The following is a 57,149-nucleotide window of genomic DNA, read 5'->3' on the forward strand; positions in this document are numbered from 1 at the left end:
GACCCACCCCGCCATCCCCCAGAACCCCGCTGTTGCTGTTGCTGTTGAGGTTGCCGGCCAGCGGCCGGCACTACCGCGGGTGCCGGGCGCAGCCCGGCCGCAGCACCTTCAGCCGGCAGCCGATGGCCCCTGCGTGCCGGCCAATCGCATTGGCCGCAGGTCAGCCAGGGTCAGCCGTTCCAGTGGCTGGGGCCGTTCGATGGCATAGCCCTGCAGGCCCTGCACCCCCATCCCGGCCAGCGCCTCGGCCACTTCAATGGTCTCCACCCACTCGGCCACCACCTCCATCTGCAGTTCGCGGCCCAGCTCGCTGATCGCACGCACGCTGGCACGGCTGACCGGATCGGTATCCATGTCACGCACGAAGGCACCATCGATCTTCAGCATGTCCGCCGGCAGCTGCCGCAGATAGCCGAACGAGGACAGGCCCGAGCCGAAATCATCCAGCGCCACCCGGCATCCGCGCGCCTTGACCGCGTCGATGAAGGCTCGTGCCTGGCTCAGGTTGCCGATCGCCGCGGTTTCGGTGATCTCGAAGCAGAGCTTGGACGCCAGTGCGCGGTTGCGCTCCAGCAGGTCGCAGACGAACGCCAGGAATCCCGGCTCGGCGATCGACTGGGCCGACACATTGACGTTGCACAGGCCGAGCTGGCGTACGTGCGCCGGACACACCTGCAGGTGGCGGAACAGCAGGCCGAGCACGTGCCGGTCCAGCACCACCGCCATGCCGTAGCGCTCCACCGCCGGCATGAACTGGCCCGGCAGGTGCAGCACGCCGTCGCTGTCACGCATGCGCACCAGCACTTCGTAGTGCAGGTAGGACGGATCACCTACCTTGGCGATGCGCTGCGCATACAACAGCATGCGGTTCTCGGCCATGGCACGGCTGACCCGCTGCAGGCGTTCGGCTTCCAGCCGTCGTTCTTCCAGGGCCAGCCGGTTTTCGTTGAAGCAATGCACGCGGTTGCGGCCGGCCTGCTTGGCTGCATAGCAGGCACTGTCGGCGGCGCTCATCAACCAGTTCGCGTCCGGTGCCTCGGCCGTCACTTCGACCACGCCCACGCTGCAGCTCAGCTGCGGACTGCCTTCGCTGATCGGGAACGTGGCCTGGCCGAGGTTGCGGATCAACCGCTGCAATACGCGCTTGGCTTCATCCTGGTTGGCGCGGGCGAGGAACACCGCGAACTCATCCGCGCCCAGGCGGCCCACCCAGTCGCCATCACGCACCGCGCCGACCAGGTACTCGGCGAAGCTGCGCAGCATCTGGTCGCCGGCCGCGTGGCCGAAGCTGTCGTTGACCAGCTTGAAGTGATCCAGGTTGATGTAGCCCAGTGCGTGGGTTCCACCGTCGGAGCGGACCTGCAGCAGCGACTTCTCCAGCAGGCGCTCGATCTCGCGGCGATTGATCAGGCCGGTCAGTGGATCGTGACTGGCATGGTGCTCGATCTCGCGTGCCAGGGCATGGTTCTGGCTGACATCCTCAACGATGGCGAACACCGACAGGCCACCGCTGGCGGTGCGCACGCCGGTACCACTCCAGCGTCCCCATACCAGGCTGCCATCACGACGCCGGAAGCGCAGTTCGCCCGGTCGCAGCTGGCGATCCCAGTCGATGCGGCCACCCCCATCGATGACCAGCTCGCCCTCCATCAGCAGATCAGCCAGCGACATCTGCAGCAGCACGTCGCGGCGATGGTCGAGGATGTCGGCCATCGCCTGGTTGGCCTCCACCACCCGGCCGCTGGCATCCAGCTTGAGCATGCCGACGTTGGCCTGGTAGAAGGCCGCCCGGAAGCGGCTCTCGTGCTCGGTCAGGTCCTTGCCGACCCGGCGGGCCAGGGCCACCGCCATCAGGCTGATCAGCAGGACCGACAGGCCGCCGACGGCCAGGGTTGCGATGCGCACCGCGCGGGCCATGCGCAGCAGCGCCTGCGAGAACGCCTGCGCCTGCGCGCGCAGCTGGTGGTCGATGCCACGCAGCCGGTGCAGATAGTCATCCACGGTCGCCTCGTCCAGCGGTCCCGAGCCATGGCGGCGTTGCAGTTCCTCCGACAACGCCTGCAGGGCCAGCAGGTCCGCGTCGGTCTGCCGCCACAACCACGTGGCCTCGCGGAAGGCACCAACATTGCGCGCATGGCGGAACGAGAAGATCAGCCGTGGAATGTCGGCGCGGGCGTTGCCCCCACGCAAAAAACCGGCCCGGGCTGTCGCCTCGTCCGGTTCGGATTGCTCCAGCGCCTTGCGAGCCTGCAGATCACCCAGCGGAACCTGCAATGCCCGTTGGGCATCCTGCAGATCCTGCAGGTGCCCACGAGCCAGGTAACGGCTGAGCGCTGCGGTGGCGTCCTGCTGCCCCCGCGACCAGTAGCCCTGCCCTGCGATCCACGCGGTCGATGCCGCCTGCAGCTCCTGGATCACGGCCGACAGCGCAACCAGTCCGATCGCCATGCCCGTCAACAGCGCAAATCGCAGCCCCAGCCCGCGGGTCATCGGTACCCGTCGGCGCTGTTGGTCCATGCCACTTCTACCCATCCTGGATCCCCCGAATGTGCTGCGGTGACAATCTCCTACGGAACCGGGCCAGCCTAGAACCGGGGATGTGTGGGCCATGCGAAACCGGGCCCGGCCGGTGATCGGCAGCGGTGGCCGGGCCGACCTGGACGTCCTGCAAACGACAACGCCAGCCCGGAGGCTGGCGTTGTTGATCTACTTCAGTGCGGCTTAGAAGCTGCGCGGACCGCGCGGCTTGTTGAAGCCATCACGACGCGGCGGACGGCTGTCGCGGTCGCCGCCGGGACCACCCGGACCACTGCGACGCGGAGCACCCGGGCCACCCGGACCGCCGCCCGGACCACGCTTGTCGAAGCGCGGCTTGAACGGACGCGGCGCCGGATTGACCTCTTCACCGGCCGCCAACGGGCGCATCTGCAGCTGCTGGCCGGACACCCACACCTTCTGCAGGTGGGTCAGCACGTCCGACGGCATCTGTGCCGGCAGATCCAGCAGCGAGAAGTCATCGTGGATGTCGATACGACCGATGAAGCGGCTTTCCAGGCCGGCTTCGTTGGCGATGGCACCGACGATGTTGGCCGGCTTCACGCCGTGCTGGTGGCCGACCGAGATGCGGTAGGTCTCCATGCCCTGCTCCGGTGCGCCGCGCGGCGGCACGTCACGGCGCGGACGCTGCTCGAAGCCACCCTCGGCATCGTCACGACGCGGACCACGCTCGAAGCGCGGGCCGCGCTCGTTGCGGTCGCCACGTTCCGGGCGCTCAGTGCGCTCGAAACGCTCACGCGGGGCACGTTCTTCGCGCGGGGCGCGCACCGGCGGCTGCAGCAGGAACGGGGTATCACCCTGCATCATCTTCGCCAGTGCGGCGGCCACTTCGATGGCCGGCACGTTCTGCTCGGATTCGAAACGCTCCAGCAGCTGGCGGTAGAAGTCCAGGCCGCCCTGGCCCAGCGTTTCGGTGATGCGCGAGGTGAACTTGTTGATGCGGTTGTCGTTGACCGCTTCCACGCTCGGCAGCTGCATTTCTTCGATCGGCTGACGGGTCGCACGCTCGATCTGGCGCAGCATGCCCTTCTCGCGCGGGGTAGCGAACAGGATCGCTTCACCGCTGCGGCCGGCACGGCCGGTACGGCCGATACGGTGCACGTAGCTTTCGGTGTCGTACGGGATGTCGTAGTTCAGCACGTGGCTGATGCGTTCCACGTCCAGGCCACGGGCGGCCACGTCGGTGGCGACCAGGATGTCCAGCTTGCCTTCCTTCAGCATGGCGATGGTGCGTTCACGCTGGGCCTGCTGCATGTCACCGTTGATGGCGGCAGCGGCCAGGCCACGGGCCTGCAGCTTGCTGGCCAGTTCCTCGGTGCCGGCCTTGGTGCGCGCGAAGACGATCATCGCGTCGAACGGCTCGACTTCCAGGATGCGGGTCAGCGCGTCCAGCTTGTGCATGCCGCTCACCCACCAGTAGCGCTGGCGGATGTTGGCCGAAGTGGTGGTCTTGGTCGCGATGGTGACTTCGACCGGGTCCTTCAGGTAGGTCTGCGCGATACGACGGATGGCCGGCGGCATGGTGGCCGAGAACAGCGCCACCTGGCGCTTCTCCGGCAGCTTCTTCAGCACCGCTTCGACGTCGTCGATGAAGCCCATGCGCAGCATTTCATCGGCTTCGTCCAGCACCAGCGTCTTCAGCTCGGACAGGTCCAGCGTGCTGCGGTTCAGATGGTCGATGACGCGGCCGGGGGTACCGACCACGATGTGCACGCCGCGGCGCAGGGCCGTCAGCTGCTGGCCGTAAGGCTGGCCGCCGTACACCGGCAGCACGCGGAAGCCGGGGATCTTCGAGGAATAGGACTGGAACGCCTCGGCAACCTGGATGGCCAGCTCGCGGGTCGGGGCCAGCACCAGGGCCTGCGGCTTGATCTGCTGCAGGTCGATGTTGGACAGCACCGGCAGCGCGAAGGCTGCGGTCTTGCCGGTACCGGTCTGGGCCTGGCCCAGCACGTCGCGGCCTTCCAGCATCGCCGGGATGGTGGCGGCCTGGATCGGCGACGGCGTTTCGTAGCCGATGGCAGTGACAGCCTGCATGACAGAATCGGACAGGCCGAGCTGCGCGAACTGCAGCTGCGCTTGGGTTTCTTGGGACATGGGGAACTCCGAAGGCACTGCCACGAGCATGGCAGGCGAAAAAAAAGGGGGATTCCGCGCTTTGGGCGCCCTTCTTATCGCGTGCCCTGGCGCTGCTCGGTTGGAGCTGAGGTTTTACTCGCTCAGAGCGGAATGATACCGCACTGTTCCTGAACAAGGTGTACAGGAAACCACCGGCATGCCGTTACGGCCCGCCGTGGCGCACAATAGGCGCCCATTTTACCGCTGCGGGCCCTGTCCTGCAGCGCCTGCCCCAGGAAACCCCGTTCCATGCAGATCCTCGAATTCGACCTCGACGGCGACTACGTCGAACTCAAGCAGTTGCTCAAGCTGGCCGACCTGGTCACCAGCGGCGGCGAAGCCAAGATGGTCATCAGCGAAGGCCTGGTGCTGGTCGATGGCGAGGTCGAGCTGCGCAAGGCCTGCAAGATCCGCGCGGGCCAGGTGGTCGAGTTCAACGACAGCCAGATCCGGGTCCTGGCCGCCGTTTGAGTCACCGCGCGGCCGTCAGGCCACGCGCTGGGTCAGGTGGGCGGCAATCAGCTGCCGGAACGGCGCCACCCCCTGCGCTACCCGCAACCCCGCCGCGCGCAACAGGCGTGCCGGCCGGCGGTCATCGGTATACAGGCTGGCAATCGCATTGGTCGCCTCATACAGCGGCCGCGCCGCCAGCCGATGTCCGCGCTGGTAGCTGCCGAGCATGCCGGCGGCGGCGATATCCGCGCCGCGCCGCTGCTGCTCGGCGATGCCCTGCGCCAACCGCTGCGCACTGGCCAGGCCCAGGTTGAATCCATGCGCGGTGACCGGGTGCATGCCCACCGCGGCATCACCGATCAATGCCGAACGTTCGCCGACGAAGCGCTGCGCATACACCCCGACCAGGGGATATGCCTGCGGCGTCGCCACCGGCTGCATGCGTCCCAGGCGGTGCTCGAAGAAGCCGCTGATGGCGTCCCCGAACGCGATCTCATCCATCGCCAGCAGTTCTTCGATCTGCCGCGGTGGCAGGGTGATCACCGCCGATGCCTGGCCTTCGTTGAGCGGCAGCAGTGCCATCGTGCGGCCATAGCCGAACCACTCCCACGCCGTGTGGTGATGATCGCGCTCGACCTGCATCCTGCAGACCAGCATCGATTTGCCGAAGTCATGCATCTGCGCACCGATGCCGAGCATGCGGCGGGTGCCGGAGAAGCGGCTGTCGGCGCACACCAGCAGGCGCGCGTGCAGTTCGCTGCCATCATCCAGGCGCACCACGTGGCCCTGGCTGTCGGCGCGCACCGCCTGCACTTTGCGGCCATCGAACAGCTCCAGCCCGTCCTGGCCCTGCACCGCCTGCCAGGCCGCGCGGCGGATCAGATGGTTGGGCACCAGCCAGCCCAGCGGCTGGCCATCGATCTGGCTGCTGGCGAAGGTCAGCGCGAATGGCGACCCGCCGTTCATCACCCGCGCGTCGCGCAGCTCGGCAATCTCGGTCTCGGGCAGGCGTTGCCACAGGCCAAGCTGTTCCAGGCTCTGCCGCGACGCATGGGTCAGGGCGATTTCACGGCCATCGAAGGCGGCATCGGCCAAGGCCTGGCGCGGCTGCGCTTCGACCAGTCCCACCTGCAAGCCAGTACCAGCCAGGGCGCGCGCAAAGCACAACCCGGCCGGTCCGGCGCCGACCACCACCACGTCCATCCTGCGCATGCGCGCCTCCTGCCGTTGATCCAGTCGCGGCCAGCATAGCGCCGCGTGCCTGACCGGCCTTGATCTGGATCAGCTGCACTTCACAGCAGCGCGCAGACCAGTGCCAGGATTGCCACGATCGATACCAGCCAGACTAGGCTGCGCACATAGGGAATGCCGGCCGCGTACAGCGGCAGGTACACCACACGCGCCCAGAAGTAGACCTGCGCGACCAAGGCAGTGGTATCGCTGCCACGCCCGGCCACCACCACCGCGATCGCAGCGGCAGCGAAGAACGGGAAGGTCTCGAAGAAGTTGGCTTGCGCCCGCTGCAGCCTGCCTGCCAGCGGGCTCAGCGGCTTGGACGAGTCGTCGCGTGCAGAGGCGTTCCATTTCATCCCGCGCTCGCGGGTGACCACGGTGGAGGCGGCGAAGATGTAGACGAAACCCAGCAGCATCGCCCACGCCAGCATCGTCAGTTCGGTGGCCATCGTCGATCTCCGTCAGGGGCTGGATGCGCGCAGGCTGTAACCGGCCAGGCGCCAGGTCTGGTCTTCATCGAAGCGGAACGACACCAGCTCGCGCACCGGCTGCGCGCTGTTGGCGAAACGGGTCGGGAAGCTGACGTTGATGTACAGGCCTTCAGGCACGGCAGCGCCCGCAGCGTACTTGACCCGGGTGATGGTCGGCTGGCCACGGCCGGCCATCGCGCCCAGACGCGTGCGGTCCGCCGCAAGCTGGCTGACGAAGGCGGCCTTGGGCACCGCGCGACGGGCGACAGCCGAGGCGCCGTCCCACAACTCACCCGCCCGATTGGCGTCGACCAGTTGCGCGGCCTTCAATGCAGCGCTGCCCATTTCCGCGTCCTGCTTCTGCACCTGCGCCTGCTGGGCAGCACTCAGCACCGGCGTGGCAGCCGTCGCCGGTTTCGCGGCGGTCGGGGCGCTCGCCGCGGGGCGCGCCGGGGCCGGTGCGGGTGTGGTCGGTGCAGGCGCTTGCGCCAGTGCAACCGCGGGCAACAGGGACAGCAGCAGGAGCACGCGCTTCATGGACACCGCCGGTTCGATGGAAAGAACCGCAGTCTACGCCAGCGCGGTGAGTGGCCCGTCAGCGCGCCTGGACGCTGCCTTCCACCGCGCCAGCGTCGGCCTGCGCCGCCGGTGCAGCGGACGTCGCCGGCAGCTGCTCGGCCACAGGCGGCTGCTCCGGTGGCGCCGGCGGCAGCGTGGCCACGTCGATCTCCGACAGCGGGCTTTCCTCCGGGCACACCGGATCGGGGAAGCCGAAGCGCTGTTTCAGCGACTGGCCACAGCTGTTGATCGATTCCATGTCGGCGCCATCGCGCTTGCACTGTTGGTCGAAGGCCACCAGGAAGGCATCCTTGCGCTGCACGAAGTCGTCGCCACAGGCACGCATCTGCTTGATCCGCTCAAGGTCGTCCTGCACCGCGTTGGTGCCGTCCAGGCCGTACTGGCGAAGCTCTTCGGCCGTCAGCAGGCGCAGGCTGCGGTTGGGCACGGTCATCATCAGGTCGGCCACGCCCACCGCCACGCCATTGCGCTGCAGATAATCCTTCACGTTGTCATAGACCTCGTGCAGCTCGCGGTTGAGTTCCGCGCGCGAGGTGGCCTTGGAGCTGATGCGCATCATGCGATGGATGCCAACCTTGCCGGTCAACAGGCGGTTGTCACCGGCAGCCAGCACGAACACGCAGGCGCTGTGGCAGATCGAACCTTCGCGCACCCAGATGGTCCAGCCGGATTCACCGATGCCGTCACCGGCGACGATGGCCGATTCCACCTGGCCACCACTGGAATCCAGATCGAGGATGCGCTTGTGGATCTGCAGCTCGTCGGCCACCACGGCCAGCCGCCACATCATCTCGGCAAACCCGGGGTTGATCTTGCCGTTGTAGCGCACGCGCAGCAGGCCACGCTCGGCACACGGCGCCAGGGCCTGCTTCAGCTGTTCGCGCTGCAGCCCTTCCAGCTCAAGGCCATCGCCGCCTTCGCCGGCGTAGTCGGTGCTGCAGCTGATCCACGCCTTGCCATTGTCCAGCTGGGTCTGCGGCCAGGGCCGATCGGCACTGCTGCGTGCCTGTGCCGGCGGCGACGGCGCATCGGCGGCATTGATCGACACCATGTTCTCGCCATCGCTGGCCGGGGCACGCGTGGCCTTGTCGGCGGCAGTGACGTTGCCGGGGTTCTCCAACTGACTGCAGCCCGCCAGGGCCAGGCACAACAAGGGCAACCAGCGGAGTTTGGCGGACATCGGGCAACCGGAATTCGGACAGGTAAGAACCACAGTCTACCTGCCCATGGCCCGCATTCAGCGCGCGCCACTGAACCTCCTCTGACCCTCAGGCCCTGTCATTTCCCGTTCCAGTGTCTTCCACCTTCCCATCCACGCATGGCGTGGATCTACGCGTCGACCAAGGTCGACACCTACCAGCAGCACAGAACGCCGTTCCAACAGATCGCGGCCAACTGTCGAAGGCGGGGTGGGTCCGGTTGCGGGGGTGTCCGCGGCATGGATGCCGCGGCCAAGCCCCCATGGACGGGTTTACGGCGTCCCCCGCAACCGGACCCACCCCGCCATCCCACGGAATGCAGGTTTTTGACGTTGCTGTTGCTGTTGCTGTTGACGTCGCCGTTGCCCCCCGCGGGTGCCGGGCGCAGCCCGGCCGACCTCCCCCAGCATCCATGTCCGAATATGGCGAGTACTGTCCCCCGGACACGCCTAGACTGGCGCCATGGATACCGCACTCGCCCTCGACACAGCCGCCTGCGACCGCGCCCGCCTGGCCCGGGATGCGCGCTTCGACGGCGTGTTCTTCACCGCCGTGCGCAGCACCGGCATCTACTGCCGGCCGGTGTGCCCGGCGCCGCCGCCGAAGCCGCGCAACATCACCTATTACCCCACGGCTGCTGCCGCCGCTTCGGCCGGCTATCGTCCCTGCCTGCGCTGCCGACCCGAACTGGCCCCCTTGGCACAACAGGCACTGGCCGGACAGGCCGTGCAGCGTGCGTTGGCGCTGATCCATGCGGGCTTCCTGCAGGATCAGCCGGTGGCCGACCTGGCCGGGAAGATCGGCCTCAGCGCACGCCAGCTGCAACGCCTGTTCGTCGAACGGCTGGGGGCAACGCCCGGGCAGATCCACGCGACCCATCGCCTGCTGCTGGCCAAGCAGCTGCTGACCGAAACCACGCTGCCGGTGACCGACGTGGCACTGGCCGCCGGTTACAACAGCCTGCGCCGCTTCAATACGGCGTTCCTGCAGGGCTGCGGCATGGCACCTACGGTATTGCGCCGCCAGCACCATCCACTGGCCGCCGACGATGGCGGTCTGGTGCTTCGCCTGGGCTATCGACCGCCGCTGGATTTCCCGCGGATGCTGGCATTCCTGCGCAAGCGCAGCCTGCCCGGCATCGAGCTGATCGGTGAAGACAGTTACCAGCGCGTACTGGGCACAGCCGAGCGCCCCACCCTGCTGCGGGTCACCGCCGATCCGAAGCGGCCCGAGCTGCGCCTGCAGCTGGGCGCGGTCGACCCGCGCCTGATTCCGGACATCGTGCGCCGCGTGCGTCGCGTGTTCGACCTGGATGCCGACCTGCAGCAGGTGCACGCAGCACTGGGCGATGAACCGTTGCTGGCACGCGGCATCGACGAGCGCCCGGGGCTGCGCGTGCCGGGCGGCTGGGACGGCTTCGAGGTGGGCGTGCGCGCGGTGCTGGGCCAGCAGGTCAGCGTGGCGGCGGCGACCACGTTCGCACGCCGGCTGGTCGACGCCTACGGCGCGCACCTGCCCGGCATGCCGTCTGAATTCGACCGTCAATTTCCGGCGCCGGATGTGCTCGCCGAAGCCCCACTGGAATCGATCGGCCTGCCACGCAGCCGCGCTGCCACCGTGCGCGCACTCGCCGCGGCCTGCGCCAGCGGCCAGCTCGACTTCGGGCCGGGCCAGGCACTGGAGGATTTCGTCGCCCGCTGCGTGGCCCTGCCCGGCATCGGCCCATGGACGGCGCAGTACATCGCCCTGCGCGGGCTCGGCCAGCCTGATGCCTTCCCCGCCGGTGATCTGGTGCTGCAGCAGGTTCTGGGCCATGCACAGGGCGAGCGCCTCAGCGAACGCGCCACCGAAGCGCGTTCGCAATCGTGGCGCCCATGGCGCGCCTATGCCGTGCTGCATCTGTGGCACCTGTCCGGCACTTTCGTTGGAGAACCCTCATGAACCTGTTGTTCGATCGCTTCGACACACCGATCGGTGAACTCACCATCGCCGGGGATGACAATGGCCTGGCCCACGTTCTGTTCCCGGAAAACCGCCATCCTGCGCGCGGCCGCGAGCACTGGCATTACGCGCCCGGCGCATTGCCGGAGGCGCGCGAACAGTTGCTGCAGTATCTGCATGGTGAGCGCAGCGATTTCGACCTGGTGCTGGCACCGCATGGCACGCCGTTCCAGCTGCGCGTCTGGCATGCGCTGGCGTTGATTCCCTTCGGCCAGACCTGGAGCTACCTGCAGCTGGCGCAGCAGCTGGGCCAGCCCACCGCGACCCGCGCGGTCGGCGCAGCCAATGGCCGCAATCCGCTGCCGATCGTGCTGCCCTGCCATCGCGTGATCGGCAGCAACGGTACGTTGACGGGCTTTGGTGGCGGCCTGGAAACCAAGGCGGCATTGCTGCGGCTGGAGCAGCGGCAGGCGCCGTTGTTTGCATGAGGGTTGGAGGCAGGGCTGCGCCCTGCACCCGCCGAGGCCGGAGCAACAGCAACCGCCGAAGCAACAGCCGGCTCTGGATTGCCTGAGGGTTGGTGGGATGGATCGGGTATGCAGGACACGCCGTAAACCCGTCCGTGGGGGCTCGATGGCGCCATCCATGGCGCCAACGGTCCTGCATACCCGATCCATCCCTCCCCTGACAGGTTCCCGGTGACGGTAGATCCACGCCATGCGTGGATGGAAGCATCCGCAATCTGTCTGCCTACAGGCGCGGGGAACAGGAAGAATGCGTGGACACGCGCCGCCCAAGGGCGCCACGTGTCTTTGGCACGTCATCGCTGCGGATTATCATGGGCGGATGACATCCGTACGCCTGACCTGCACGCTGGCGCTGCTGCTGCCCCTGGCCGCCTGCACCACCACGCCTTCGCCTTCGACAGTCGCTGCGGCAAGCGGCACGAACGCGACCCCGGCCACGCCGCCGAAGCTGCTGCTGATCTCCATCGACGGCCTGCGCGCCGATGCGCTGGATCGCGGCCTCACCCCGAACCTGCAGCGGATCATCGAGGGTGGCGTGCGTGCGCGCTGGATGACGCCTTCCTATCCGTCACTCACCTTCCCCAATCACTACACGCTGGTCACCGGCCTGCGCCCGGACCACCACGGCATCATCAACAACAGCATGGACGACGCTGCGTTGGGGCGCTTCGCGCTGCACGACCGCACCGCGGTGACCAACAGCGGATGGTGGGGCGGCGAACCGATCTGGGTGGGTGCCGAGAAAGTCGGTGTGCGCACCGCCACCACTTCATGGCCAGGCAGCGAAGCCGAGATCCAGGGCACGCGCCCCAGCCAGTGGCGCATCTACAACGCCAAGGAGCCCCTGCAACAGCGTGCGCAGACCGTGCTCGACTGGCTGTCGCAGACCGATGCCGATGCCCCGCGCCTGACGACGCTGTACATGGAACATGTGGACAAGGCCGGCCACAACTTTGGGCCGGAATCCAGGCAATACACCGATGCGATCGTGCAGGCCGACCGGATCGTCGGCCAGGTGCTCGATGGCCTGCAACAGCACGGCCTGACCGATACCACCAACGTGATCGTGGTCTCCGACCATGGCATGGCGTCGGTGCCGGAGGGCCAGGTGATCGCCCTCGAATCGATGGTTGATCCCAGCATCGCGCGCAACGTCAGCCCGGGCCAGTCGGTCGGCTTCGCGCCGGTGGCGGGACATGAGGCAGAGGCCGAGCGCGCCCTGCTCGGCCGTCACGCACACTACGAATGCTGGAAGAAGGAAAACCTGCCGGCGCGCTGGCACTACGGCACCCATCCGCGCGTGCCGGCAATCGTCTGCCAGATGGATGAGGGCTGGGACGCGCTGACACGCGAGAAGATCGCCAAGCGCGAGCATGCCGATCGCGGCTCGCATGGCTACGACAACGCGTTGCCGTCGATGCGCGCGGTGTTCGTGGCCCGTGGCCCTTCATTCCGGCAAGGCCTGGTGATCGACGGTTTCGACAACGTCGATCTCTATCCGCTGCTGGCGCACCTGCTGCAGGTGCCGGAAGCGGCGAACGATGGCAATCCGGAAACGCTGAAGCAGACCCTGCGTTGAATACGTTGTAGAGCCGAGCCCATGCTCGGCTGCATTGCGCCAGCCGAGCCTGGGCTCGGCTCTACAAAAATGAGCAAAAAAAAACGCGGCGCCGAGCGCCGCGTTTTCTTTGGACCGGTCGGTCGGCGGATCAGCCGGCCTTGGCCACTGCCTTCTTGGCCACAGCCTTCTTCGCCGGAGCCTTGGCCACGGTCTTCTTGGCAACCGGGGCGGCGGTGCCTACAGCGACCTTGCTCGCGGTGTGCGAACGGGCGTTGCCGTAGCTGGCGTTGTAGCGCTTGCCCTTGGCGGTCTTGCGGTCACCCTTACCCATGTCATCAACTCCTCAAGTATGAAATCTGGTTACCCCGTTCTGACACGGGTTTGGCGGGACCGTCTTGCTGGACGCCCCCGCGCACGATCGGAAATCCTAGCACGCCGGGCCTAGTGCGCGCAGCTTGCGTCGTGCACGTGCCCGTGATTCAGGCGCAGATTGACCAGATGCGCGATGCCGACCAGCAGCCCGCCCAGCGTCATCACCACTGCGTGCGGCACCGCGTTGTGGTGCAGCGGGTCGTACAGCACACCGGCCCACAAAGCGACCAGGCCGGGAATCAGGAACGCCAGCGCACGCAGCGCGCCGTGGCGCCGATAGCCCCAGACCAGGCTGAACAAGCCCAGCAGGGTCACGAACACCACCAGCGCTTTTTCCACGCCATCACTGAGCCAGAAAGACAGGCCCAGCGAGGGCGCCGCTGCCAGCAGCAGCGGAATCACCGCGCAATGCACCGCGCACAGCATCGAACCGGTGGCGCCGAAGCGATCGAGCAGGTGGCGCAGGCGTGAGGGCAAAGGCATGACTTCCAGCAGGGCGGCGAATCGTTATGGAATAATATAACATCGATCCCCGACCCGCACGGTTTCCCTCCCCCTGTCCCGCCGACGGGATTCGTGCGCCACCCGATTGATACATTGTAACAAAGGACCGCCCATGCCCTCCCACCACCCTCGTTTCAAGCCGCATTCCCTGGCCCTGGCGCTCGCTGCGCTGCTGCCGTCCGTCGCCTTTGCGGCCTCCGACGATGATTCGCATCGTGACCGCCACCTGACCGAACTGTCCTCGGTACAGGTCACCGCGTCGCCGCTGCAGGGTGATGCCGAATCGCTGGCACGCCCGGTTGAAGTGCTGGCCGGTGAGCGCCTGGACGAGCAGAAGGCCGGCACCCTCGGCGACACCGTGGCCAAGCTGCCCGGCGTGCAGAGCACCTTCTTCGGCCCCGGTGTCGGCCGCCCGATCATCCGCGGCCAGGAAGGCCCGCGCGTGGCCGTGCTGTCCAACGGCATGGGCAACATGGACGCCTCCACCGTCAGCGCCGACCACGCCACCAGCATCGAGCCGTTCCTGGCCGACCAGATCGAAGTGCTGAAAGGCCCCGCGACCCTGCTGTTCGGCAGCGGCGCGATCGGCGGCGCGGTGAACGTGGTCGATGGCCGCATCGCGCGCGAACTGCCGGACCGTCCGCTCAGCGGCCGCGCCGAACTGCGCGGCAACTCGGTCAACGACGAGCGCAGCGGCATGTTCCGCCTTGACGGCGTGAGCGGCAATGTCGTGCTGCACGTGGATGGCCTGGTGCGCAATGGCGACGACTTCCGCATTCCCGGCTACGCGGTGATCGACGGCCTGGAAGACCACCACGATGACCACGACCACGCAGGCGAGGAAGGCGAAGAGCCGCGTCGCGGCCGCCTGGACAACAGCTCCATCCGCACCCGCGCCGGCGGTGTCGGCGCCACCTGGCTGGGTGAAGGCGGCTACTTCGGCGTCTCTGCCAGCACCTACCGGACCAACTACGGCATTCCCAACGGCGCCCATGTGCATGCCGACGGCGATGGCCACGACCATGGTCACGACCACGACCATGGCGAGGAGGAGGAAGGTGAAGAGCATGACGTGCGCATCGACATGGTGCAGAACCGCTTCGAGACCAAGGCCGGCATCTACAACCCGGTGTCGTTCCTGAAGAACATCAACGCGCGCGTGGCCTACACCGACTACGAACACGTGGAGCTGGAAGCCGGCACGCCGTCCACCCGCTTCACCAACCGCGGCATCGAAGGCCGCCTGGAAGCAGTGCAGCAGCAGATCGGCGGCTGGGACGGCGCCTTCGGCCTGCAGGTCGGCAACAGCGATTTCGGCGCCAAGGGCGAAGAAGCCTTCGTGCCGGATACCGGAACGAAGAACATCGGCGTGTTCGTGCTGCAGGAAAAGCAGTTCGGCCCGTTCAAGCTGGAACTGGGCGGTCGCCACGACCAGGTCAAGCTGGACCCGACCGGCGACTACCAGCGCCGCAAGTTCGATGCGACCAACCTGTCGGCCGCCGGCATCTGGAAGCTCAACGATGCCGTCGACCTGCGCATCGGCGTGGACAGTTCCGAGCGCGCGCCGACCAATGAAGAGCTGTACGCCGCTGGCGCACACATCGCCACCCGCTCGCTGGAAATCGGTGATGCCAACCTGAAGACCGAGCGCGGCCAGCGCATCGAACTGGGCATCCACACCCACAGCGAACGCCTCGATTTCTCCGCCGCGATCTATCAGACCAAGTTCAAGGACTTCATCTACCTGGCCGACACCGGCGTGACCGAGAGCCTGCCGGTGCGTGCCTGGACCCAGCAGGACGCGGTGTTCAAGGGCGCCGAGGCCGAAGCGCTGGTGCACCTGTTCGAAGGCGTTGCCGGCGATTGGGACCTGCGCGTGTTCGGCGACTACGTGCAGGCCAAGCTGGACGGCAACGGCAGCCGCACCCTCGACATCGCCGTGCCGCACGGTGACCACAACCACAACTACAGCGTGGAACTGGCCAACACCGGTTACCTGCCGCGCATCGCACCGGCCCGTGTCGGCGCCGACCTGCGCTGGGCGAAGGATGGCTGGCGTGCCTCGGTGGGCGCGGTGCGTTACAGCCGGCAGAAGGACGTGGCGCAGAACGAGGAGCCGAGCAACGGCTACACCCTGGTCGATGCGCACCTGGCCTACCGCTGGGACCGCAGCGACAGCAACAGCTACGAGTTGTTCCTGGACGGCAGCAACCTGACCAACCGCGAAGTGCGTCCGCACACCTCGCTGTTGAAGGATTACTCGCCGCTGCCGGGCCGTGGTGTCGCTTTCGGTATCCGCGCGTTCTTCTGATGGGATATCCACGCATGGCGTGGATCTACTGGGAAGTGCATCCACGCATGGCGTTGATCCACCGACTTTGAAGGCAGCGTGCTGTCGTTCTCTCCCGGGGGGCCAGATTGGCCCCCCGTTTTTTTTATGCCCTCGACCGATCCTCACGCAAACGTCACAAAGATGTGCGTACGACAACAAGCGGACAATCCCGTCGCCATTCGTCTCTCGCCATCCGGACATGTTTGTCCGAAAATGAAGCCATGACCACCCAACGTGCCGATGCTGCTGCCCGCCGAGCCCTCATCCTCGATGCTGCCGACCATGTGTTCGGCCAACATGGCGTTACCGCGCCGCTGGACCTGGTGGTGGAGCGTGCCGAAGTCGGTCGCGCCACCCTGTACCGCAATTTCCCCGACCGTACCGCGCTGATCCAGGCACTGCTGCAGCGCACGGTCGACCGCATCCGCCGCCAGGTCGAGCAGCTTGGCGACCGCGACGACGCCCTGTTCGAGGTGTTCGAAGGCATGGCCCAGCGCATCGTCGATTCGCCTGCGCTGGCCGATTATTGGCGCGCGGTCGATTCGGATGTCCCGGCCATGCGCACCGCACGCGAGACCGTGCGCGACCTGCTGGAAGCGCCCATCGCCCGTGCCAAAGCCGCTGGCCTGTGCCGGCCCGACCTGGAGAAGACGGATATTTCACTGATCTCGGGCATGCTGGGTGCGGCCCTGCGCGGCAAGACCCGCGATGAGCGTGCCCAGCTGGCCGGGCGTGCCCTGCAGCTGCTGCGCGGGGGACTCCAGGGAGCAGCCAGCGGGGAACGCTGATGGTGCAGCCGTACCTCAAGCCGGTGCCGGATTGGGAGGAGCACGAGAAGCCGACCATGCCCGGTTCGGCGTCGATGCCGTGGCACCCACCCTATCGGCGTGCAGCCTATGCGCTGGTGTCGCTGCTGGTGGCCATCACCGGCGGCCTTGGCAACGCGCTGGTAACGGCCAACCTGCCCTTCCTGCAGGGACAACTGGCACTCACTCCCACCCAGGGCAGCTGGCTGGTCGCCGCCTACGCCATGGTGAACGTGACCGCCAACCTGCTGGCCTTCAAGTTCCGCCAGCAGTACGGCATCCGCCTGTTCGCCGAGATCGGCCTGGGGCTGTATGCGGCGCTGGCGGTGCTGCACCTGTTCGTCGGCAGCTTCGAGACCACCATGCTGACCCGCGCCGCCAGCGGTTTCGCCGGCGCGGCATGTTCGACGCTGGGTACGCTGTACATGCTGCAGGCACTGCCGCGGCGTTTCACCGGCAACCTGCTGGTGGTCGGCGTTGGCCTGTCGCAGCTGGCGGTGCCGATTGCCTGGATCGTCTCGCCGGGCCTGGTCGATACCGGTCAATGGCACCAGCTGTATTCGTTCGAAGCAGGGCTGGCGCTGTGCGCGTTTGCTGCCGTGGTGGTGCTGAAGCTGCCGCCAGGCGTGCAGGTGAAGGCGTTCGAGCCACTGGATTTCCTCACCTTCGCCCTGCTCGCGCCCGCCGTCGCCCTGCTGGTGATCGTGCTGGCGCAGGGCTACACGCGCTGGTGGCTCAACACCCCGTGGCTGGGCTGGGCGCTGATCGCCTCCATCGCGCTGACCACCACCGCCCTGATCATCGAACACTACCGGCGCAATCCGCTGCTGCAGATCCGTTGGCTGTCGACGCTGCCGGTGATGCACTTCATCGTCGGTGCCTTCCTGATCCGCTTCCTGACCACCGAACAGTCCTACGGCGTGGTCAACCTGATGCGCACCCTAGGCATGGGGCCGGACCAGATGCGGCCGTTGTTCGTGGTGATCCTGGCCGGCGTGGTGACCGGCATCGCCGGCGCGGCGATCACCTTCGGCCCGAAGCGGCTGATCGCGCAGCTGCTGATGGCGATCCTGCTGCTGGGTGCAGCCGCGTTCTTCGACCAGCACCGCACCAGCATGGATCGACCACACGACTTCTACGTCAGCCAGTTCCTGGCCTCGGTGGGCGCCGGCATGTTCATGGGCCCGCTGATCATGCTCGGCATTTCCGCCGCGCTGAAACAGGGTGTGGACCACATGATCACCTTCCTGGTGACCTTGTCGATCACCCAGACGCTGGGCGGACTGGCCGGCTCGGCCGTGCTGGGAACGTTCCAGCTGCATCGCGAACAGCTGTATTCCAGCGCCTTGACCAGCCAGCTCGATCCCGCCGACCCGGTGGTGGCGCAGCGCCTGCGCATCCAGCAGCAGCTGTACGCAGCGCAGATCACCGACCCGGTGCTGCGCAGCGCACAGGGCAGCGCGCAGCTGGCGCAGACCACCCGACGCGAAGCCAACGTGCGTGGCTTCAATGATGTGTTCACCCTGAGCGGCTGGCTGGCGATCGGTTTCCTGTGCTGGTTGCTGCTGCTGTCGCTGCGTACCGCCGTGCGCAAACAATGGCGCAAGCGCCATCCTTCCTCCCCCGCTGCGGCTGCGACCGCGGCACCGCGCTGAGTCCACCGCCATGCCTCCCGTCCCGCCCCGTCCAGACGACACCGACGCTGCCGAGAACGTCACCCCGCCACCGCCCACCGATGCGGCGCCTGCGGCGACACCTGCCGCGCCCGCCGCCGCACCGAAGTACCTGAAACCGAGTTCGCGCAGCGTGGTGGTGATGGTGGTGGTGGCGTTGCTGGGCATCGCGCTGATCCTGCGCGCCTGGCATCTGTGGCCGTTCACCAGCAGCGTGATGGTGACCGACAACGCCTATGTGCGCGGGCAGATCACGGTGATGGCGCCGCAGGTCAACGGTTACGTGACCGATGTGCTGGTGAAGGATTTCCAGCACGTGAAGCAGGGCGAGCCGCTGCTGCGCATCGACGACCGCATCTATGCGCAGCGGGTGGCACAGGCGCAGGCGACGCTGGACAGCGCGCGCGCGGCCCTGGCCAATTCGGACCAGTCGCAGGCGCAGAACCGCGCGCAGATCGCTTCGGCGCAGGCCACGCTGTCGGCTGGACAGGCCGAGCTGCAGCGCTCGCGCAATGAAGCCAAGCGCTACGAGGAACTGGCGGCGCAGCAGCTGGTATCGATCAACGACCGCGACAAGTTCCGCACCACCCAGGCCTCGGCACAGGCCAGCGTGCAGCAGGCGCAGGCGCAGATCCGCATCTCCGAGGAGACCCTGGTCTCCACCCAGGTCTCGCGCAAGAGCCTGGAGGCGCAGGTGGAAAGTGCGCAGGCGCAGCTGGAACTGGCACGCATCGACCTGGCCAACACGGTGATCCATGCGCCGCGCGATGGCCAGATCAGCGAAGCCAGCGTGCGCGTGGGCCAGTACGTGGCGGCCGGTTCGCAGCTGCTGTTCCTGGTGCCCGATGCATTGTGGGTGGTGGCCAATTACAAGGAAGGCCAGACCTGGCAGATGGCGATCGGGCAGCCGGCATCGTTCTCGGTGGATGCGTTCCAGGGCCAGGTGCTGCGCGGACGGGTGGAGCAGATCGCGCCGGCCACCGGATCGGAGTTCAGCGTGCTGCGACCGGACAATGCCAGCGGTAATTTCACCAAGGTGGTGCAGCGGTTGCCGGTGCGGATCTCGATCAACGGGGAGCAGCAGCTGGCGGCGCGGTTGCGGCCGGGCATGTCGGTGATCGTGCGGGTGGATACTGCGACGAAGCCGATGGACTAGGCGCGGGCCTGCTTGACTGCGCGGCTTCGTCGAAGACAGCGAACGGCGGAGCCCCTCGTGGCTGATCGTTGCGGTTGGATTGGCGGGATTGGCCGGGTGGGTGAGGCAGGCGGGACACGCCGTGAACCCATCCCTGGGGACTCGTAGGCGCCATCCATGGCGCCTGCGGTCCCGCCTACCCCACCCACCCGGCCACGGACAGGTTCCGTGCGCGTCAGCCACGTGAATCAAAGGATGAAAATCAAAAGCAAAAGCGCGCGGCTCCGCTTTTTTGTAGTGTTGAGCCATGCTCGACTGCTTTGCTGCAGGAACAGACGACAACGATGAAGTTCAACGCACTGGCCCGTAAGGCGGCCAAAGGTCCTGCGCCGCTGGAGCATGGCGGTGCGGTCGAGGTGGAAGACCTGATCGGCTTCGTGCTTGAGCATGGTGTCGAAGGTGCGGCCGAGATTGAACGTCTGTGCGCGCTGCATGGCTGGCGCGAGGAGTTCCAGTACAACGGCGATGGCACGCATTTCGCGCCGATGGCGCCGTGGGCAAGGGCCTGTGCGGCTTTCGGCCATGGCGGCGTGGCGGCGATGCCGCCGCTGCTGGATCAGCCGCGCATGGCGACCTATGTGATCGGGGTGCTGGAAGAGGTGCGCAGCGAGGCTTCGGTTGCGGCCCTGCTGGCGTTCTGCGGACAGGCCGATTTCAGCCAGGATGATCCAAGGTCAGCGCCGTGGCGGGCGTTGGCTGCGCTGAACGTGCTGCTGTCGTTCGACAAGGGTGTGGCGGTGTCTACGGATATCCAACAGACATTGCTGCAGCGGGTGCAGCGCGCGTGGAGCCAAGCGCCGACGCCGCAACGCCAGTGCTTGGCCCTATATGCCGTGCGCGGCGCACGCGTGGCCGAAGCGTTGGACTGGGTGCAGTCGCTGGTGCTTGAGGATGCGGAGTTGATCGCCGCACGCAAGGCAGTGCTGAAGCATCTGCGCAAGCAGCCGTGAAATGGGGTCAGATCCCTTTGCCACTGGCAAAGGGATCTGACCCCAATCGCGAGGATGCCGGCCAGCGGCCGGCACTACCCTTCCGTCAGCCGGCGCAGCGGGCGCAGAGTCCGTGCACTTCCAGGGTCTGTGCCTGCGGCTGGAACCCCAGTTCCTTGGCACGCTTTTCAAGCTGGGTCACGATCTCGCGGTCTTCCAGTTCCACCGCGCTGTGGCAGCTGTTGCAGATCAGGAACGGCACCGAATGGGCCGCACTGCTGGGATGGTGGCAGGCCACGAAGGCATTGACCGATTCCAGCTTGTGCACGAAGCCATTGGCCATCAGGAAATCCAGCGCGCGGTACACGGTAGGCGGGGCATCAGCGCCCACACCCTTGCCGTTGCGCACCCACTCCAGCAGCTCGTAGGCCTTGACCGGCTTGCCGGCCTCGGCGATCAGCTTGAGCACGTTGGCGCGGATCGGGGTCAGGCGCAGCCCGCGCTCACGCGAGACACGCTCGACCACCGCCACGAAATCCGAAGCGTCGTGGACATGATGGTGCGGGGCCGTACAGGCGGTTTTGGCGGACATGCGCGTTCTCCAGTTCGGGCGTGGGCCGGTGGGCTCAGGCCGTTGCTACCTTGGTGATGGCCACATCGATGCGTTTCAAGGCCTGCTCGCGGCCGGCCAGGTACACGGTATGGGAAATGTCAGGGCTGACCTGGGTGCCGGTGATGGCCACGCGCAGCGGCTGGGCGACCTTGCCCATGCCCATTTCCAGGGCGGCGGCAGCATCGTGCAGGGCCACGCCAACAGCCTCGGCGGTCCACTCCGGCAGGGCTGCCAGCAGCTCGCGGGCCTTGCCCAGCGGCAGTTCCGCACCGGCCTTGAAGTGCTTGGCCACGGCCGCTTCATCGTACTCGTTCAGCGGCTGGTACCAGACCACGGCCTTCTCGGCCATTTCCTTCAGGGTCTGCACGCGCTCGCGCAGGGCCATCACCACGTCCACCGGCGCCGGGCCAGCGGCCACGTCCAGGCCCAGCTTCTGCAGCTGGTTGACCAGGTGCGGCGCGATCGCGGCCGGTTCCTCGGTCTTCAGGAAGTGCTGGTTGACCCAGCCCAGCTTGGCCATGTCCAGGCGCGAGGCCTTGGAATTGCAGTCCTTCACGTCGAACAGGTCGATCAGTTCCTGGCGGCTGAACAGTTCCTGGTCGCCATGCGACCAGCCCAGCCGGGCCAGGTAGCTCAGCAGCGCGTCGGGCAGGTAACCGGCGTCCTTGTACTGCATCACGTCGGCCGCGCCGGTGCGCTTGGACAGCTTGGCGCCCTGCTCGTCCAGGATCATCGGCATGTGGCCGAACTTCGGCACCGGCGCGCCGATACCTTCGTACAGGTTGATCTGGCGCGGGGTGTTGTTGATGTGGTCGTCGCCACGGATGACTTCGGAGATCTCCATGTCCCAGTCGTCCACCACCACCGCGAAGTTGTAGGTGGGGTAGCCGTCCGGACGGAAGATGACCATGTCATCCAGCTCGCTGTTGGCGATCTCGATGCGACCCTTGATCAGGTCATCGAACACCACCGTGCCTTCAAGCGGGTTCTTGAAGCGGATGACGCGGTTCGGGTCGTCCCGGTACGGCAGGCCCTGCTCGCGCGCGGCGCCGTTGTAGCGCGGTTTTTCCTGCCTGGCCATCGCGGCCTCGCGCATGGCATCCAGCTCTTCGCGGGTTTCATAGGCGTAGTACGCCTTGCCGTCGGCGATCAGCTGCTCGGCCACTTCCTTGTACCGGGCGACGCGCTCGGTCTGGTAGAACGGACCTTCGTCGTAGTCCAGGCCCAGCCACTCCATCGCCTCCAGGATGGCGTCGATCGCGCCCTGGGTGCTGCGTTCACGGTCGGTGTCCTCGATGCGCAGCACGAACTCGCCGCCACGATGGCGGGCCTCCAGCCAGCAGTACAGCGCGGTGCGGGCGCCACCGATATGCAGGTAGCCGGTGGGACTGGGGGCGAAGCGGGTGCGGCAGGTCATGGAGGGCTCGAGGAACGGGTATCCCCCGATTTTACCAGCCCTCCGCCCCCTGCGGAAAAAGGGGACGGAGGGGATTAAGTCGCTATTCCCCCGCTCCTGCGGGGATGCGCGGGCAACGGAGGGGAAATGCGACTTAATCCCCTCCGTCCCCTTTTCAGGGCTCGGGCTTGCGCGGGAAGGGCTGCTCGCGCATGGCGGCGTGGTAGGCGAAGGAGGCGACGATGGCGGCGGCCTGCTTCAGGTCTTCCGGTTCGGCGTGGTCCCACGTGTCCAGGTGGCTGTGGTGGACGTTGCTGAAATAGTCCAGCTTGTCCTGGATGAACTGGAAGCCCGGCAGGCCGATGCGGTCGAAGCTGATGTGGTCGGTGCTGCCGGTGTTGCGGGTGGCCACGGTGGTCGCGCCCACGTCATGGAACGGGGCCAGCCAGGCTTCGAAGATCGGCATGGCCGCCAGGTTTTCCTGTGCGTAGATGCCACGGAAACGGCCCGAGCCGTTGTCCATGTTGAAGTAGACCTGGAACTTGCCGTAGTCACGGGTCTTCTGCAGGGCACCAGTCGGTTCGCGCAGCGAGGCTGGCAGCGCCTTCTGCGCCGCGTCGGTGGGCTCGGGGAATCGACCGAAGTGCTTGGCCACGTATGCCTGCGAACCGATCAGCCCCTGCTCCTCGCCACTCCACAGCGCAACCCGGATGGTGCGCTTGGGCTTGGCGCCGCTGGCCTTGAGGATGCGCATGGCCTCCATCATCACCGCCACGCCGGCAGCGTTGTCGGCTGCACCGGTGCCGCTGTGCCAGGAATCCAGGTGCGCACCGATCATCACCACTTCATCGGGCCTGCTGCTGCCACGGATCTCGGCCAGCGTGTTGTAGCCGGGCTGGTCCGCTTCATCGGTGAAGCGAGCGGCCACATCCACGCGCAGGCGCACGCTCTGCTTGGCTTCCAGCGCGCGCACCAGCGGATTGAAGTGCTCGGCGATCATCGCCAGTTCGGGAATGCCGACCGACTCGCCGGCCTTGCGCGAGCCACCACCGGCCACGCGGATGATGCCGTTGTCCCAGCTGCTGATGCTGATCGAGGCCAGCGCGCCTTCTTCGACGAAGAACGCGTTGACCTTCGCCGCCAGCGCCTGCTTCTCCTGGTATTCCTTGACCCGCTTGGCACGGTCGGCGGCCACGTCCTTGTCCTTGGGCAGGGTGAACTCCTGCAGGCCTTCCAGCGAGGTGGCGTCGTGCCGGTGCGAATCGGCGTCGGTGCCACGCTTGTATTCGCGTGCTTCGCCCAGCAGCAGGATCTTGCCGCGCAGCTTGCCGCGATACTTCTCGATGTCCTCGGGCTTCTTGATGTCCACCTGCAGCAGTTCGCCCTCGACCGGGCCCCTGGTGCCCGGCGTCCACGCCTTGGGCAGGGCATGCAGCGGCTGCACGCGATCGCCCAGCATCTCCACGCTGGCCGAGGTGAATTCCCAGCCACGGCCGAATTCGTCGAAAGCTTCGTCGTGGACGTTGTCCAGCTTCCATTCGCTGAACTTGCCGCGGGTCCAGGCGTTGGCGCGGCCCATCGCCGGCGAATTGGTCAGGCGCGGCCCGATGCGTTCGGTGAGGTAGCTGAAGGTGTCCATCACCTGCGATTTGTGGAACGCCTGCTGCCGGATCTTGCCGACCATGTCCAGGTCCACCGGCTCGCGCTGCTGCGCCACCGCATTGCCACCCATCGCCAGCGCTACTGCCAGCACGCCCCACTTCAGCACATCGCACCCCTGCCCTTCGGCTCGATCATCAACCGGTCGAGTCTAGCCAGCCAGGGCGCCGGGCCCCCGTCCCATCGGTCATGGGCATCTGGTAGATCCACGCCATGCGTGGATGGGGCCTTGCGCGGCTGTCACCCCTTCCACCCCAGCCACAGCTGCGCACGCTCCGGCAGCAGCAGCAACCAATGCCGCTGGTCGATGCTGCTGCAGCCGAACACGGCAGCATGTTCCGGCCAGTCCGCGGGCAGCCCGTCGATGCCGATCTCCGACAATGCCGCCGCCCCGGCCTTCCATGGCCGGTAACGGGGCACCTTGCCCGCGAGCGCGCCGCGTCCGTGCCGCGCCTCCCGCAGCCAGTCCAGCCCACGCCGCTGCAGTCCCTCGCAGGTGATGGCGGCCAGCTGGAAGCGGACCAGGCCGGGCGCGATCCGTGCCCCCGGCAACGCCGCCAAAACGCCATGCGCCTGCAGCAGCGCATCCACTTCCAGCAGAGCGGGAATGCCCTGTCGTGCCCGTTGCTGCAATCCTTGGCGCCAACCCATGGCGTGCTCCTTACTTCTGCTCGGCCAGGGCGTACCAGTCGACCCGACGGGTCACCCACATCGCCAGCGCGAGGATGACGAACAGCAGCAGCGAGCCCATCAGCAGCGCATTGTTCTCCGACACCAGCAGCCCATACAGCGCGCCGTACAGCACCGTCAGCATCGCGGCGAAGCCCAGGCCCCGCTTCCAGTGCCCCAGCACATTGGCCAGGTACACCGCCTGCAGGCCGATACAGGCCAGCGCGGAGACCAGGTAGGCCTGCCAGAAGGCGATGTGCTCGGACAGGCTGATCAGCAGCAGGAAGAAGATCGCCAGCGCCAGGCCGACCATCAGGTACTGCAGCGGATGGATGCGCAGCGACTTGATCAGCTCGAACAGGATGAAACCAACGAACGTCAGCACCACGAACAGCACGCCGTACTTGGAAGCGCGATCGGCCTGGGTATAGGTATCGACCGGGTCGACCAGCGAAACCTGCACCGCCTGCGCGTCCAGGTCATCGCCCTCGCGCAGTCGCTGCTGTGCGTCCGATGCCAGCGAGGACACGGCCCAGCGTGCATCGAAGCCCTGCGCATCCACACGCCGCTCGTTCGGCAGGAACGCACCGGCAAACGACGGGTGCGGCCAGCTGGAACGCAGCGCGATCTGGTTGTCATCGCCCACCGGCACCACCGACAGCGAGCGGCTGCCATCGAGCTGCAGCTCCAGTTCCACGCTGCTGGCCGCCAGGGTGCCTCCGCTGCGGGCGACGCCGGCGATCGGTGCATGCAGCCCACGGCCCAGTGCGGAAGCGCCGGCCACACCCGGCAGCAGCTTGACCTGCTGCCCATCAACCCGCAGGTTCGGCGTACCGACCAGGCCGCGCGCATCGGACACACCCAGCGCGATGTAGGCCTCGCCATAGGTCGTGCCATCGTGCTCCGGGTAGTCATCCTCGCTGAAGGTCGCCTTGAGCTGGCCATTCCAGCTGTACACCGGCACCTTGAACAGGCCGACCGAACGCTGGCTTGGCAGCAGCTCGCCGCTGATCTGCAGGGTGGCCGGCGGCTGCAACCAGTAGCCCTGGGTGGTCTGCAGCTCGGTCTTCTTGTTGCCCTGCGCATCGACCACTTCCACCAGCTCGCGCTTGGACCATGGCACCACGCGCACCGGCCCGACCACGCGCTGGGTACCGGCACGGCTTTCGGCCACCCGCGAATAGGCCTCTTCGCGATAGGCGCTGCGCTCGGTGATGACGCTGCGGATCAGGAACAGCGGGATCAGCAGCAGCAGGATCAGGCCGCCGACAATGGCGAACCGCAGCAGCATCTTCAGGGATTTCATCGTCCGTCCTCGTTGGAGAGGACTGCAGGATGGATCGCTGCGGTGAGCAGGGTTTGTGGCGAAGTTGAAGCGAGTGTGAAGTCAGCGCCGCGGACGCTGCCCTGGTATCGCCAGCGGCAGCCACAGGCTGGCCACGGTGCCGCCTGCTTCGCGCGGCTGCAGGCTGGCGCGGCCGTCATGCAGGCGCGCGACTTCCTGCACGAAGGGCAGGCCGAGGCCGGAACTGCGGCGGCCGGTGCCGGGTCGGGCCAGCGAATAGAAGCGTTCAAACACGCGCTCGCGCGCGTAATCGGGAATGCCCGCGCCACGGTCGGCAACCTGCAGGCGTACGCCCTGCCCGTCCAGCTGTGCATCCAACTGCACCTGTGCCCCGGGCGGCGAGAACGCAATGGCGTTGTCGATCAGGTTGTGCAGGGCTTGCCGCAGCAGATAGCCATCGCCCTGCACGCGCAGGTCGGGCACCTGCTCGATATGCAGCTCGACACCGGCGGCCTGCGCGCGTACCTGCGCTGCCGTTGCGGCTTCCTGCAGCAGCGCGGGCAAGGCAATCGGATCACGGGTCTGCAACCAGCCGTGCTGCTCGACCTCGGCCAGCGCCAACAGCTTGTCGATGGTTTCGGTCAGCCGCTCCTGCTGGTCGACGATGCTGCGTGCGAAATGCGCGCGGTCGGCGTCGGCCATCGGCTCCTGCAGCAGTTCGGCCGCACCGCGGATCGCCGCCAACGGACTCTTCATCTCGTGGGTCAGCGATTGCACGTACTGTTCGACGTACGCCTTGCCTTCCAGCTTGCGCCGCATCGTCTCCAGCGCCTGGCCAAGCTCGCCGATCTCATCGTTGCGGCGCTTGGGCGGAGGCACCGGTTCGCCGGCGCTGACTGCCCGCGCGTAGCGACTGAGCTGGCCCAGGCCGTTGGTCAGCCACATCGTCACCAGCACACCCACCAGCGCCGACAGGCCGATCAGCCACGCGCCGCGTTCGATGATGGCGCGCTGGCTGGCGGCAATGAACGGATCGATGCTGCGGTTGGGCTGGGCCAGGCTGAGCACGCCGATCAGGGTATTGCCATCGACCGGGTCGTACACCGGCGCGGCCACGTGCATCACCGTGTTGCTGTCATCGCCCGGCGTTTCTGGGCTGGAGCGCGCGCCGTACTCGCCGCGCAGGGTGCGATAGACATCGTTCCAGCGCGAATTGTCGCGCCCCACGTCGCGGCCCAACGAGTCGTAGATCACGATGCCCTTGGCGTCGGTGATCGTCACCCGGTAGTCCAGCGCACGCTTGGGGAAGCGCCAGACCATGGCCTTCAGGTCGCGCTGCCGGGCCTTGGCCAGGTTGCGGGTGAAGCTGCCGTTGCGGATGGTGCCGGCCTTGACGTCGGCGGCGGCCATCTCCGCCAGCACGTTGGCCGCATCCACCAGGGTCGATTCCATCGCCTGGCGCACGCCCGGCTTCACTTCGTTGACGAACACGCGCATCACGAAGAACGCAGCGATACCCACGATCAGGAAGAAGCCCAGGAACAGTTTCAGGACCAGACGCACGCGTCAAACCTCCAGGGCGTAGCCGAGGCCGCGATGGGTGCGGATCGGTTCACCGCTGGCACCGGCCGCACGCAGCTTGGCGCGCAACGTCTTGACGTGGGTGTCGACGGTGCGGTCAGCGCTGTCGGCGGCGCTGTCCCAGCCACGGTCCATCAGCTGGGCACGGCTGAGGATCGCGCCGGGGCGCTGCAGCAGCGCTTCCAGCAACGCATATTCATAGCGGGTCAGGTCCAGCGCATGGCCCTGGAAGCGGATGCGGCGGCCTTCGCGGTCGATGGCGAAGGCACCATGCTCCTGCCAGCCGGTCTCGGCACCCTGGGCCGCCGGCGCAGGCGTGGCACGCCGCAGGCGGGCACGTACCCGCGCCACCAGCTCGCGCGGCGAGAACGGCTTGGCCATGTAGTCGTCGGCCCCCAGTTCCAGCCCCAGCACGCGGTCGAGTTCGTCGTTGCGCGCGGTCAGGAAGATCACCGGCACCTGCGCCACCGGCCCTGGCAGGGCCCGCAGCCGGCGGCAGACCTCGAAACCACTGAGGTCCGGCAGGCCCACATCCAGCACCACCAGATCGATATCGCCGGCCTGCAGCTGCTGCAGGGCCAGCCCGCCCAGCAGGCAATGGCTGGCGGCATAGCCCTCGCTGCGCAGCGCATAGAGCACGGTTTCGGCGATGGCCGCTTCGTCTTCGACCACCAGGACATGGGTAACAGGCGCTGTCATGGCGCGCAGCATAGCCGCTGCGGCCCTTGCCCCGTACACTGCCGCCCATGAACTATCGCCACGCCTTCCACGCCGGCAACCACGCCGATGTCCTCAAGCACATCGTGCAGCTGGCCCTGATCGACAGCTTCAAGCGCAAGGACAGCCCGTTCTTCGTGCTCGACACCCACGGCGGTGCCGGCCGCTACCTGCTGGCCAGCGAAGAAAGCCGCAAGACCCTTGAGGCCGAATCCGGGGTCATGCGGCTGATGGCCCAGCCCAAGCTGCCCGAGGTGGTCGAGCGCTACCTGAAGGCGGTGCAGGCCGACAATCCGGTCGGCGCGATGATCTCCTACCCCGGCTCGCCGCTGCTGAGCGCACAGGCCATGCGCCCGCAGGACCGCATGGCGGTGTGCGAGCTGCAGGAGGACGAAGCCGCTTCGTTGAAGACCCTGTTCGCCCATGACAGCCGCGTCGGCGTACACCCCGGTGACGGCTACGCGCTGCTGCGCTCGCTGCTGCCGCCCAAGGCCAACGGCGCCAAGATCGGCCGCGGCCTGGTCCTGATCGACCCGCCCTACGAGGCCCAGGACGCCGAGTACCAGGCGGTCCTCGGTGCGCTGGCCGAGACTCTGGCGCGCTGGCCGCAGGCCACCTGTGCGGTCTGGTTCCCGATCAAGCAGCGCCGCACCATCCTGCATTTCCTGCGCAAGGCCGCCGCACTGCCGGTGAAGTCGGCCGTGACCATCGAGTTCCTGGTGCGCCCGGACGACTCGCCGCTGCGCCTCAACGGCAGTGGCATGCTGGTGCTCAATGCACCCTGGCAGTTCGACCGCGTGGTCGGCCCGGCCCTGCCGGCGCTGCGCCAGCATCTGGGCGAACCCGGTGCCAGCACCCGCCTGGACTGGCTGAAGACGGCCGAATAAGGGCCTTCACGAGGCTGTACGACCGTGAGCCTTTCGTTCACGGAATGCAGCCCCGGTGATGACACAATCGATGGACCACCAAGGAATCACCCGGTATGGCCACTCGCAACCGCATGCCGCCCTGGCATGAGATCTTCAAGGCTCCCAGCGGCCACGAGCTGCTGATCCGCCCCATCCGCCCGGAAGATGGCGCGCCGCTGCAGGCCGCCTTCAGCCTGTTCGGGCCGGAAGAAATCCGCGACCGCTTCCTGCAGTCGGTGACCGAGCTGTCGCCGGAAACCACCCAGCGCCTGACCCACCCCAATCCGAAGACCGAGATCACCCTGGTCGCCGCCGAGTCGCTGCCGGCCGGTGAGGCCGTGGTCGGCGCGGTGGCCCGTGCCTCGATCATCCCCGGTACCCGTGAAGCCGAGTACGCGATCCTGATCAGCCGGTTCCTGATCGGTCAGGGCCTGGGCCGCCAGCTGATGCGCAAGCTGGTGAAATGGGGCCGCGGCAAGTATCTGGACCGCCTGTACGGCGATGTTGCCGCCGAGAACGAGCCGATGAAGCAGCTGGCCGCCTCGCTGGGCTTCAAGCCGGTACCACACCCGAACGGGGCCGAAGGCCTGGTGCGGATGGTGCTGGAACTGGACAACTGACGGTAGCGCCGGGCCCTGCCCGGCGCGCATTCCGGTAGTGCCGGCCGCTGGCCGGCTCCACCGATTCCCCGCAGCATCATGAGATGCCGGCCAGCGGCCGGCACTACCCAGCGGGCTTCGATCGGGCTTCTGCTAAAATCCGCGGTTCATGTCGCGTACTCCATTCCCCGCCCCGCCGTTGCCACGTGCCGGCCAGCTCCGCGCCTGGTGGCGCGCCCCCGCCTCACCCACTGCCCTGGCCTGGTATCTGGCCCAGGCAGCGCGCACGCATGATGCCCCGGTACTGGTGGTGGCCCGTGACAACCACGGTGCCAACCAGATCGAAGCGGATCTGCACACCCTGCTGGGAGGCGACCCGAGCCTGCCGGTGGTGGCGTTCCCGGACTGGGAAACGCTGCCCTACGACCGCTTCAGCCCGCACCCGGACATCATTTCGCAGCGCCTGTCGGCCCTGCACCGCCTGCCCACGCTGAAGCGTGGCCTGGTGGTGGTACCGGTGCAGACCCTTCTGCAGCAGCTGGCACCCCGCAGTTACGTCATCGGCGGCAGCTTCAACCTTGAAGTCGGCCAGCGCCTGGACCTGGAAGCGGAGAAGCGTCGCCTCGAAAGCGCCGGTTACCGCAACGTGCCGCAGGTGATGGACCCGGGTGACTTCGCCGTGCGCGGTGGCCTGCTTGACGTCTACCCGATGGGCGCCGACGAGCCGCTGCGGGTGGAGCTGCTGGACGAAGACATCGATTCGATCCGTGCATTCGATCCGGAAAGCCAGCGCTCGCTGGACAAGGTCGAGGCGGTGCACATGCTGCCCGGTCGCGAAGTGCCGATGGACGACGCCAGCATCGCGCGGGTGCTGGCCACCCTGCGCGAGCGCTTCGACGTCGATACCCGTCGCAGTTCGCTGTACCAGGACCTGAAATCGGGCCTGGCGCCGGCTGGCATCGAGTACTACCTGCCGCTGTTCTTCGAGCGCACCGCCACCCTGTTCGACTACCTGCCTGCCGGCAGCCTGCCGGTGGTCTGCGTCGGTGCCGCTGAAGCGGCAGAGACCTTCTGGACGCAGACCGGCGAGCGCTACGAGCAACGCCGCCATGATGTTGAACGGCCGCTGCTGCCACCGTCGGCGCTGTACCTGTCGCCGGACCTGCTGCGCGAGCGGCTGAACGACGCACCGCGCATCGAGGTATGGGCTGCCGATCACGCGCGCATTGCCGAGGCGCATGCGCTGGGCGACCAGCCGTTGCCGCCGCTGCCGGTGGCCGCACGCGAGGCACCGGCCGGTGACGCACTGAAATCCTTCCTCGGCCATTACCCTGGCCGTGTGCTGATTGCCGCCGATTCACCCGGCCGCCGTGAGGCCCTGCTGGAAGTGCTGCAGGCGGCCGAGCTGAAGCCGCCGGTGGTGGCCGACCTGCTGTCCTTCCTGGCCAGCGACGAACGCTTCGCCATTGCCGTGGCGCCGCTGGAAGACGGCTTCGCATTGGATGCGCCGCACATCGCGGTGCTGACCGAACGCCAGCTGTTCCCCGAGCGCGCCGGCAGCACACGCCGCACGCGCCGCGCCGGACGTGAGCCGGAAGCGATCATCCGCGATCTCGGTGAGCTGACCGAAGGCGCGCCGATCGTGCACGAGGACCATGGTGTCGGCCGCTATCGCGGACTGATCGCGATGGACGTCGGCGGCATGCCCGGCGAATTCCTGGAAATCGAATACGCCAAGGGCGACCGGCTGTACGTGCCGGTCGCGCAGCTGCACCTTATCAGCCGCTATTCCGGCGCATCGGCCGAGACCGCACCCCTGCATTCGCTGGGTGGCGAGCAGTGGAGCAAGGCCAAGCGCAAGGCTGCCGAAAAAGTGCGCGATGTGGCCGCCGAGCTGCTGGAGATCCAGGCCCGCCGCCAGGCGCGTGCCGGACTGGCACTGCAGGTGGACCGCGCGATGTACGAGCCGTTCGCCGCCGGTTTCCCGTTCGAGGAAACCCCGGACCAGCTGGCCGCCATCGACGCCACCCTGCGTGACCTGGCCAGCAGCCAGCCGATGGACCGCGTGGTCTGTGGCGATGTGGGCTTCGGCAAGACCGAAGTCGCGGTGCGTGCCGCGTTCGCTGCCGCCAGCGCTGGCAAGCAGGTGGCGGTGCTGGTGCCGACCACGCTACTGGCCGAACAGCATTACCGCAATTTCCGCGACCGCTTCGCCGACTATCCGATGAAGGTCGAAGTGCTGTCGCGCTTCAAGAGCACCAAGGAGATCAAGGCCGAGCTGGAGAAGGTCGCCGCCGGCACCATCGACGTCATCGTCGGCACCCATCGCCTGCTGCAGCCGGACGTGAAGTTCAAGGACCTAGGCATGGTCGTCGTCGACGAGGAGCAGCGCTTCGGCGTGCGCCAGAAGGAGGCGCTGAAGGCACTGCGCGCCAACGTGCACCTGCTGACCCTGACCGCCACGCCGATTCCGCGCACGTTGAACATGGCCATGGCCGGCCTGCGCGACCTGTCGATCATCGCCACCCCGCCGCCGAACCGGTTGGCGGTGCAGACCTTCATCACCCAGTGGGACAACGCGCTGCTGCGCGAAGCCTTCCAGCGCGAGCTGGCACGCGGTGGCCAGCTGTATTTCCTGCACAACGACGTGGAAAGCATCGGCCGCATGCAACGCGAGCTGTCCGAGCTGGTGCCCGAAGCGCGCATCGGCATCGCCCATGGGCAGATGCCCGAGCGCGAACTGGAAAAGGTGATGCTGGACTTCCAGAAGCAGCGCTTCAACGTGCTGCTGTCGACCACGATCATCGAATCGGGCATCGACATCCCCAACGCCAACACCATCATCATCAACCGTGCCGACCGCTTCGGCCTGGCCCAGCTGCATCAGCTGCGTGGCCGCGTCGGTCGTTCGCACCACCGCGCCTATGCGTACCTGGTTGTACCGGACCGTCGCTCGATCACGCCCGACGCGGAAAAGCGCCTGGAAGCGATCGCATCGATGGACGAACTGGGCGCCGGCTTCACCCTGGCCACGCACGATCTGGAAATCCGCGGTGCCGGTGAACTGCTGGGCGAGGACCAGAGCGGGCAGATGGCCGAAGTGGGCTTCAGCCTGTACACCGAGCTGCTGGAACGCGCCGTGCGCAGCATCAAGCAGGGCCATCTGCCCGACATCGATGCCGGCGAAGAAGCGCGTGGCGCCGAGGTCGAGCTGCATGTGCCGGCGTTGATTCCGGACGACTACCTGCCGGACGTGCACACCCGCCTGACGCTGTACAAGCGCATTTCCAGCGCGCGTGACAGCGATGCGCTGCGCGAGCTGCAGGTGGAGATGATCGATCGTTTCGGCCTGCTGCCGGATGCGGCCAAGAACCTGTTCGCCATCGCCGAGCTGAAGCTGCAGGCCAGCACGCTGGGCATCCGCAAGCTGGACCTGGGCGAGAACGGCGGCCGCATCGTGTTCGAATCCAAGCCGAACATCGATCCGATGGCGGTGATCCAGCTGATCCAGAAGCAACCGAACCTCTATGCCATGGACGGTCCGGACAAGCTGCGCGTCAAGCATCCGCTGCCGCTGCCCGAAGACCGCTTCAATGCCGCACGTGCGCTGCTGCTGACCCTGGCCCTGCGCTGATCGATATCCAAGGTTCCGGTCCGCCGCGGGCGGCAGACCGGTGCCCTTTCCGTTTACTGCGCCCGCGACAAGGAGTGTTGCCGTGAATCGTTTCGCCCCCCTTCTGCTCGCCACCAGCCTGGGCCTGCTGGCCGCCTGCCACAGCGGCATGAGCAACCGCGATTACCTGCTTGAGAATGTCGCCAGCTGGAACGGCACGGTCAGCATGGTCGAGCAATGGACCAACGGCCCGAACGGCGAGTCCTTCCATGCGTCGCTGCAGGATGGCAAGAGCATGCAGCAGCATCGCTTCGGCCTGAAGAACGCGCACAAGGAAATCGCCGACCGGCTGGTCTTCGTCCAGCAGTTCACCCATGGCAAGGACGCCGATGCACTGCACCAGAACCTGCTCGATTCCCTGAAGAGCACCGAACAGATGTTCGCGGTGATGGAACAGCTGGCTGCCCTGCCCGATGGCTACAGCGAAGAACAGGTCACCCCGCTGCTGCGGACGCTGGATGAGGCAGTGACCAAGATGGACGAAGACATGCAGACCCTGAGCGACGCGCAGGACGCCTTCGCCAAAGCCCATCGCATCCACCTGCAGACCACCGGCTGAGCCACGCCGCCCCGGTTGCCGATGCGGCCGGGGCGATGACACGCTGCACGACTGAACGTACGGCCCCACGCGATACCGTCGATGCGCCCCGCGCAACACCGATGCGGGTACCCTATGCGCCGCCCCGGCCCGCTCTTGCGGGCCTTTCCGTTTCCTGCGCGGCTTCGCCGCGCCGCCAGTCCCGATGCCCCTGCCCAGACCTCCCGACCTCCTGCACGCGCAGGCCTGCCTGATCGACGCCCTGTCGATGTCGCTGCAGATGCGTGATGCCTATACCCGCCACCACTGCGACCGCGTGGGCCTGCTTGCGCAGCACCTTGCCCTGCATTGCGACCTGGATGAGGAAGCCTGCGCGCAGGTCGCCCTGGCCGCACGCTTCCACGATATCGGCAAGATCGGCATTCCCGACGACGTACTGCTGAGCCCACGCCGGCACAGCGATGAAGAGCGCGCGATCATGCGCGAGCATCCGGTACGTGGCGAACATATCTTCCTGGCCACCGGTCGCAGCGACGCGGCGCCGGTCGCGCGCCTGATCCGCGCCCACCATGAAGCGTTCGACGGCAGCGGCTATCCCGATGGCCTGCAGGGCGAGAACATCCCGCTGGGCGCACGCATCGTCACCATCGTCGATGCTTATGATGCGATGACCAGCGCACGCCCCTATCGCGCAGCGATGGAGCATGAGACGGTGCTGCGGATACTCGATGAGCAGGCCGGTGGCCTGATCGATCCGTACGTGCTGCAGCGTTTCCACGGCATGCTCAAGCACGAGCCGGCGCTGGCCTGAGCATTCACATGCTGGGCTGCGCCTTGCTTGCGCAGCCACGGCAATCCTCGCAAGCTGATGGTCGGCCAAAGACGGTCGCCTGCTTACGAGGAGTACCACCCATGAAAGGAAACACCCGCATCGCCGCACCGCTGGGACTGTTGCTGTTGGCCCTGGCGCCGTTCGCGCAGGCCCAGCAGGAGAGCAACGCGCCCGCTGCCGCCTGCCTGTCGCGCAGCCAGATCACCGCCGGCACCTCGCCCGCCGCCCTGATGAACGCCCTGCCCCGCTGCGTGCAGGATGGGCGCATGCAGGACGCCATCGATCTCTACAACATCGCCGGCGTATTCGCCCATTTCGATCGCCAGCGGGTCGCTGACGAGACCGGACACAGTGCCTACAACGCGCTGAAGTCGATGGCGGGTTCGGCCATGGGCGAGGACAATCTCGGCCGCTTCGACAGCGCATTGAAGGCGCAGCTGACCCCCGACAAGGCACCCGCCTATGTCGCTGGCATCTGCACCTTCAGCAAGCGCGTGGGGCCGCCCTCGTATACCCCCACCTACATGCTGGCCCATGGCATGTCCAACTTCACCGGCACGGGTGGCGGCCTGGTGCCAGGCTTCGACCCGGCCAGCGCGTGGCAGGCGACGTTGTCGCAGTACCTGAAATGCCCGGGCTGAGCCTCAGCCGGTTGTAGTGGTTGCCAATGAGAAGGCCCGGCTTGCGCCGGGCCTTCTGCTTTGCACGTTGCGGGCAATCGGTTACCAGATCACCACGCGCTTGTCGTCTGCGCGCACCATCGCATCACCGGCCTTGCACTGGAACGCAGCGGCATAGGACGGCATGTTCGACGGCGCACCGTTGGCACGGAAGTTCGCCGGTGCGTGCGGATCGGTGTTCAGGCGCACGCGCAGCTCACCGTCGGTGAAATTGCGACGCCACACGGTGGCCCAGTTCATGAAGAAGCGCTGGTCCTGGCTGTGGCCGTCGACTTCGACGTTCGCCTTCGGATTCTCCTTCAGCGCCATCTGCAGTGCATCGTAGGCAACGGTCAGGCCACCCAGATCACCGATGTTCTCGCCCAGCGTCAGCTTGCCCTTCACGAACACGCCCGGCACCGACTCGTAGCCGTCGAACTGTGCGACCAGCTGATCAGTGCGCTCGGTGAAGGCCTTGCGGTCGCTGTCGGTCCACCAGTTGTCGAAGTTGCCGTTGGCGGCGAACTGGCTGCCCGAGTCATCGTAGCCGTGCATCATCTCGTGGCCGATGACCGCACCGATGCCACCGTAGTTCAGCGCCGGATCGGCCTTGGCGTCGAAGAACGGCGCCTGCAGGATCGCCGCCGGGAACACGATCTCGTTCTTGGTAGCGTTGTAGTAGGCATTGACGGTCTGCGGGGTCATGCCCCACTCGGTCTTGTCCACCGGCTTGCCGACCTTGTCCAGCATGTATCGGTAGTTGAACGCGCGCGCAGCCTGCATGTTGCCCAGGTAGCTGTCACCGTTGGTCTGCAGGCCCGTCCACTCGCGCCACTTGTCCGGGTAACCGATCTTCGGAGTGAAGCTGGCCCACTTCTCCAGCGCCTTCTTCTTGGTTTCTTCGCCCATCCACGGCAGCTGCTCCAGGCGCGCCTTCAGCGCCACCGACAGGTTCTGCACCAGGTGCTGCATGGCCTCCTTGGATTCGGCCGGGAACACCGCATCGACATACAGCTGGCCGAGCGCTTCGCCCATGCCGCCGTTGACCGACTCCAGCACGCGCTTCCAGCGCGGCTGCATTTCCTGCTGGCCGCGCAGGGTCTTGCCATAGAACTCGAAGTTGGCCTTCTCGAACTGGCTGCTCAGGTACGGCGAGGCATCATCGATGGTGTGGAAGCGCAGGTAGGACTGCCAGGTGGCGGCCGGCACGTCGGCCAGCATCTTGTCCATCTCGCTGAAGAAGCCCGGCTGCGCCAGCGAGAACTTCTGTGCGGCCGGCACCTTCAGGGTGTCGAACAGCGCGGTCCAGCTGAAGTTCGGGGTCAGCTTGTCCGCGTCGGCGGCGCTGAGCGGGTTGTAGCGCTTGGCCGGGTCACGCATCTCGATGCGCGACATCGAGGCCTTGGCCAGGCGGGTCTCGAACGCCATCACCGCCTTGGCCTGTTCGGCAGCCTGCGCGGCGTCCACGCCGGACAGCGTCAGCACCTGTGCGATATAGGCAACGTAGGCGTCGCGGATCTTGGCCTGCGACTCGTCGAAGTAATAGCCCTTCTCCGGCAGGCCGAGGCCGCCCTGGCCGACGTAGGCGATGACGTTCGCCGAATCCTTGTAGTCGGCATTGGCGAACAGCGAGAACAGCACGCCCTGGCCCTGCGCCTGGCTGTCGCGCAGGTACTGGGTGATGGCGGCGGTGTCGTTCAGCGCGGTGATCTTGTCCAGCGTCGGCTGCAGCGGCGCCAGGCCGGCGGCCTCGATCTTCGCTTCGTCGTTGCCGGTCTTCCAGATGTCGCCGATCTTGGCTTCCACCGAGCCGGCCTTGGCCTGGCTGGCGGCGGCCTGCTGCACCAGCGCGTGCTGCACTTCCAGCGAGCGCTCGCGCAGGATCTCGAAGCTGCCCCAGGTGGTCTGGTCGCCCGGCACCGGGTTGGCCTTCAGCCACTTGCTGTTGACGAAGCCGTTGAGGTCGGCGCATGCGGCAATGGACGGATCCAGGTCGGCACTGTTGAGCGAGATCAGCGCGGTCTTGATCTGCGACTGGTCGAACGCCGGCTTGGCGGCGTCGGCAGCGGGCGCGGTCTCGTTCTTGCCACAGGCGGCGAGCGAGGCGGCGATGGCGATGGTCAGTCCCAGCGGGACCAGATTGCGGACGTTCATGGCGTGTCTCCAACGGCGAATCGTCCAGCGTAGCCGCTGCAGCGATGGTGGGGACCGGCCAAAGGTCACAGGAGTGCGCCTGTAGAGCCGAGCCCATGCTCGGCTGCTTTCTGAAAACGTCGGCAATGCATCAGCCGAGCGTGGGCTCGGCTCTACAGAAGCGAAGGCCGGCGTGCGCCGGCCCTTCGTTCTTACTTCGCCTTGCCTTGGTTGGCCACGGCTTCAGCAGCCTTGCGTGCCGCTTCCGGGTCACCGAGGTAGCGGAACGACTTCACGGTGAGGTCGTCATTCAACTCGAACAGCAGCGGGATGCCGGTCGGGATGTTCAGCTCGAGGATTTCCTCGCGCGAGACGTTGTTGAGGTACTTGTACAGCGCGCGCAGCGAATTGCCGTGGGCGGTGACCAGCACCGTCTTGCCATCCTTCAGCTGCGGCGCGATGGCGTCGTGCCAGTAAGGCAGCACGCGATCCAGGGTGGTGGCCAGCGATTCGGTACCCGGCAGCGCGTTGCGGTCCAGGCCGGCGTAGCGACGGTCATGGATCGGGTGGCCCGGATCTTCCAGGTCCATCGCCGGCGGCGGGATGTCGTACGAACGGCGCCACACCTTGACCTGGTCTTCGCCGTGCTTGGCGGCGGTCTCGGCCTTGTCCAGGCCCTGCAGGCCACCGTAGTGGCGCTCGTTGAGGCGCCAAGACTTGTTCACCGGCAGCCAATCCTGATCAAGCTCGGCCAGCGCACCCTGCAGGGTGTGGATGGCGCGCTTGAGCACGGAGGTGTGGGCGACGTCGAACTGCAGGCCTTCCTCGCGCATCAGGCGGCCGGCGGCAGCCGCTTCCCGGCGCCCCTGCTCGGTCAGGTCGACATCCACCCAGCCGGTGAAGCGATTGTCCAGGTTCCACTGGCTCTGGCCATGGCGCAACAGTACGAGTTTACGGGTCACTGCAGGGTCTCCAACGCGAGGAAAGGCAGGCGGCCATTGTAGCCCCGACGCCCGCTCACCGCGCCGTGGCGGTGCGGATGTCATCCTGTGGCCGATGAATACCGTGATCGACCCCGGGCGCTGGGAAGGCAGCGTCAGCGCCGCCCGCGAGCAGCAGAAGCAGCTGGCCACCCGCGTGCAGCGCCAGGACCGGCTGCCCGCCACCGTGCGCTGGCTGGCGGGACTGGATGTCGGCTTCGAGGAAGACGGTGCGATCACCCGCGCTGCGGCGGTACTCCTCGACGCGGAGAGCCTGCAGCCGGTGGCGCAGGAAATCGCCCGCATCCCGACCGTCATGCCCTATATCCCGGGCCTGCTCAGCTTCCGCGAACTGCCGGCGCTGCTGGCGGCATTGGCACTGCTGCCGCGAACGCCGGATCTGGTGTTCGTCGATGGCCACGGCATCAGCCATCCGCGCCGCCTGGGCATTGCCGCACACCTGGGCGTGGTGACCGACCTGCCGAGCATCGGCGTGGCCAAGTCGAAGCTGGTTGGCCGCTTCATCGAGCCGGGCGCCGAGGCAGGCGCGCATACGCCGTTGCTGGATGGCAGCGAACAGCTCGGCTGGGTACTGCGCAGCAAGCTGCGCTGCAAGCCGCTGTTCGTCGCCGGCGGACATCGGGTCAGCGCCGATACCGCGCTGGCCTGGGTGCAGCGCACGCTGCGCGGCTATCGCCTGCCCGAGCCAACCCGGTTGGCGGATCGGCTGGCCTCGCGGCGCGACGAATAGCAGTGCAGCTTGGCAATACCGCTCAGCGATGCACGTGACCGCGATGGCCCTGCGCATCGGTCGCTGCATGATCGTGCCCGGCGTGATCGTCGTCCTTCGCTGCTGACGGCTGGCCACAGGCTTCGCCGCAATGGTCGGCCTCGATCTGCAGGGTCACGTGTTCGATGCCGAAATCATCGTGCAGGCGATCACCGAGTTCGCGACGAAGGCGATCGGCATCGTCGCCTTCGCGCATCACGATGTGTGCGGTCAGTGCCGGCGTGCTGGACGCCAGCGCCCATACGTGCAGGTCATGTACGTCCAGCACCGCGTCATGGTCGGACAGGCGGTCGCGCACCTTGGCCACGTCCATGCCCTTGGGCACACCCTCCAGCAGCACATTGACCGCTTCGCGCATCAGCACATACGTGCGTGGCAGCACCCATAGACCGATCAGCACGGCCAGGATCGGGTCGATCGGCTTCCAACCGGTCCATTGGATCAGCAGCGCGCCGGCAATCACCGCCACCGAGCCGAGCATGTCGGCCCACACTTCCAGGTAGGCCCCCTTCACGTTGAGGCTCTCGCCGCTGCCGGCCTGCAGCAGGCGCATGGAAATCATGTTGATCACCAACCCGGCCGCGGCGATCACCAGCATGCCGGTGGAGGCGATCTCCTGCGGCTGGCGGAAGCGACCGATGGCTTCCCACAGGATGTAGCCGGCGACCACGAACAGCATGGCGCCGTTGATCATCGCGCCGAGTGCTTCAAGACGCGCATAGCCGTAGGTGCGGCGCGCATCCGGCGGACGCCGGCTCAGCCGCACGGCAACCAGCGCGATCATCAGCGCCAGGGTGTCGGTGGCCATGTGCGCGGCATCGGACAGCAGCGCGAGGCTGTTGGTCCAGAACGCACCGACCACCTCCACGACAAGGAAGGTGGAGGTCAGGCCGAGCGCCCACCACAAGGGCTTCTCGTGGCGGATCTCGGATGGCAGGTGATCGTGGTCGTGACCCATGGCAACAGCTCCTTTGCGATGGAGGCAGGCTACGCCGGCGGGCGTTGGGAAACTATCACGGTGTTTATAACATTTCAGGCCTGCACGGCCGATGCCGCCGGGCATGGCCCGGCACTACCGGTGTGACATGCCCGCCTCCGGTAGCGCCAGGCCATGCCTGGCGAGCGCAGCGGATCAGAACCCGAAACGCAGGCTGGCCCAGTACGCGCGGCCTGGTTCGTTGTACGTCGCCGCACCGGCATCACTGCTGTTGGCTTCGCGGAACAGGCGCTTGTCGGCCAGGTTGTTGACGCCGAAGCCCACGCTGACCGTATCGGTCACCTTGTAGCGCGCGCTCACGCCCCAGACGTTGTACGCGCCGCGGGTCTGCAGCACCGTGGACGCATCGCAGTTGGCCGTGCAGCGCGGATCGTTGTTGATGTTGGCCGTAGCCGGTTCCTGCTTGCCGTAGAAGGTGCCGGTCAGCAGCAGCGACAACTGCTCGGTGGCTTGCCAGTCCAGCATGGTGTTGACGGTGTACTTGGGAATCACCGACAGCGGCTGGCCGGTGCTCTTGTTTTCGTTCTCCACCATGTAGGTGAAGTTGTTGCTCCACTTCAGGCGGTCGCCCTGCTCGCCCAGCAGCGGAATCACCAGGTTGCCCTCGAGCCCCTGCACGATGGCCTTGGGTGCGTTCTCCCAGCGGAAGATGCGGCCCTTGCTGTCGGCCGTCAGGCCGATCTGGGTGTAACCGGCCTGGATCTTGTCCTTGTAGTCGTTGTGGAAGTAGGTCAACGAGGCCTGCCAGCCGCTCTGCGGTGCCCACTCCACGCCCAGTTCCTTGTTCAAACTGGTCTCTGCCTTCAGATCCGCATTGCCCTGCATGTAGCAACCGGCACCCAGGCTCGGCAATGCGTTCGGGCAGCCATTGCCACGGGTGTAATACAGATAGTCCGGGTTGGACTGGTACAGGTTCGGCGCCTTGAACGCGCGTGCGATGCCGCCCTTCACCACCCAATCACTGTTGAGCCGGAACTGCGCGTTGAGGCTCGGGCTGGTGTTGTTGCCGAACTGGCTGTGATGGTCGAAGCGCAGGCCCGGGGTCACGATCCAGCGCTCACCCAGGTAGATGTTGTCTTCCACGTAGACGGCGGTGGTCTGTGCATCGGACTTGCCGCGTGCGCGGTCGGCCGAAAGGCCCGGAATGCCGCCACCGCTGCTGCTCGACTGGCTCATGGAATACGGATCGGTCAGCCGGCTGTCGAGGTATTCGAAGCCCAGCGTCCACACGTTCTCGGCGCCGCCGAGGGTGGTCGGGAAGCTGACCTCGCCGTCCAACTGGTAGTTGCGCAGGCGCGAGGTCGACCAGTCAGCACCATTGAAGCTGCCTTCCGGGCCACCGGCCAGGCCCTCGTTGATGCGCGAATTGTTGACCCCTTCCACCGCTGCGGTCAGCCGCGAGCTGACATCGCCCCAGCGTCCGCGATGGGTGATCGCGCCGGTGCTGCGGTACATGCGGTTGGTCTCGGCCTGCTGCTCGGCCAGCGCACCGAGATCAACGCCGGTGGAGGTGCCTGTGTTGCTGACCGCACGGTCGCCGGCATAGATGTTGCCTTGGCGGCTGGTGCCGGCCTCGAATTCGACCACCTGGTTGGCGGTCACGTCCCAACGCAGCAGTGCGTTGACATCGCGGTTCTTGACGCCCTCGCGGCCCGCCGGCGGTACCGCATTGGCGCCGGTGGCGAAGTTGCGGTTGAGATCCAGCGAATCGGCATCGGTCTTGTTGAGGTTGCCGTACAGCCGGAACGACAGCGTGTCGGTCATCGGCCCGCTCAGCTGCAGGCCGACGCGCTCGCTGCCACCTTCGGCACTGTGTTCGGGCACCAGGCCGTACAGGTCAACCGCACCGGTCAGGTCGCCAGTGGGGCGCTTGGTGATGATGTTGACCACGCCACCGGATGCACCCGAGCCATAGCGCGCCGCCGCCGGGCCGCGCAGCACTTCGATGCGTTCGATCATTTCCGCCGGCACCCAGTTGGTATCGCCACGCGTGTTGCGCTCGCCACTGCGGCCCATGCGCACCGCGTCGCGTGCACCCACGCGCTTGCCGTCGATCAGGATCAGGGTATTTTCCGGGCCCATGCCGCGCAGATCGATCTGCCGGTTGTTGCCGTACTGGCCCGACGCGCTGTTACCGGTCAGATTGACGCCGGGCATCGTACGCAGCAGTTCGGCGATGTCGTTGACCGGCGGTCGCTTGGCGATGTCTTCAGCGGTGATGGTGGAGGTGCCCAGCGCCTGCCGCGCGATCTGCGACGCAGTGACATGCACGGTATCGATATCGGTGGCATCGGTTTCCGCATGCGCGGTAACCGCAGCGCCGGCCAGCAGCGCGGCGACGGCGAGCGCCAGCGGGCGCGGTGAAAGAGTGTTTGCAGGCATGTTCTGGACCTTCTGGCAGGGCAGCGGAAGCCTCTGGCATAGGGCACGAGGCGGCGACGGGGGAGGCGGAACGATCGCTGCGGGATGCCCGCAGGTCGGTTCCTGACGTCATTTTTTCATAAATGCGAGTGATTCTCAAATGCGTCAACGCATTGCGGCATCGGCCGGCATGTGCTCTGCCCGGGTTTTTCGGCCTGCATGGCGCTTAAACTGGACGGCTTACCTGCCATCAACCGTCGACAGCTGCGGCCGATACCGTGGTCTGTTGTGCGCCGCTAGAGATCGACGTGGATACACCCCAACTGGACGAAGCCAGCCAACCGCTGGCCCAGGCCTGGCAGCAGTGCCTGCTGCAGGCCGGCCCCGCCGCTGCCGCACTGCTGCATGCCGTGGCCGACGACGCACCGCCAATGCTGGCGCAGCGCTTCTACGAGGTGCTGCTGCAGGACACGCGTGCGCGCCGCTTCCTGTCCCATGAACAGGTCAAGCAGCGCCTGCAGCCGGCGATGCAGCGCTGGCTGGCCCAGCTGCTGACCACCGATGCGGATGGAATTGCCGCTACGGTCGCCGCACAGCGGGTGATCGGCGATGTGCATGCACGGGTCGGTATTCCGGTTGACCTGGTGGCACGCGGTGCACGCGTACTCAAGCACGAACTGTTCGTGCGCCTGCGCGCCGATGCCCAAGACAACGACACCGCTTTCGCCGCCATCGATTGCCTCAGCGCGATCATGGACATCGCCATGGAGGGCATGACCCTGGCCTATACGCATGCACGTGAGCGCTCGTCGCGCACCGATGCAGCGTACCGGCTGTTCTCGCTGGTGCAGAACGTCAGCACCGAGCGCGAGCGCCAGCGCGCCCTGCTGCTGGATTGGGAAAACAGCCTGCTGTACACGCTCGCTGGCCATGCGACAGGCGCCGACAACGCCAGTCTGGCGACGTCGGAGTTCGGCCTGTGGTTCACCCACAAGGGTATTCCCAGCTTCGGCGAAAGTAGCGAGACACAGCAGGTCGCCCAGCTGATGGCACGCATCGACAGCAGCCTGCAGCGCGCCACGGATGAAGATCCGGCACGGCGACTGGCGGCCCTGCCGGCGATCCGCGAAGACCTCGCCACCATCCGCAACCTGATGACCCTGCTGTTCGAACGCATCGGCGAACTGGATGCAGGCAGCGATGCGTTGACCAACCTGCTCAACCGGCGCTTCCTGCCGACGGTGCTGCGCCGTGAGATCGAATTGTCCACGCGCAACCACACGCCGTTCTCGCTGCTGTTGCTGGATCTGGATCATTTCAAGGCGATCAACGATGGCCACGGCCACGACGCCGGCGACCGCGCGCTGCAGCACGTTGCCGCCCTGCTCGGCCAGCAGACCCGTGGCAGCGACTACCTGTTCCGCTACGGCGGCGAGGAGTTCGTGGTGGTGCTGGTGGCGGCGAGCGAATCGCAGGCGGAGGTGATTGCCGAAAGCCTGCGCCGGCAGATCGCACAATCGCCGATCACCCTGCCGAATGGACAGACGCTGGGGCTGACCGCCAGCATCGGCGTGGCTGGGCACGATGGGCATCCCGATTACGAGCGGCTGATGGCGCGCGCCGACGCGGCGATGTATGCCGCCAAGCGACAAGGCCGCAACCGTGTGGTGGTGGCCGACGAAGCACTGCCCGAGGCACCCGGGCGACGCGCACTGCAACGTTGAGCCTGCAGCGCGCGCGGTAGGGCATCGAACAGCGTCGGCGCTACCGGGCGGCCTTGCGCGAAATACGCCACGTCGCCCACCACGCCAAGCCCAGCAGGGCGATTCCCGCTCCCAGCGCGCACACCGCCGGCCACCCGTAGCGCGCCTGCATCCAAGTGCCTGCGGCAGCGCCCACACCGCTGCCCACCGCATAGAACAGCATGTACAGCGCCACCAGGCGCCCATGCTGTTCGGCCGGTGCGCGCAGCAGCAGTGCCTGGTTGGACACATGCAATGCCTGCCCGCCCAGGTCCAGCACCACCACGCCCAGCAGCAACAGCGCCAGCGACTGCGGCAGGCCCAGCAGCGGCGCCCAGGCGACCAGCATCAACAGCAGCGCGCCCAGGCTCACCCGGTGGGCAAAACCACGATCCATCCAGTGCCCGACCCGCGCCGCCAGCAGCGCGCCGATGATGCCAGCCAGGCCCAGCGCGCCGATGCCAGCGGTCGACCAGCTCAGGGGCGGCGCCGACAACGGCAGTGGCACCGCGGCCCAGAACACATTGAGACCGGCAAACAACAGCAGTGCCAAGGGCCCACGTTCGCGCAGTGCCCGATCCTGCAGCAGCATCTGGACCATGGAGCGCAGCAGCTCGCGCCACGCCGGCGCCATTGCAGGCACTGGCACGTGCGGCAGCCGCCGCCACAGCAGCAGCGCCAGCGCTGTTATCAACAGTGCCGACAGCAGGTACACCGCGCGCCATCCGGCCATGGCGGCGACCGCGCCGGACACCACGCGTGCCGACAGCAGGCCGATGAACACACCGCCCTGGACCATGCCAACCACCCGCCCGCGTTGCTCCGGTGCAGCGAGGTTGGCGGCGTAGGCGATCAACCCTTGGGTGAGCGCGGTACCGAGCAGCCCCGCCAGCAGCATGCCCGACAGCAACCATGCGGTGCTGCGGGCGGCGGCCAGCCACAGTAGCGCCACCACCAGCGCCAGCAGTTGCACCCGCAGCAGTCGGCGACGGTCGCCACGGTCGGCCAGCGGCAGCAATCCGAGCAGGGCCAGCACGCTGCCGGCCTGGGTGGCAGCCAGCAGTGCACCGGCAACCGCGGCATCCAGGGCGAAATCGTGGGCCAGGCGCTCCAGCAGCGGCTGCGCGAAGTAAACGTTGGCCACGCTGGCACCGGCAGCAATGGCGAGCAGGCCCAGCAACGGGCGGGACAGCGAAGGCATCATCAGTGTGGTTGCAATTTGAAACTGCGTGCACGGTAGCGCCACTGGTTTTAAACTGCAACCACAATCGATGGAGTCCACCATGCACGCCAACAGCCCCTGCCCCGTGGCCCGCAGCGCCGATCTGCTTGGCGACCGCTGGGCGTTGCTGATCATCCGCGACGCCTTCGATGGCATCAGCCGCTTCGGCGATTTCCAGCGCAGCCTGGGCGCGGCGCGCAACATCCTCAGCGACCGCCTGCGGCGACTGGTCGAGGCGGGGCTGCTGGTGCAGCAGCCTGCCGCCGATGGCAGCGCCTACCAGGACTATGTGCTGACCGCGGCCGGCCAGGACCTGTTCCCGCTGCTGGTCGCCCTGCGCCAATGGGGAGAACGGCATCGCTTCGCTGCAGGCGAGGCACACTCGCAGCTGATCGAATCCAGCAGCCGCCGGCCGCTGCCCTACATGCAACCCCACGGACGCGATGGCCAGCCCCTGCACGCCGCCGATACCCGCGTGCGCAAGCTCAAGGAAGAAGGCGGCCGGCCCTGATCCGCCCGTTCACGCACACCGGCGACGTCCCCGGGCAGTTAGCATCGCTGGTCTCCTGCCGCTGAATGCCGCCGATGCCGAACTACGCCCGAACCGTTTCGATCCTGCTGCCGCTGGTCCTGCTGCTGGCCGCACCACTGGCCTCGGCCCGCGACGTGGCAGCACCCGCAGAACACGTCGACAGCGATGGTCCTTACCTGTTCCGTGAAGGCGCGCAGCTGAAAGCGCAGTGGATCTGCCAGGACCAGGTGGAAACCCAGACCGTGCACGCCGGCAGCGAGGGCGCGGACGTTGCCGTGCACTGCGGCTATCCGCATGCGGTGCATGTGCTGCCGCCGAATGCGCCGTCGGCATCCGTGCTGCCCGCCGTGCCCCGCATCGTCGCCGTGTCCGACATCCACGGCCAGTACGACCTGCTGGTCCGCCTGCTGCGCGCCAACCGGGTGATCGACGCACAGGACCGCTGGGCACTGGGCGCGGACACGCTGGTGATCGCGGGCGACGTGTTTGATCGCGGCCCACGGGTGACCGAAGCGTTCTGGCTGCTGTACGGCCTGCAGCAGCAGGCGGCGGCGGCCGGTGGCGCGGTGCATTTCGTGCTCGGCAACCACGAGACCATGGTGCTGTACGACGACCTGCGCTACGTCAACCCGAAGTACCTGCGCAGCGCGCAGCTGCTCGGTCGCAGCTATCCGCAGCTGTATGCTGCCGACTCGGTGATCGGCCAGTGGCTGCGCACGCGCCCGGTGCTGCTGCAGATCGGCGATACCCTGTTCCTGCACGGCGGCATCTCGCCCGATGCCGTGCAGATGGCATTGGACCCGGCCCACACCAACGCCGCCTACCAGGCCTCGCTGGGCATCCCCAAGGCCGAGGTGAAGGCAGACCCCGCCACTGCACCGCTGTACGACGGCAAGACCAGCCCGATCTGGTACCGCGGCTACTTCGACGGACGCCTGGACACCCCGGGCGTGCAGGCGGTGCTCGAGCGCCTCCAGCTCAAGCGCATCGTGGTCGGCCACACCTCCATGCCACATGTCAGCAGCTTCCACGACGGCCGCGTGATCGCCATCGACAGCAGCATCAAGAACGGCGAGAACGGCGAGCTGCTGTTCATCGAGGACGGCAAGCTCAGCCGCGGCCTGTTGGACGGTTCGCGGGTGCCACTGGCCAAGGGCGAGCCCGGCCTGCAGGACTGAACGAAGGGCCAGCGCCGGGCCGGTTCAGGTCCCCCACGGCCGCCACCTGCACCCGGTTTGCCGCTACCCTCGGCAGCCGAGAGGCCCGCCCTGTCCAGCGGGCGGCCCATCCGCCCCCAGGAGCCCCGCGCATGCGCGTTCTCATCGCAGAAGACGACCCCGACATCGCCTCCGGCCTGTGCGCCTCGATGCGCCGCCAGGGCCACGTGGTCGACCACGTGGACAACGGCGCGCATGCCGATGCCGCTCTGAATTCCACCCAGTACGCACTGCTGGTGCTGGATCTTGGCCTGCCCCAGCTGGATGGCCGTGACGTGCTGCAACGGCTGCGCCAGCGCGGCGATGGCCTGGCCGTGCTGGTGGTCACCGCACGCGATGGCCTGGCCGAGCGCGTGCGCGTGCTCGACCTGGGAGCCGACGACTACCTGGTCAAACCCTTTGCGCTGGACGAATTCGAAGCACGCGTGCGCGCGCAGCTGCGCCGGGTCACCAGCAACGGCAACCCGGACCTGCGCATCGGCCGGCTGCGCCTGGACCTGACCGGGCACCGGGTGTGGATAGACGAGCAGACGCTGGAGCTGACCGCGCGCGAATTCGGCCTGCTGTCCGCCCTGGCGGTGCGTGCCGAGCGCATCGTCTCCCGTGCGCAACTGGTGGAGGCCCTGTGCGACTGGGGCCAGGACCTGACCGACAATGGCCTGGACATCGCCCTGCATCGCCTGCGCCGCAAGCTGCAGCCGGGCGGCATGGGCATCCGCACGGTGCGCGGGCTGGGCTACATGCTGGAAGACGCCGGCGCGTGATCAGCGGACCGCCCAGCCTGCGACGGCGTCTGCTCGCCTTCCTGGCGCTGCCGATGCTGGGCCTGCTGACCTTCAACACGCTGCTGGCGTACTACGTGGCGCTGGACTACTCCAACCGCATCCACGACCGCAACCTGACCGACGACACCGTGTCGTTCGCACAGATGCTCAGCACCATGCCGGTCAGCAGCGACCTGTCCCCGCAGGCACGCTTTCTCATCGAGTACGACCCCGACGGTCACCGCTACTTCAACGTCGACAGCAGCCGCCTGGGCACCATCGCCGGCAACGCGGATTTCAGCGCCTATGCACCGTCGCAGGACTGCAGCGGTATGCACCCGGCACTGTACGAAGGTGAATTGAATGGCCAGCAGGTGCGCATGTCGACGGTCTGCACCCAGGCGATGAACGATCCGCAGGACCAGCTGGCGGTGACCGTGGCCGAAAGCATGGCCGACCGCCGCCAGCGTGCACGCGAGATCCTGATGATCGTCATTCCACTGATGGCCATGCTGGCCCTTGGAATGGCGGCACTGGTCTGGTTCGGCGTCACCCACGGCCTGCGTATTCTCACTCCGCTGACCTCGCGCCTGGCCCAGCGCCGCGGCGAGCTGGCACCGATTTCCGACGCCGACGTGCCCGAGGAAATCCAGCCCCTGATCAGCACCATCGATGGCCTGTTCGCGCGGCAGGCGGAAATGATCACGCTGCAGAACCGCTTCATTGCCGATGCCGCGCACCAGTTGCGCTCGCCGCTGGCGGGCATGGCACTGCACGTGGACCAGGCACTGGCCCACGGCGATCCAGAGACCGTGCGCGAAGCGCTGCAGAACATCCGCCGGCTCAACCAGCGAACCGCCCGCGTCAGCACCCAGCTGCTGGCGTTGAGCCGTGCCCAGACCGTGCCGGAGACGGTGGAGGCGCTGGACCTGTCCGAGCTGGTGCCGCAATGGGTGGGCATGCGCGTGCCCGAAGCGATCCGCGATGGCATCGACCTGGGCTATCTGGGTCCGCAGCAGCCGGTGCGGATACTGGGCAACGGCGCCCTGCTGCACGAGGCGCTGGACAATCTGATCGACAACGCCCTGCGCTACGCCGGCGTGGATGCGACCGTCACGGTGGGCGTGCAGACCCTCGACGACAATGATGTCGAGCTGTACGTCGAAGACAACGGCCCGGGCGTACCCGAGGACGTGATGTCGCGGTTGGGGGAACGTTTCTTCCGCGCGCCCGGCACTGCCGCCAGCGGCACCGGCCTCGGCCTGGCCATCGCCCATGAGGCCGTCGAGCATCTGGGCGGGCGCCTGGGTTACCTCAACCGTCCCGGTGGCGGCCTGAAGGTATCCATCACCATACCGTTGCTGAAGGGCCCTTGATCCAGCCGGTCCGCTGAAAGGTTGCCGAAAATCGCGCTTGCGATGCTGGCCATCCCGACTGCCGCGCTGGAGCCGACTGGTGTCCGCATCCCATGAGTTCTTTCTTCCCGGTGGCCCGCAGGGTGTCCTGCTGATCCATGGCCTGACCGGCACGCCGGCCGAGATGCGCATGCTGGGCAAAGGGCTGAACAACGCCGGCTTCAGCGTGCACGGTGTGCAGCTGCCAGGCCACTGCGGCAGCGTCGAGGACCTGCTGCAGACCCGCTGGGAAGAGTGGTACCAAGGCGTGGAAGATGCGGCCGCGAACCTGCGCGGCAAGGTTGACCAGTTGTTCGTCGGCGGGCTGTCGATGGGTGCGGTGCTGGCGCTGGCACTGGCCGCGCGCCGGCCGGACTGGGTCTCCGGCGTGGGCGTGTACGGCGCCACCTTCCGCTACGACGGCTGGAATATTCCGGCGGTTGCGCGCTTCTCGTTCCTGCTGCCGTGGTTCAAACGCCTGGGCATCGGCCGCGACCGCATGTTCATGGAAGAGCCGCCGTATGGCCTGCGCGACGAGCGCCTGCGCGCGCAGGTCAGCGCCGCCATGCTGTCCGGTGACAGTGCCGCTGCCGGCCTGCCGGGCAATCCGTGGCATGCGTTGGCCGAAATGCGTGCACTGAGCACCTGGACCCGCCGTCACCTGCACCAGGTCACGGCACCGTGCCTGGTGATGCACGCCCGCGAGGACGACGTGGCCAGCATGGGCAATGCCGAGCTGGTGATCTCGCGCGTCAGCGGACCGACCGAACTGGTGGTGCTGGAAGACAGCTACCACATGATCACCATCGATCGCGAACGACGCGAGGTGATCCGCCGCAGCGCGCGCTTCTTCAGCGCCATCGGCGAACGTGCGGGCGTGCTGCAGGCGGTCGCCTGAGATGGGATCGCTTGCCACCCTGCTGTGGCTGGTCAACGTGGTGCTCGACACCGGCGGCCAGCTGGCCTTCAAGGCTGCCGCCAGCGACCCGCAGGAGGGCGAAGGCCTGCAGCGCTGGAAACACATGTTCGGCCGTCCCTGGCTGTGGCTGGGCATCGCCTGCTACGTGCTTGAATTCGTCGCCTGGATCGCCTTCCTGTCGCTGGTACCGTTGTCGCAGGGCGTACTGCTCGGCTCGATCAACATCGTCGCGTTGATGGTTGCCGGCCGCCTCCTGTTCCGCGAGCGGCTGACGCCGTTGCGGGTGACCGGCATGCTGCTGGTCAGTGCCGGTGTTGCCGTGGTCGGAGCCGGAACATGAGGCGGTTGTACCTGGTCGGCTTTCCGCTGCTGATGGCCTTCGACACCTTGGCCCAGCTGTGCTTCAAGTATGCCGGCGACGCCGCGCTGCCGGTCGAGGCCAACACCGCGTGGCTGCTGCGCGTGCTGTCGCAGCCCTGGGTGTACGGCGCGATGCTCGGTTACGTCGGCGCGTTCTTCACCTGGATGAGCCTGCTGCGGCACGCGCCGATCGGCCCTGCGTTCGCGGCCTCGCACCTGGAAGTGATCAGCGTGCTGCTGCTGTCAGCGTGGCTGCTGCACGAACCGTTGACGCTGCATCACCTGATCGGTGCGGTGCTGATCGTGGCCGGCATCATCTGCCTGGGTCGTGCCGAAGCGGATGATCCGCACGCTGCAACTGAACCATCCCCGTGAGCCTGCTGTCGCGCGAGTTGCCGCCCACCGCCGGCCTGCCGCTGCAGGCCGGCGATTTCCTTCCCGGTGGCGGTGACCTGTGCGCGATTCTCGCCGAGCAGCTGGGCACGCCGCCGCTGCAGCTGACCTGCTCGGGCACCCACGCCCTGCTGATCGCCCTGCGCACCCTGCGCAGGCGCGCACCGCACCGCGATACGGTGATCCTGCCGGCCTATACCTGCCCACTGGTGCCGATTGCCGTGCACAGCCTCGGCCTGCGCATACAGCTGTGCGATACCCGCCGCGACCACTTCGATTTCGACCCGGTAGCATTGCACGCCGCAGCCGATGCACGCACGTTGGCGATCATTCCCACGCACCTGGGCGGGCGCATCGCCGATGTCGATCGCGCCTGTGCGATCGCGCACCGCGTCGGTGCATGGGTGATCGAGGACGCTGCGCAGGCGCTGGGGGCCCGTGTGGCCGGCAACAGCGTCGGCCTGCGCGGTGATATCGGCTTCTTCAGCCTGGCCGCCGGCAAGGGACTGAGCCTGCATGAGGGTGGCCTGCTGCTGACGCGCGACGAAGCACTGCGTGCGGCATTGATCGAGCAGGCCGCAGCACACACGCCCTTCAGCCTGCGCTGGGAGCTGACCCGCAGCCTGCAGCTGCTGGGCCTGGCAGCCTGTTACCGCCCTCCCCTGCTGTCGCTGGTGTATGGAAACCCGCTGCGGCGCGCCCTGCGCAGCGGCGACCTGGAAGCTGCGGTGGGCGATGTGTTTCCGCTGGACATTCCGCAGCATCGCGTCAGCCGCTGGCGGCAGAACGTCGGTGCACGCGCAGCACAGCGCCTGCCCGATTTCCTGCAGGCGGCCCGCCTGCGTGCGCTGCAGCTGCGCGTGCAGCTGGAGTCGCTGCCCGCCGTTGACGTGGTGGACGGAATGCCTGGCACCCAGGGCACCTGGCCGATGCTGATGCTGCTGCTGCCCAGTGAACGTGCGCGTGACAAGGCGCTGTCCGCGCTGTGGCAGCGCGGCCTGGGTGTCAGCCGCATGTTCATCCATGCCCTGCCGGACTACGCCTATCTGCGCGGCATCGTCGCAGACGCGGACGTACCCAATGCCCGCGACTTCGCCGCCCGCTGCCTGACCGTGGGCAACAGTCCCTGGCTGACCCATGCAGACACCCACGAGATCGTGAAGGTGCTCGCGCGCCAGTAGTGGCTGAAGCCAGGCGAGGCCTGCTCCGCGTCACTGGCTGAACGCTTCCCGAGCGCCTCCCTTCGTGCTTTCAGGCGGAAAGGAACGAGAAAGACGGCCTGCCTACATTGGCCCCGTCGCCGGCATCGTGCCAAGGCCTCTCTTCATCGACGGAGCTGCCCATGCAATGGAGCATCCTGTGTGACTTCGATGGCACCATCAGCCTCGAGGACGTCATCGATTCACTGTTGGAAAAGTTCGGCCAACCCGGTTGGCAGCAGCTGGAGGATCAGTGGCGTTCGGGTGAGATCGGCTCGCGTGAATGCATGCAGGGCCAGGTCCGCCTGCTGAAGCTGGATCCGGCCACCCTCGATGCACACCTGGACCAGGTACGCATCGATCCGGGCTTCGCCGCCTTCGTCAATCGCGCACACGCGTTGGGCCTGCCTCTGCGCATCGTCAGCGACGGTCTGGACTACGCGATCCATCGCATCCTCGCCAACCATGGCCTGCCACCGCTGCCTGTAGTGGCCAACCACCTGCGCTGGTGTGACGGTCATTGGCAACTGGAATCCCCCTACCAGGCCGAAGGCTGCCGCAGCGGCACCTGCAAGTGCACCTGCGCGGCGCAGGCACGTGCCGACGAAGCACCCCGCGTGCTGATGATCGGTGATGGTGCCTCGGATTTCTGCGTATCCGAACACGCCGACTTCGTATTCGCCAAGCGTCGCCTCATTGCCCATTGCACCGACGCCGGCATTCCCCACGCCGCCATCGACACCTTCCACGACGCTACTGCGCTGCTGCCGCGCCTGCTCGACGGCAGCCTGCTTCAGCCCTCGCTTCCGCGGCTGCTCGCCACCGCCTGATCGCTCCGCCCGTTGCTTCCTTCGAATGCCCTCTCCGGAACCGAACCGATGAATATTTTTGACAAGAACGCCGATGCCGCCATCACCGATGCGCAGCTGCTGGCAGACGAAGCCCGCTACAGTTCCTTCGGCGACACCGTGCACTACGTCGATCCGCCGAAGATCTTCCAGCGCTGCGAAGGCAGCTACATGTTCGACGCCGCCGGCACCCCGTACCTCGATCTGCAGATGTGGTACTCGGCGTGCAACTTCGGTTACGCCAACCAGCGCCTGAACAATGCGCTGAAGGACCAGATCGACACCCTGCCGCAGGTCGCCAGCCAGTACCTGCACCCCACGCGCGTGCAGCTGGCCAAGACCATCGCGGTGGACATGCACGAGAAGTTCGGCCTCGATGGCCGCGTGCACTTCAACGTCGGTGGTGCGCAGGCCGTGGAGGATTCTCTGAAGATCGTCCGCAACGCGCGCAACGGCAAGAGCCTGATGTTCGCGTTCGAAGGCGGCTACCACGGCCGCACCCTCGGCGCTTCGTCCATCACCTCCAGCTACCGCTATCGCCGTCGCTACGGCCACTTCGGCGAACGCGCGATGTTCATTCCGTTCCCGTATCCGTTCCGTCGCCCGAAGGGCATGACCCCGGACGAGTACTCCGACCACTGCGTGCACCAGTTCGAGCGCCTGTTCGAAAGCGAGTACAACGGCGTGTGGGACCCCAAGGTCGGCCAGGCCGAGTACGCCGCGTTCTACGTCGAGCCGATCCAGGGCACCGGCGGCTATGTCATTCCGCCGCGCAACTTCTTCAAGGGCCTCAAGCGCGTGCTGGACAAGTACGGCATCCTGATGGTCGTCGATGAAATCCAGATGGGCTTCTGGCGCACCGGCAAGCTGTGGTCCATCGAGCACTTCGGTGTCACCCCGGACGTGCTGGTGTTCGGCAAGGCGCTGACCAACGGCCTCAACCCGTTGTCGGGCCTGTGGGCGCGCGAAGAGCTGATCAACCCGACCGTGTTCCCGCCGGGCTCCACCCACTCCACCTTCAACTCCAATCCGCTGGGTACGCGCCTGGGCCTGGAAGTGCTGAAGCTGGGCAAGGAGATGGACTACGAGCGCACCGTGCCGGAAAAGGGCGCCTACTTCCTCGACGGCCTGCGCGGCCTGCAGAAGCGACATCCGGAAATCGGCGATGTCGACGGCCTCGGCCTGGCCCTGCGTGCAGAAATCTGCGCCGCCGATGGCTTCACTCCGAACCGTGAGCTGCTGGACCGCATGGTCGACATCGGCCTGGCTGGCGACCTGCTGCACGACGGCAAGCGCATGGGCCTCGTGCTCGATGTCGGTGGCTGGTACAAGAACGTGATCACCTTCGCGCCTTCGTTGAACATCACCTACGAAGAGATCGATCTGGCGATCACCCTGCTCGACCAGCTGCTGACCAAGGCCAAGGGCTGAACTGCAATGCGCTGCCGGTTCCCGTGCCCCGCATGGACATGATTCCGCGTGTATCCAGCACCGCGCTGGAACCGGCCGCGCTGCTGGAGGGCTTCCTGGCCCACCCGCCCCTGGGGTTCGATGCCAGCCGCCTGCCCAGCGGCCTGCCCAGCTTCCGTGCGCCGCTGGATCTGACCACGACCCTGGACGATGCACTGCGCTCGCGCCTATTGGGGCTGCCGCTGTCGCGCCTGTGGCGGCCGTGGCTGACCTGGCAGACGCGGTTCATCGGCGCCACCAGCACCGAGTACACACCGCTGCCGGCACATGTGTCGGCGGCTGCACTGGCCGACGACGTGCTGCGTCACGGCGTCGGTGACAGTCGACTGCTGGTGGTCAAGGATCTGGCGATCGATTCCCCCTTGCTGGACGACGCCGCCAACGCGCACAGCCAGGCGTTCCTGCAGGCGCTGCTGGAACGCGGGTTCGTCCAGCTGGAAGGCATGCCACTGGCATGGGTGGCGATCGATTTCGATTGCATCGACACCTACCTGGCGCGCCTTTCCGCCACACGGCGCAAGAACATCCGGCGCAAGCTGCGCTCGCGTGCCCACCTGCAGATCGACTGCATCGCTACCGGCGACCCCGCGCTTGCCGAGCCACGGATGCAGGCCGAACTGCACGCGCTGTACCTGCAGGTGTATGCACAAAGCGCCGTGCATTTCGACCAGCTCGACCTGCCCTTCTTCCAGCACCTGCTGGCAGACACGCAGGGCCAGGGACGCTTGTTCCTCTACCGCCACAACGGCGAGCTGATCGGCTGGAACCTGTGCTACGTGCACGCCGGCAAACTGGTGGACAAGTACATCGGCCTGTCCTATCCGCAGTCGCGCGACCACAACCTGTACTCGGTCAGCTGGATGCACAACCTGGAGTACGCGATGCAACACGGCCTCAGCCACTATGTCGCCGGCTGGACCGATTCACGCATCAAGGCCGAACTGGGTGCCCGCTTCACTTCCACCGTACATGCGGTGCATGCGCGTTCGCCCCTCCTGCGCGCCGCCCTGCGCAGGCTGGCCCCGCACCTGCAGGCTGAGCCGGATGGAGGGGGTTGACCGATGCAGCTGCGTCCCCCGCTGATCCTCGACCTCGATGGTGGCGTACTGCCGTTGCCGCAGGCACGCACGCTCGCGCTGCAGCACTGGCATGACCCGCTGCGTTTTGCCTGCCGAAACACCACGCTGTCGCGCTTCGCCAATGACGTTCTGTTGCCGTTGCCGACACAACTCGGCACGGTGATGCTCGGCAGCGGCGACTTCCACCATCTCAGCCTGCCACTGCTGCAGCGCCTGCACACGCGCGCCCCGTTCCAGCTGGTGGTGCTGGACAACCATCCGGACAACATGCGCTTTCCCTTCGGCATGCACTGCGGTTCCTGGGTGAATGCCGCCGCTGCGCTGCCGCAGGTATCGCATGTGCACGTGCTGGGCATCACCTCCACCGATATCGGCGTGGGCCACGCGTGGGAGAACCACTGGCGGCCCTTGCTGGGACGGCGGCTGACCTACTGGTGCATGGATGTGGATGTGGGCTGGGCCAGCCGCGTGGGCATGGCAGGTGCCTTCCGCCGCTTCGAACATCCCGAGGCACTGGTTGCCGCGTTCGCCGCCGAACAGGCTCAAGCGCCGCGGCCCACCTATCTGTCGATCGACAAGGACGTGTTCGCTGAAGAGGTAGCACGCAGCAACTGGGATCAGGGCCGCTTCCAGCTTGAACATGCGCTGATGGTGATCGAGGCCCTGCGCACCGGTGGACTGGTGGGCAGCGACATCACCGGCGAGGTTTCACTGCCCAACTACCAGAGCCGTTTCAAGCGCTGGTTGTCGTCGCTGGATGGGCAGCCCGACATCAGCGCCGATGATCTGCCGACATGGCAGCAGCAGCACCAGCAGGTGAACCGCGAACTGCTGGCGGCGATGGCCGCAGTGCCGACCGCCTGCTGAGCGGCTTTTTTTTGTAGAGCCGAGCCATGCTCGGCTTCTGTTCGCGGTCCCCTGAGTCGAACATGGCTCGACCCTACAAAAGGCGATAGCCGAGCATGGCTCGGCACTACACTGGGTTCCCGCCCCCGGAGTTGCCGTCATGCCCCAGACCGTCATCCCGCAGCTGCGCATGCGCCATGCCGATACCAGCCTGCCGTTCTACGTACAGGGCCTGGGCTTCCTCGTCGACTGGGAGCACCGCTTCGAACCCGGCTTCCCGCTGTTCGCCCAGCTCACCCGCGAGGGCCAGACGATCTTCCTGACCG

50 protein-coding genes (1 of these 50 running past the window's edge) are annotated in these 57,149 nt (G+C 66.9%); 30 read left to right on the top strand and 20 right to left on the bottom strand.

What is annotated here, in order from left to right:
- Nucleotides 1-108: 108 nt before the first annotated feature.
- Nucleotides 109-2,532, bottom strand: coding sequence for a putative bifunctional diguanylate cyclase/phosphodiesterase (locus AC27VL_RS13825; protein WP_191077526.1), 2,424 nt, complete (start codon nt 2,530-2,532; stop codon nt 109-111).
- A gap of 189 nt (nt 2,533-2,721) precedes the next feature.
- Complete coding sequence (locus tag AC27VL_RS13830; RefSeq protein WP_191077525.1) at nt 2,722-4,653, bottom strand: DEAD/DEAH box helicase; 1,932 nt, start codon at nt 4,651-4,653, stop codon at nt 2,722-2,724.
- Nucleotides 4,654-4,923: 270 nt separating this feature from the next.
- Here AC27VL_RS13830 and AC27VL_RS13835 point away from each other — a divergent pair, with 270 nt between their 5' ends.
- On the top strand, nt 4,924-5,145 hold the full coding sequence (locus tag AC27VL_RS13835) for an RNA-binding S4 domain-containing protein (RefSeq protein ID WP_089239773.1): 222 nt from the start codon (nt 4,924-4,926) through the stop codon (nt 5,143-5,145).
- A gap of 15 nt (nt 5,146-5,160) precedes the next feature.
- On the opposite strand, the gene ubiM is transcribed toward AC27VL_RS13835, so the two are convergent.
- The 4 genes from ubiM to AC27VL_RS13855 form a co-directional block, all read right to left on the bottom strand.
- The gene (ubiM, locus tag AC27VL_RS13840) at nt 5,161-6,339 is read right to left on the bottom strand and encodes a 5-demethoxyubiquinol-8 5-hydroxylase UbiM (protein WP_488766961.1); all 1,179 of its coding nucleotides are present in this window, start codon (nt 6,337-6,339) and stop codon (nt 5,161-5,163) included.
- An 80-nt stretch (nt 6,340-6,419) separates the two neighbouring features.
- Nucleotides 6,420-6,809 carry an MAPEG family protein gene (locus tag AC27VL_RS13845; RefSeq protein ID WP_100551990.1) on the bottom strand — a complete coding sequence of 130 codons (390 nt, stop codon included), beginning with the start codon at nt 6,807-6,809 and terminating at the stop codon, nt 6,420-6,422.
- Between the two features lie 12 nt (nt 6,810-6,821).
- Nucleotides 6,822-7,367 (bottom strand): DUF4019 domain-containing protein, encoded by a 546-nt coding sequence (locus AC27VL_RS13850; RefSeq protein ID WP_375067542.1) that lies wholly within the window; start codon nt 7,365-7,367, stop codon nt 6,822-6,824.
- Nucleotides 7,368-7,425: 58 nt separating this feature from the next.
- Entirely contained in the window at nt 7,426-8,589 is a 1,164-nt protein-coding gene (locus AC27VL_RS13855) for a COG3904 family protein (protein WP_488766964.1), read from the bottom strand.
- A 481-nt stretch (nt 8,590-9,070) separates the two neighbouring features.
- Between AC27VL_RS13855 and AC27VL_RS13860 the strand changes: the two genes are divergently transcribed.
- The 3 genes from AC27VL_RS13860 to AC27VL_RS13870 all read left to right on the top strand — a co-directional run bounded on the left by AC27VL_RS13860 (nt 9,071) and on the right by AC27VL_RS13870 (nt 12,655).
- Nucleotides 9,071-10,549 carry an AlkA N-terminal domain-containing protein gene (locus tag AC27VL_RS13860; RefSeq protein ID WP_482995246.1) on the top strand — a complete coding sequence of 493 codons (1,479 nt, stop codon included), beginning with the start codon at nt 9,071-9,073 and terminating at the stop codon, nt 10,547-10,549.
- The gene (locus tag AC27VL_RS13865) at nt 10,546-11,037 is read left to right on the top strand and encodes a methylated-DNA--[protein]-cysteine S-methyltransferase (RefSeq protein ID WP_100551986.1); all 492 of its coding nucleotides are present in this window, start codon (nt 10,546-10,548) and stop codon (nt 11,035-11,037) included. The genes AC27VL_RS13860 and AC27VL_RS13865 overlap by 4 nt, the downstream gene beginning before the upstream one ends.
- Before the next feature lie 358 nt (nt 11,038-11,395).
- Complete coding sequence (locus tag AC27VL_RS13870) at nt 11,396-12,655, top strand: alkaline phosphatase family protein (protein ID WP_488766966.1); 1,260 nt, start codon at nt 11,396-11,398, stop codon at nt 12,653-12,655.
- 130 nt (nt 12,656-12,785) lie between these two features.
- Here the strand turns inward: AC27VL_RS13870 and AC27VL_RS13875 are convergent, their stop codons facing one another.
- Together AC27VL_RS13875 and AC27VL_RS13880 are read right to left on the bottom strand one after the other, a co-directional pair.
- On the bottom strand, nt 12,786-12,968 hold the full coding sequence (locus AC27VL_RS13875; protein WP_100551984.1) for a 30S ribosomal protein THX: 183 nt from the start codon (nt 12,966-12,968) through the stop codon (nt 12,786-12,788).
- Nucleotides 12,969-13,078: 110 nt separating this feature from the next.
- Nucleotides 13,079-13,492, bottom strand: a complete 414-nt coding sequence (locus AC27VL_RS13880) for a MerC domain-containing protein (protein WP_025879338.1) — start codon at nt 13,490-13,492, stop codon at nt 13,079-13,081.
- Nucleotides 13,493-13,625: 133 nt separating this feature from the next.
- Between AC27VL_RS13880 and AC27VL_RS13885 the strand changes: the two genes are divergently transcribed.
- The 5 genes from AC27VL_RS13885 to AC27VL_RS13905 all read left to right on the top strand — a co-directional run bounded on the left by AC27VL_RS13885 (nt 13,626) and on the right by AC27VL_RS13905 (nt 20,469).
- On the top strand, nt 13,626-15,824 hold the full coding sequence (locus tag AC27VL_RS13885; RefSeq protein ID WP_488766968.1) for a TonB-dependent receptor: 2,199 nt from the start codon (nt 13,626-13,628) through the stop codon (nt 15,822-15,824).
- Between the two features lie 242 nt (nt 15,825-16,066).
- The gene (locus tag AC27VL_RS13890; protein ID WP_025879336.1) at nt 16,067-16,633 is read left to right on the top strand and encodes a TetR/AcrR family transcriptional regulator; all 567 of its coding nucleotides are present in this window, start codon (nt 16,067-16,069) and stop codon (nt 16,631-16,633) included.
- On the top strand, nt 16,633-18,306 hold the full coding sequence (locus tag AC27VL_RS13895) for an MFS transporter (protein WP_488766970.1): 1,674 nt from the start codon (nt 16,633-16,635) through the stop codon (nt 18,304-18,306). The genes AC27VL_RS13890 and AC27VL_RS13895 overlap by 1 nt, the downstream gene beginning before the upstream one ends.
- A 10-nt stretch (nt 18,307-18,316) precedes the next feature.
- Nucleotides 18,317-19,480, top strand: a complete 1,164-nt coding sequence (locus AC27VL_RS13900) for an HlyD family secretion protein (protein WP_488766972.1) — start codon at nt 18,317-18,319, stop codon at nt 19,478-19,480.
- Nucleotides 19,481-19,803: 323 nt separating this feature from the next.
- A complete protein-coding gene (locus tag AC27VL_RS13905; RefSeq protein WP_100551980.1) occupies nt 19,804-20,469 on the top strand; it encodes a hypothetical protein in 666 nt (221 codons plus the stop codon).
- 85 nt (nt 20,470-20,554) lie between these two features.
- Here AC27VL_RS13905 and AC27VL_RS13910 read toward each other — a convergent pair whose 3' ends face one another.
- The 7 genes from AC27VL_RS13910 to creB form a co-directional block, all read right to left on the bottom strand.
- Nucleotides 20,555-21,040, bottom strand: coding sequence for a Fur family transcriptional regulator (locus AC27VL_RS13910; protein WP_025879333.1), 486 nt, complete (start codon nt 21,038-21,040; stop codon nt 20,555-20,557).
- Between the two features lie 34 nt (nt 21,041-21,074).
- A complete protein-coding gene (gene gltX, locus AC27VL_RS13915; protein WP_488766974.1) occupies nt 21,075-22,478 on the bottom strand; it encodes a glutamate--tRNA ligase in 1,404 nt (467 codons plus the stop codon).
- A 154-nt stretch (nt 22,479-22,632) separates the two neighbouring features.
- On the bottom strand, nt 22,633-24,225 hold the full coding sequence (locus AC27VL_RS13920) for a M28 family metallopeptidase (protein WP_488766976.1): 1,593 nt from the start codon (nt 24,223-24,225) through the stop codon (nt 22,633-22,635).
- A gap of 131 nt (nt 24,226-24,356) precedes the next feature.
- Nucleotides 24,357-24,767, bottom strand: a complete 411-nt coding sequence (locus AC27VL_RS13925; protein ID WP_099783339.1) for a hypothetical protein — start codon at nt 24,765-24,767, stop codon at nt 24,357-24,359.
- A 10-nt stretch (nt 24,768-24,777) separates the two neighbouring features.
- Complete coding sequence (gene creD, locus AC27VL_RS13930; RefSeq protein WP_100551977.1) at nt 24,778-26,091, bottom strand: cell envelope integrity protein CreD; 1,314 nt, start codon at nt 26,089-26,091, stop codon at nt 24,778-24,780.
- An 81-nt stretch (nt 26,092-26,172) separates the two neighbouring features.
- Nucleotides 26,173-27,633 carry a two-component system sensor histidine kinase CreC gene (gene creC, locus AC27VL_RS13935; RefSeq protein ID WP_488766978.1) on the bottom strand — a complete coding sequence of 487 codons (1,461 nt, stop codon included), beginning with the start codon at nt 27,631-27,633 and terminating at the stop codon, nt 26,173-26,175.
- 3 nt (nt 27,634-27,636) lie between these two features.
- A complete protein-coding gene (creB, locus tag AC27VL_RS13940; RefSeq protein WP_488766980.1) occupies nt 27,637-28,362 on the bottom strand; it encodes a two-component system response regulator CreB in 726 nt (241 codons plus the stop codon).
- Nucleotides 28,363-28,397: 35 nt separating this feature from the next.
- Here creB and AC27VL_RS13945 point away from each other — a divergent pair, with 35 nt between their 5' ends.
- From AC27VL_RS13945 to AC27VL_RS13970, 6 genes are all read left to right on the top strand, one after another.
- A complete protein-coding gene (locus tag AC27VL_RS13945; RefSeq protein ID WP_488766981.1) occupies nt 28,398-29,255 on the top strand; it encodes a 23S rRNA (adenine(2030)-N(6))-methyltransferase RlmJ in 858 nt (285 codons plus the stop codon).
- Between the two features lie 95 nt (nt 29,256-29,350).
- Nucleotides 29,351-29,896: a GNAT family N-acetyltransferase gene (locus AC27VL_RS13950; protein WP_025879325.1), complete on the top strand. Its 546-nt coding sequence runs from the start codon at nt 29,351-29,353 to the stop codon at nt 29,894-29,896.
- Between the two features lie 148 nt (nt 29,897-30,044).
- Nucleotides 30,045-33,509: a transcription-repair coupling factor gene (gene mfd / locus AC27VL_RS13955; protein WP_100551973.1), complete on the top strand. Its 3,465-nt coding sequence runs from the start codon at nt 30,045-30,047 to the stop codon at nt 33,507-33,509.
- Nucleotides 33,510-33,591: 82 nt separating this feature from the next.
- Nucleotides 33,592-34,107 (top strand): hypothetical protein, encoded by a 516-nt coding sequence (locus AC27VL_RS13960; RefSeq protein WP_180164094.1) that lies wholly within the window; start codon nt 33,592-33,594, stop codon nt 34,105-34,107.
- Nucleotides 34,108-34,291: 184 nt separating this feature from the next.
- Nucleotides 34,292-34,897, top strand: coding sequence for an HD-GYP domain-containing protein (locus AC27VL_RS13965; RefSeq protein ID WP_100551971.1), 606 nt, complete (start codon nt 34,292-34,294; stop codon nt 34,895-34,897).
- A 101-nt stretch (nt 34,898-34,998) separates the two neighbouring features.
- Nucleotides 34,999-35,559 (top strand): hypothetical protein, encoded by a 561-nt coding sequence (locus AC27VL_RS13970; RefSeq protein ID WP_100551970.1) that lies wholly within the window; start codon nt 34,999-35,001, stop codon nt 35,557-35,559.
- Between the two features lie 81 nt (nt 35,560-35,640).
- On the opposite strand, the gene AC27VL_RS13975 is transcribed toward AC27VL_RS13970, so the two are convergent.
- Together AC27VL_RS13975 and gpmA are read right to left on the bottom strand one after the other, a co-directional pair.
- Nucleotides 35,641-37,731 carry a M13 family metallopeptidase gene (locus AC27VL_RS13975; RefSeq protein WP_428705720.1) on the bottom strand — a complete coding sequence of 697 codons (2,091 nt, stop codon included), beginning with the start codon at nt 37,729-37,731 and terminating at the stop codon, nt 35,641-35,643.
- A 191-nt stretch (nt 37,732-37,922) separates the two neighbouring features.
- Entirely contained in the window at nt 37,923-38,672 is a 750-nt protein-coding gene (gene gpmA, locus AC27VL_RS13980) for a 2,3-diphosphoglycerate-dependent phosphoglycerate mutase (RefSeq protein ID WP_100551968.1), read from the bottom strand.
- A gap of 94 nt (nt 38,673-38,766) precedes the next feature.
- Here gpmA and nfi point away from each other — a divergent pair, with 94 nt between their 5' ends.
- Nucleotides 38,767-39,441 (top strand): deoxyribonuclease V, encoded by a 675-nt coding sequence (nfi, locus tag AC27VL_RS13985; protein WP_488766985.1) that lies wholly within the window; start codon nt 38,767-38,769, stop codon nt 39,439-39,441.
- Between the two features lie 22 nt (nt 39,442-39,463).
- Here nfi and AC27VL_RS13990 read toward each other — a convergent pair whose 3' ends face one another.
- Together AC27VL_RS13990 and AC27VL_RS13995 are read right to left on the bottom strand one after the other, a co-directional pair.
- Nucleotides 39,464-40,438, bottom strand: coding sequence for a cation diffusion facilitator family transporter (locus AC27VL_RS13990; RefSeq protein WP_165376644.1), 975 nt, complete (start codon nt 40,436-40,438; stop codon nt 39,464-39,466).
- Nucleotides 40,439-40,612: 174 nt separating this feature from the next.
- Nucleotides 40,613-42,859: a TonB-dependent siderophore receptor gene (locus AC27VL_RS13995; protein ID WP_229979307.1), complete on the bottom strand. Its 2,247-nt coding sequence runs from the start codon at nt 42,857-42,859 to the stop codon at nt 40,613-40,615.
- Nucleotides 42,860-43,146: 287 nt separating this feature from the next.
- Between AC27VL_RS13995 and AC27VL_RS14000 the strand changes: the two genes are divergently transcribed.
- Nucleotides 43,147-44,562: a GGDEF domain-containing protein gene (locus tag AC27VL_RS14000; protein WP_488766987.1), complete on the top strand. Its 1,416-nt coding sequence runs from the start codon at nt 43,147-43,149 to the stop codon at nt 44,560-44,562.
- A 40-nt stretch (nt 44,563-44,602) separates the two neighbouring features.
- Here the strand turns inward: AC27VL_RS14000 and AC27VL_RS14005 are convergent, their stop codons facing one another.
- Nucleotides 44,603-45,784 (bottom strand): MFS transporter, encoded by a 1,182-nt coding sequence (locus tag AC27VL_RS14005; protein ID WP_488766989.1) that lies wholly within the window; start codon nt 45,782-45,784, stop codon nt 44,603-44,605.
- Between the two features lie 79 nt (nt 45,785-45,863).
- On the opposite strand from AC27VL_RS14005, the gene AC27VL_RS14010 reads away from it, so the two are divergent.
- The 13 genes from AC27VL_RS14010 to AC27VL_RS14070 form a co-directional block, all read left to right on the top strand.
- Nucleotides 45,864-46,313, top strand: coding sequence for a winged helix-turn-helix transcriptional regulator (locus tag AC27VL_RS14010; RefSeq protein WP_488766991.1), 450 nt, complete (start codon nt 45,864-45,866; stop codon nt 46,311-46,313).
- 65 nt (nt 46,314-46,378) lie between these two features.
- Nucleotides 46,379-47,512, top strand: coding sequence for a metallophosphoesterase (locus AC27VL_RS14015; RefSeq protein ID WP_488766993.1), 1,134 nt, complete (start codon nt 46,379-46,381; stop codon nt 47,510-47,512).
- A 131-nt stretch (nt 47,513-47,643) separates the two neighbouring features.
- Complete coding sequence (locus AC27VL_RS14020; protein ID WP_100464099.1) at nt 47,644-48,315, top strand: response regulator; 672 nt, start codon at nt 47,644-47,646, stop codon at nt 48,313-48,315.
- Complete coding sequence (locus tag AC27VL_RS14025) at nt 48,312-49,691, top strand: sensor histidine kinase (RefSeq protein WP_100551961.1); 1,380 nt, start codon at nt 48,312-48,314, stop codon at nt 49,689-49,691. Before AC27VL_RS14020 ends, AC27VL_RS14025 begins: the two co-directional genes overlap by 4 nt.
- Before the next feature lie 79 nt (nt 49,692-49,770).
- On the top strand, nt 49,771-50,607 hold the full coding sequence (locus tag AC27VL_RS14030) for an alpha/beta hydrolase (protein ID WP_488766995.1): 837 nt from the start codon (nt 49,771-49,773) through the stop codon (nt 50,605-50,607).
- Between the two features lies 1 nt (nt 50,608).
- Nucleotides 50,609-50,968, top strand: a complete 360-nt coding sequence (locus tag AC27VL_RS14035; RefSeq protein WP_488766997.1) for an EamA family transporter — start codon at nt 50,609-50,611, stop codon at nt 50,966-50,968.
- Entirely contained in the window at nt 50,965-51,363 is a 399-nt protein-coding gene (locus AC27VL_RS14040) for a DMT family transporter (RefSeq protein ID WP_089239700.1), read from the top strand. The genes AC27VL_RS14035 and AC27VL_RS14040 overlap by 4 nt, the downstream gene beginning before the upstream one ends.
- Entirely contained in the window at nt 51,360-52,562 is a 1,203-nt protein-coding gene (locus AC27VL_RS14045; protein ID WP_488766998.1) for a DegT/DnrJ/EryC1/StrS family aminotransferase, read from the top strand. The genes AC27VL_RS14040 and AC27VL_RS14045 overlap by 4 nt, the downstream gene beginning before the upstream one ends.
- Before the next feature lie 161 nt (nt 52,563-52,723).
- A complete protein-coding gene (locus AC27VL_RS14050) occupies nt 52,724-53,410 on the top strand; it encodes an MtnX-like HAD-IB family phosphatase (RefSeq protein WP_100551957.1) in 687 nt (228 codons plus the stop codon).
- 48 nt (nt 53,411-53,458) lie between these two features.
- The gene (locus tag AC27VL_RS14055) at nt 53,459-54,859 is read left to right on the top strand and encodes an aspartate aminotransferase family protein (protein WP_099821090.1); all 1,401 of its coding nucleotides are present in this window, start codon (nt 53,459-53,461) and stop codon (nt 54,857-54,859) included.
- A gap of 32 nt (nt 54,860-54,891) precedes the next feature.
- Entirely contained in the window at nt 54,892-55,956 is a 1,065-nt protein-coding gene (locus tag AC27VL_RS14060) for a GNAT family N-acetyltransferase (protein WP_488767000.1), read from the top strand.
- 3 nt (nt 55,957-55,959) lie between these two features.
- Nucleotides 55,960-56,844, top strand: a complete 885-nt coding sequence (locus AC27VL_RS14065; protein ID WP_488767002.1) for a hypothetical protein — start codon at nt 55,960-55,962, stop codon at nt 56,842-56,844.
- 139 nt (nt 56,845-56,983) lie between these two features.
- Nucleotides 56,984-57,149, top strand: partial view of a bleomycin resistance protein gene (locus tag AC27VL_RS14070; RefSeq protein ID WP_488767004.1) — the 5' end (the start) only. Its footprint extends 194 nt past the window's final position; 166 of the gene's 360 nt are visible here — the first part of the coding sequence; its start codon is at nt 56,984-56,986; its stop codon lies beyond the right edge, outside the window.

The organism is Stenotrophomonas sp. 14P6.2.3 (assembly GCF_057799055.1).

What these genes read in the sequence shown, in the direction of transcription:
- AC27VL_RS13825 (WP_191077526.1), bottom strand. Translation starts at nt 2,532, where the DNA reads ATGGGTAGAAGTGGCATGGACCAACAGCGCCGACGGGTACCGATGACC.
- AC27VL_RS13830 (WP_191077525.1), bottom strand. Translation starts at nt 4,653, where the DNA reads ATGTCCCAAGAAACCCAAGCGCAGCTGCAGTTCGCGCAGCTCGGCCTG.
- AC27VL_RS13835 (WP_089239773.1), top strand. Translation starts at nt 4,924, where the DNA reads ATGCAGATCCTCGAATTCGACCTCGACGGCGACTACGTCGAACTCAAG.
- ubiM (WP_488766961.1), bottom strand. Translation starts at nt 6,339, where the DNA reads ATGCGCAGGATGGACGTGGTGGTGGTCGGCGCCGGACCGGCCGGGTTG.
- AC27VL_RS13845 (WP_100551990.1), bottom strand. Translation starts at nt 6,809, where the DNA reads ATGGCCACCGAACTGACGATGCTGGCGTGGGCGATGCTGCTGGGTTTC.
- AC27VL_RS13850 (WP_375067542.1), bottom strand. Translation starts at nt 7,367, where the DNA reads ATGAAGCGCGTGCTCCTGCTGCTGTCCCTGTTGCCCGCGGTTGCACTG.
- AC27VL_RS13855 (WP_488766964.1), bottom strand. Translation starts at nt 8,589, where the DNA reads ATGTCCGCCAAACTCCGCTGGTTGCCCTTGTTGTGCCTGGCCCTGGCG.
- AC27VL_RS13860 (WP_482995246.1), top strand. Translation starts at nt 9,071, where the DNA reads ATGGATACCGCACTCGCCCTCGACACAGCCGCCTGCGACCGCGCCCGC.
- AC27VL_RS13865 (WP_100551986.1), top strand. Translation starts at nt 10,546, where the DNA reads ATGAACCTGTTGTTCGATCGCTTCGACACACCGATCGGTGAACTCACC.
- AC27VL_RS13870 (WP_488766966.1), top strand. Translation starts at nt 11,396, where the DNA reads ATGACATCCGTACGCCTGACCTGCACGCTGGCGCTGCTGCTGCCCCTG.
- AC27VL_RS13875 (WP_100551984.1), bottom strand. Translation starts at nt 12,968, where the DNA reads ATGGGTAAGGGTGACCGCAAGACCGCCAAGGGCAAGCGCTACAACGCC.
- AC27VL_RS13880 (WP_025879338.1), bottom strand. Translation starts at nt 13,492, where the DNA reads ATGCCTTTGCCCTCACGCCTGCGCCACCTGCTCGATCGCTTCGGCGCC.
- AC27VL_RS13885 (WP_488766968.1), top strand. Translation starts at nt 13,626, where the DNA reads ATGCCCTCCCACCACCCTCGTTTCAAGCCGCATTCCCTGGCCCTGGCG.
- AC27VL_RS13890 (WP_025879336.1), top strand. Translation starts at nt 16,067, where the DNA reads ATGACCACCCAACGTGCCGATGCTGCTGCCCGCCGAGCCCTCATCCTC.
- AC27VL_RS13895 (WP_488766970.1), top strand. Translation starts at nt 16,633, where the DNA reads ATGGTGCAGCCGTACCTCAAGCCGGTGCCGGATTGGGAGGAGCACGAG.
- AC27VL_RS13900 (WP_488766972.1), top strand. Translation starts at nt 18,317, where the DNA reads ATGCCTCCCGTCCCGCCCCGTCCAGACGACACCGACGCTGCCGAGAAC.
- AC27VL_RS13905 (WP_100551980.1), top strand. Translation starts at nt 19,804, where the DNA reads ATGAAGTTCAACGCACTGGCCCGTAAGGCGGCCAAAGGTCCTGCGCCG.
- AC27VL_RS13910 (WP_025879333.1), bottom strand. Translation starts at nt 21,040, where the DNA reads ATGTCCGCCAAAACCGCCTGTACGGCCCCGCACCATCATGTCCACGAC.
- gltX (WP_488766974.1), bottom strand. Translation starts at nt 22,478, where the DNA reads ATGACCTGCCGCACCCGCTTCGCCCCCAGTCCCACCGGCTACCTGCAT.
- AC27VL_RS13925 (WP_099783339.1), bottom strand. Translation starts at nt 24,767, where the DNA reads ATGGGTTGGCGCCAAGGATTGCAGCAACGGGCACGACAGGGCATTCCC.
- creD (WP_100551977.1), bottom strand. Translation starts at nt 26,091, where the DNA reads ATGAAATCCCTGAAGATGCTGCTGCGGTTCGCCATTGTCGGCGGCCTG.
- creB (WP_488766980.1), bottom strand. Translation starts at nt 28,362, where the DNA reads ATGCTGCGCGCCATGACAGCGCCTGTTACCCATGTCCTGGTGGTCGAA.
- AC27VL_RS13945 (WP_488766981.1), top strand. Translation starts at nt 28,398, where the DNA reads ATGAACTATCGCCACGCCTTCCACGCCGGCAACCACGCCGATGTCCTC.
- AC27VL_RS13950 (WP_025879325.1), top strand. Translation starts at nt 29,351, where the DNA reads ATGGCCACTCGCAACCGCATGCCGCCCTGGCATGAGATCTTCAAGGCT.
- mfd (WP_100551973.1), top strand. Translation starts at nt 30,045, where the DNA reads ATGTCGCGTACTCCATTCCCCGCCCCGCCGTTGCCACGTGCCGGCCAG.
- AC27VL_RS13965 (WP_100551971.1), top strand. Translation starts at nt 34,292, where the DNA reads ATGCCCCTGCCCAGACCTCCCGACCTCCTGCACGCGCAGGCCTGCCTG.
- AC27VL_RS13970 (WP_100551970.1), top strand. Translation starts at nt 34,999, where the DNA reads ATGAAAGGAAACACCCGCATCGCCGCACCGCTGGGACTGTTGCTGTTG.
- AC27VL_RS13975 (WP_428705720.1), bottom strand. Translation starts at nt 37,731, where the DNA reads ATGAACGTCCGCAATCTGGTCCCGCTGGGACTGACCATCGCCATCGCC.
- nfi (WP_488766985.1), top strand. Translation starts at nt 38,767, where the DNA reads ATGAATACCGTGATCGACCCCGGGCGCTGGGAAGGCAGCGTCAGCGCC.
- AC27VL_RS13990 (WP_165376644.1), bottom strand. Translation starts at nt 40,438, where the DNA reads ATGGGTCACGACCACGATCACCTGCCATCCGAGATCCGCCACGAGAAG.
- AC27VL_RS13995 (WP_229979307.1), bottom strand. Translation starts at nt 42,859, where the DNA reads ATGCCTGCAAACACTCTTTCACCGCGCCCGCTGGCGCTCGCCGTCGCC.
- AC27VL_RS14005 (WP_488766989.1), bottom strand. Translation starts at nt 45,784, where the DNA reads ATGATGCCTTCGCTGTCCCGCCCGTTGCTGGGCCTGCTCGCCATTGCT.
- AC27VL_RS14010 (WP_488766991.1), top strand. Translation starts at nt 45,864, where the DNA reads ATGCACGCCAACAGCCCCTGCCCCGTGGCCCGCAGCGCCGATCTGCTT.
- AC27VL_RS14015 (WP_488766993.1), top strand. Translation starts at nt 46,379, where the DNA reads ATGCCGCCGATGCCGAACTACGCCCGAACCGTTTCGATCCTGCTGCCG.
- AC27VL_RS14020 (WP_100464099.1), top strand. Translation starts at nt 47,644, where the DNA reads ATGCGCGTTCTCATCGCAGAAGACGACCCCGACATCGCCTCCGGCCTG.
- AC27VL_RS14035 (WP_488766997.1), top strand. Translation starts at nt 50,609, where the DNA reads ATGGGATCGCTTGCCACCCTGCTGTGGCTGGTCAACGTGGTGCTCGAC.
- AC27VL_RS14040 (WP_089239700.1), top strand. Translation starts at nt 50,965, where the DNA reads ATGAGGCGGTTGTACCTGGTCGGCTTTCCGCTGCTGATGGCCTTCGAC.
- AC27VL_RS14050 (WP_100551957.1), top strand. Translation starts at nt 52,724, where the DNA reads ATGCAATGGAGCATCCTGTGTGACTTCGATGGCACCATCAGCCTCGAG.
- AC27VL_RS14055 (WP_099821090.1), top strand. Translation starts at nt 53,459, where the DNA reads ATGAATATTTTTGACAAGAACGCCGATGCCGCCATCACCGATGCGCAG.
- AC27VL_RS14060 (WP_488767000.1), top strand. Translation starts at nt 54,892, where the DNA reads ATGGACATGATTCCGCGTGTATCCAGCACCGCGCTGGAACCGGCCGCG.
- AC27VL_RS14065 (WP_488767002.1), top strand. Translation starts at nt 55,960, where the DNA reads ATGCAGCTGCGTCCCCCGCTGATCCTCGACCTCGATGGTGGCGTACTG.